The 41,459-nt window shown below is 55.7% G+C and carries 27 protein-coding genes and 3 pseudogenes; 7 read left to right on the top strand and 23 right to left on the bottom strand.

All coding sequences use genetic code 11. The annotated features are described in order from the left end of the window. Positions 1 to 212 precede the first annotated feature (212 nt). The 14 genes and pseudogenes from Q363_RS19255 to Q363_RS19200 all read right to left on the bottom strand — a co-directional run bounded on the left by Q363_RS19255 (position 213) and on the right by Q363_RS19200 (position 15,870). The gene (locus Q363_RS19255) at positions 213 to 659 is read right to left on the bottom strand and encodes an SDR family NAD(P)-dependent oxidoreductase (protein ID WP_051979006.1); all 447 of its coding nucleotides are present in this window, start codon (positions 657 to 659) and stop codon (positions 213 to 215) included. Then, a complete protein-coding gene (locus Q363_RS19250) occupies positions 656 to 1,978 on the bottom strand; it encodes a glycosyltransferase (protein ID WP_035353544.1) in 1,323 nt (440 codons plus the stop codon). Before Q363_RS19250 ends, Q363_RS19255 begins: the two co-directional genes overlap by 4 nt. A 716-nt stretch (positions 1,979 to 2,694) precedes the next feature. Continuing rightward, positions 2,695 to 3,591, bottom strand: a complete 897-nt coding sequence (locus Q363_RS19245; protein ID WP_084080540.1) for an AraC family transcriptional regulator — start codon at positions 3,589 to 3,591, stop codon at positions 2,695 to 2,697. A gap of 875 nt (positions 3,592 to 4,466) precedes the next feature. Then, positions 4,467 to 4,916 (bottom strand): nuclear transport factor 2 family protein, encoded by a 450-nt coding sequence (locus Q363_RS19240; RefSeq protein ID WP_035353541.1) that lies wholly within the window; start codon positions 4,914 to 4,916, stop codon positions 4,467 to 4,469. A gap of 105 nt (positions 4,917 to 5,021) precedes the next feature. Beyond that, positions 5,022 to 5,228, bottom strand: a complete 207-nt coding sequence (locus Q363_RS19235) for an aldehyde dehydrogenase family protein (protein WP_035353538.1) — start codon at positions 5,226 to 5,228, stop codon at positions 5,022 to 5,024. Between the two features lie 52 nt (positions 5,229 to 5,280). Continuing rightward, positions 5,281 to 7,029, bottom strand: a complete 1,749-nt coding sequence (locus Q363_RS19230; RefSeq protein ID WP_245632331.1) for a GMC family oxidoreductase — start codon at positions 7,027 to 7,029, stop codon at positions 5,281 to 5,283. Positions 7,030 to 7,087: 58 nt separating this feature from the next. Beyond that, positions 7,088 to 8,572, bottom strand: coding sequence for an aldehyde dehydrogenase family protein (locus Q363_RS19225; protein ID WP_035353535.1), 1,485 nt, complete (start codon positions 8,570 to 8,572; stop codon positions 7,088 to 7,090). 1,280 nt (positions 8,573 to 9,852) lie between these two features. After that, positions 9,853 to 11,307 carry a sigma-54-dependent Fis family transcriptional regulator gene (locus Q363_RS19215; RefSeq protein WP_245632329.1) on the bottom strand — a complete coding sequence of 485 codons (1,455 nt, stop codon included), beginning with the start codon at positions 11,305 to 11,307 and terminating at the stop codon, positions 9,853 to 9,855. Further along, entirely contained in the window at positions 11,262 to 12,008 is a 747-nt protein-coding gene (locus Q363_RS44375) for a GAF domain-containing protein (RefSeq protein ID WP_245632328.1), read from the bottom strand. The genes Q363_RS19215 and Q363_RS44375 overlap by 46 nt, the downstream gene beginning before the upstream one ends. Positions 12,009 to 12,168: 160 nt before the next feature. Continuing rightward, on the bottom strand, positions 12,169 to 12,687 hold the full coding sequence (locus tag Q363_RS44370; protein WP_483782899.1) for an AAA-type ATPase lid domain-containing protein: 519 nt from the start codon (positions 12,685 to 12,687) through the stop codon (positions 12,169 to 12,171). Continuing rightward, a pseudogene (locus Q363_RS44365) lies at positions 12,688 to 13,318 on the bottom strand (sigma-54 factor interaction domain-containing protein); the annotation flags it as partial. Between the two features lie 200 nt (positions 13,319 to 13,518). Further along, positions 13,519 to 13,899: a hypothetical protein gene (locus tag Q363_RS38555; RefSeq protein ID WP_245632327.1), complete on the bottom strand. Its 381-nt coding sequence runs from the start codon at positions 13,897 to 13,899 to the stop codon at positions 13,519 to 13,521. Between the two features lie 83 nt (positions 13,900 to 13,982). Further along, positions 13,983 to 14,612 (bottom strand): response regulator, encoded by a 630-nt coding sequence (locus tag Q363_RS19205; protein WP_035353531.1) that lies wholly within the window; start codon positions 14,610 to 14,612, stop codon positions 13,983 to 13,985. Then, positions 14,596 to 15,870: an extracellular solute-binding protein gene (locus Q363_RS19200; RefSeq protein WP_169747042.1), complete on the bottom strand. Its 1,275-nt coding sequence runs from the start codon at positions 15,868 to 15,870 to the stop codon at positions 14,596 to 14,598. Before Q363_RS19200 ends, Q363_RS19205 begins: the two co-directional genes overlap by 17 nt. Before the next feature lie 529 nt (positions 15,871 to 16,399). Here Q363_RS19200 and Q363_RS40775 point away from each other — a divergent pair. Then, a complete protein-coding gene (locus Q363_RS40775) occupies positions 16,400 to 16,639 on the top strand; it encodes a hypothetical protein (protein WP_157467157.1) in 240 nt (79 codons plus the stop codon). Positions 16,640 to 17,320: 681 nt separating this feature from the next. Here Q363_RS40775 and Q363_RS19185 read toward each other — a convergent pair. The 4 genes and pseudogenes from Q363_RS19185 to Q363_RS40770 all read right to left on the bottom strand — a co-directional run bounded on the left by Q363_RS19185 (position 17,321) and on the right by Q363_RS40770 (position 24,629). After that, on the bottom strand, positions 17,321 to 20,155 hold the full coding sequence (locus Q363_RS19185) for a glycoside hydrolase family 31 protein (RefSeq protein WP_051979008.1): 2,835 nt from the start codon (positions 20,153 to 20,155) through the stop codon (positions 17,321 to 17,323). A gap of 155 nt (positions 20,156 to 20,310) precedes the next feature. After that, positions 20,311 to 23,088 (bottom strand): outer membrane beta-barrel protein, encoded by a 2,778-nt coding sequence (locus Q363_RS19180; RefSeq protein WP_483782898.1) that lies wholly within the window; start codon positions 23,086 to 23,088, stop codon positions 20,311 to 20,313. Positions 23,089 to 23,420: 332 nt separating this feature from the next. Then, positions 23,421 to 23,783 (bottom strand): annotated as a pseudogene (locus tag Q363_RS46480) (carboxypeptidase-like regulatory domain-containing protein); the annotation flags it as partial. A gap of 531 nt (positions 23,784 to 24,314) precedes the next feature. Beyond that, a complete protein-coding gene (locus tag Q363_RS40770; RefSeq protein WP_157467154.1) occupies positions 24,315 to 24,629 on the bottom strand; it encodes a hypothetical protein in 315 nt (104 codons plus the stop codon). A 476-nt stretch (positions 24,630 to 25,105) separates the two neighbouring features. On the opposite strand from Q363_RS40770, the gene Q363_RS19165 reads away from it, so the two are divergent. The 5 genes from Q363_RS19165 (at position 25,106) to Q363_RS19145 (ending at position 35,083) form a co-directional block, all read left to right on the top strand. Beyond that, entirely contained in the window at positions 25,106 to 28,612 is a 3,507-nt protein-coding gene (locus Q363_RS19165; RefSeq protein WP_051979003.1) for a TonB-dependent receptor, read from the top strand. Positions 28,613 to 28,719: 107 nt separating this feature from the next. Then, complete coding sequence (locus Q363_RS19160) at positions 28,720 to 30,249, top strand: GH39 family glycosyl hydrolase (RefSeq protein ID WP_035353511.1); 1,530 nt, start codon at positions 28,720 to 28,722, stop codon at positions 30,247 to 30,249. A gap of 96 nt (positions 30,250 to 30,345) precedes the next feature. Further along, positions 30,346 to 31,449, top strand: coding sequence for a LacI family DNA-binding transcriptional regulator (locus tag Q363_RS19155; RefSeq protein WP_051979002.1), 1,104 nt, complete (start codon positions 30,346 to 30,348; stop codon positions 31,447 to 31,449). Between the two features lie 17 nt (positions 31,450 to 31,466). Continuing rightward, the gene (locus Q363_RS19150) at positions 31,467 to 33,866 is read left to right on the top strand and encodes a glycoside hydrolase family 3 N-terminal domain-containing protein (protein ID WP_245632326.1); all 2,400 of its coding nucleotides are present in this window, start codon (positions 31,467 to 31,469) and stop codon (positions 33,864 to 33,866) included. Between the two features lie 80 nt (positions 33,867 to 33,946). Next, the gene (locus Q363_RS19145) at positions 33,947 to 35,083 is read left to right on the top strand and encodes an MFS transporter (RefSeq protein ID WP_157467151.1); all 1,137 of its coding nucleotides are present in this window, start codon (positions 33,947 to 33,949) and stop codon (positions 35,081 to 35,083) included. A 680-nt stretch (positions 35,084 to 35,763) separates the two neighbouring features. Here Q363_RS19145 and Q363_RS46475 read toward each other — a convergent pair. Together Q363_RS46475 and Q363_RS19135 are read right to left on the bottom strand one after the other, a co-directional pair. Next, positions 35,764 to 36,961, bottom strand: a pseudogene (locus tag Q363_RS46475) (IS91 family transposase). Then, positions 36,958 to 37,833 carry a tyrosine-type recombinase/integrase gene (locus tag Q363_RS19135; protein ID WP_051979001.1) on the bottom strand — a complete coding sequence of 292 codons (876 nt, stop codon included), beginning with the start codon at positions 37,831 to 37,833 and terminating at the stop codon, positions 36,958 to 36,960. Before Q363_RS19135 ends, Q363_RS46475 begins: the two are co-directional and overlap by 4 nt. Positions 37,834 to 38,370: 537 nt before the next feature. On the opposite strand from Q363_RS19135, the gene Q363_RS19130 reads away from it, so the two are divergent. Further along, positions 38,371 to 38,559 (top strand): hypothetical protein, encoded by a 189-nt coding sequence (locus tag Q363_RS19130; RefSeq protein WP_035353505.1) that lies wholly within the window; start codon positions 38,371 to 38,373, stop codon positions 38,557 to 38,559. Positions 38,560 to 38,609: 50 nt separating this feature from the next. On the opposite strand, the gene Q363_RS19125 is transcribed toward Q363_RS19130, so the two are convergent. From Q363_RS19125 to Q363_RS36340, 3 genes are all read right to left on the bottom strand, one after another. After that, positions 38,610 to 39,458, bottom strand: a complete 849-nt coding sequence (locus Q363_RS19125; protein ID WP_035353502.1) for a PP2C family protein-serine/threonine phosphatase — start codon at positions 39,456 to 39,458, stop codon at positions 38,610 to 38,612. A gap of 103 nt (positions 39,459 to 39,561) precedes the next feature. Continuing rightward, entirely contained in the window at positions 39,562 to 40,284 is a 723-nt protein-coding gene (locus Q363_RS19120) for a response regulator transcription factor (protein ID WP_051979000.1), read from the bottom strand. Then, on the bottom strand, positions 40,281 to 41,459 hold a 1,179-nt coding region (locus tag Q363_RS36340; RefSeq protein ID WP_051978999.1), incomplete at its 5' end, for a sensor histidine kinase. The genes Q363_RS36340 and Q363_RS19120, both read right to left, overlap by 4 nt.

Here is a 41,459-nt window from a genome sequence, read left to right as displayed (position 1 = left end):
CCCATCATGTGCACATCCTGGAGATGAACGGCGACAGCTACCGACTCAAGCAGAGCCGCCGCAAACGGACACCATCCTCCGAACGCTGAACTCTACCCCTCCGAACGCGCCTCGGGGGAGAAGGGCCGCTTCCGCTACGCTCCAGCGGCCCTTCTCCCCCGTCAATCTCACTACAACCCAACTACCTCCTACTGGCCTACTTTTGCTCCGCCTCAGTGGCCTAGTTCTACTCCGCCCTTGACACTGGACGCATTAAGGATGATTGAAGCACCCTCATGCATAAACGGAAGAGCCTTCTGAACAGAAAATATGAGACCGCGCACATTGACATTAAATGTTCGATCAATCTGGTCTTCCGTTATGGAGCCGGGAGGAGCCATCTGATTTCCTATGCCTGCATTGGCAAAGACAACGTCAACGCGCCCCTTTTCCTCTGCAATCTTCGCGTAGAGCCGGTCAAGGGCTTCCATGTTGGAAACATCCCCCTGGACAGCCGCGACGTTCTTTCCAATTTTCGCAACAGCAGCATCGAGTTCTTTCTCTCGCCTGCCAGTGATGTATACATGCGCTCCCTCGCTAACGAACTGTTCTGCAGTGGCGAATCCCATTCCGCTGCTGCCGCCTGTGATGACGGCAACTTTCCCTTGAAGTCTGTTCAATTGTTGCTCCTTCCGGCCCACGAGTTGCTTGTCTCCCAGACCGCCATCCCCGACTCGTCGACTAATTGAAATGCTCGTTCGAGCACATCGGCTGCCCGATCCAGTCCATGGGTCTGAGCAATCGTTCTCTGGAACCGGCGCGCTGTGTCCCTGTAGGTCGGGTCTCCTAAAACTTTTTGGATGGCTCCAGACAGATTTTCCTTGTTCATCGAGGCGACCGGTACCGATTCACCCACACCATGGTAGACAATTCTGGCACCAATGCCCGGCTGATCGAAGCCGACCGGAATCGCCACCATCGGAACACCGAGCGCGAGCGATTCGACCGTTGTGTTGATGCCGGCATGGGTAATGCACAGCTCGGCTCGTTTGAGCAGTTCTATCTGGGGAGCCTTGGAAACCACGATGGCGCTTGCCGGGATCGGGCCAATGTCATCCATCTGAATATTGCTGCCTATAGAGAGGACCAGCTGTCGTCCCGGAATAGCGGCCGCCGCCTTCAGAATGATGCGGAAAACATCTGTTAAGCCATTCACCAGCGTGCCCATAGAGGCATAGATCAGCGGTTCGCCGGTAAGCCTTTCCCAGGGAAAGGCCACTGTCTCTCGCCCATAATCGTCATGAAAGGGACCAGCGTAGTGAAATGCCGGAGCCTGGGGAACGTCTGGGAAGTCGAACTCTTTCGGTGTCTGGGTAATAACCGCCAGTTTGGAAATGGTTGCATTTGGAGTGTCCCAATCAATTTGCAACCCATGGTTTTCTGCCCAGGACCGTGCCACCTGCTGAATCGGTTGAAACACAGAACTCATCTTCTTGACGGCTTCCATGTTCCTGGCCCTCGCCACGGGCGTGTCTTCGTAGTCCCAGCCAAACAAGCAGGGCGGCGTCGCTCCGGAGCTGTCGATATGCAGCACATTCCAGATATGCGCATAGGGAATACCCATGCTCATCGGAACAAGCTCGGCGAAGAAATGAATCGTATCAAGGACGAGAGCCTCTACGCCGCTGTGAGCAAGCTTTTCCGGCAGTTGCTCCAACGTTATGCTGGTCCGCTGCGGATGCATCTCCTGGAAGGAGTAGCGCACGACATCCTCTCCCTTGAGCATTGCCAGACGCGCATACATTGCAGGCGTAGTCCCGACGGGGTACTCTTCCTCTCCGAACGGGACAAAGTCCAGACCGGCGCTATGGACGATGCGCGCAGCATCCGGAAGACCGAAAAATGTTACCTCGTGCCCGCGCGCCTGCATCTTGCGGCCTAACGCCGTCATTGGATGTAAGTGCCCGGTTAGCGGCATGCTGAGAAAACCAATCTTCATTCTCTACAACTCCCGTAAGACCGTTGTGACATCGGGGGGTTGACCCTAACTGATACATCAACATTTCGTCCCCAGTTTCATTCCACTTCGACGAAGGCAGCAGGCCGGAACAGGAACCGTAGCAGGAAAGCATCTTGCGATCAGACGCGGGTGTCCTCACAGGCCGCCCTCAATATCAATTCAGTATTTTCTAGAAGGTGAGGTATGAGGGGAGTAGCTCGCGTGCAGCAATCTGATTGCCCCCATGGCGCCAGCGCTCGGACTTCCTTCTTCGATTTGTTAGCCGGCATTATCGATGCAACCTGCAACATAGTCTTCCTTCCTAATCCAACTTGGACTTCGTCAGCATCCAACGAATCCGTACATTTAGTCGCGATTTGGGCTGGCCCAATCGTCCTAAAAACATCAGAATCTATCTGGCGGTATCCCGTGTTCGCTTTTATCTGTTACGTTTCAATTCATCTGGAAATTTCTGCGACGGTGGTGCGATCTGCTCCAGAGGAACTCCCTAAGCACCGTCGGAAGGGCCACAATCGCCAACACGACCGGTCTTCGCGTTCTCACCACAATCGCTGCCGCTGTTCAGATGCCGTTGATGACACTCGACCTGCTCTTCGTGGTCAACGAGTGGCGTTCCTTGTCGGACGAGAATCGTCTCACCAGGTTCTGCCGCGATAAGGGAGGCCAGGGCGAAGAAAGGTCTGATGTGATCGGGACTACAGCTGAGTGCGATACACGGAAGGCGGGACGCCAACAGAGTTTCTGAAGACTGTTGCGAAATGCTGTTGATTACGGAACCCCACTTCCAATCCGACGTCGAGAACGGAGAGGCGGGAATTCGCAAGCAGTTCCCTACTTCGCTCGATGCGGAGCCGAAGCATGTATTGGTGGGGGCTTTGGTTTGTGCTTGCGCGAAACTGAAATGAGAAATGGGACAAACTCAGGCCCGCACAGTCAGCGAGGTCTTTCAAGCCGATTTGTTGGTCCATGTTTGCGTGCATGAACTCAACAACGCGCCGAAGGACACGAGGAGCCATGCCCCCTCTGCTAGGAATCGATCTCGGAGCGAAAGTGTTGAAAGAAGTTAAGAGTATGTTGGCCAGGGCACTTTCAATGCAATCAACAAACAGTTTTCCTGTCGAATAGCCTCTGGCTCGTTCCGCATCCAGGGCAAACAACAGATGGGTTAGCCGGTCGTCTGTGACTACGTGCCTCGGCACGATTTCGAGTGATCTCTCCGCGAGACGTTCACGTGCCGCTTCCATTAATGCGGAGTCCGGTATTCTGATCGAAAGCACACTGATCCTCTCGGCCCAGCGGATGTTGTGCCATTCTCTTCGAGGACAAAACACGGCTTGGCCATGGGCTACGGGAATCTTGGTAATAGCTGCGTCTTTCAACGAATAGCCAATCACCGCGGGCTTCATAAAAAAATGGAGCAGCTGCTCTTTAAGAAAATGCGATTGCCAGCTTGTCGGTTCGAGGTCGCGGCGCTCCACAAGCAGGGATGATGAGGGAGATAAGGGCCCGATGGGGGCCGCATCGAACATCGGCTGCACGGCACCCCCTCGATGAGAGAGGATGCGGAATGCGCTTTCTTTTTCAGAATTCATCTTCTGCCCACAGCTATTGGATGGTCACCCCCTTGGTACGGATTCACTTGGTCGAGTAGCCCCGGGGAATTTCACCCCGAGGCCCTCACAGAACCGTGCGTGAACCTCTCGATTCACACGGCTCTTCATAGCTGAGGCTTGTCTCTTGTGAGATCAAACCGACTCTGGAGGTAGAGGCTCCTCCTGGTTGCCCAGTTGGCCAAGCCCTCCGTCGAGCTATGTCATCCTCTTCGCTTCCCGTCCGTTACAGACGCTTCAACGCTACTACAGGATGATCCGCCATCTTCAAGTGCATCGATATTTCCCTTTCGTGGATCACACTTATAGGTTTTCTCTTAGCATCACTTGAAGACTTCCCATGTTCCGCCTACCCGCCTCATTGGCAAGCTCAGGCCACCTCTCATGCCGGATGCCACTCCGCCCGTAAACAGGTTTCGTCGGAGCTTTGTCCCGCAGTAACAATCACGCCGCGGTTTTGATATCGTCACATTGCTTTCGACACTTCAACGGTGGTTCCCTTGGGGTCCTCTTCTTGCCTGATACCTGACCCGGTCAAAGCCAGGCCTTTTCCTTCCGCGCTCACGACCATGGCTTTGGGCCACAGCCGCCGAAGGTGGTTTGGAACCTGCTCCTGTAAGCCGGTTCCGAGGGGCCTACCCTCATCGGATAAGCAGTTACGCGCTACTTGGCCTCACGGCCTTTCACGCTCATGGCGCACGATTGTCACACAACCGACCTGGACAGCGCGAGGAACGATCTTCGGTGCGCAATCTCGCTGGTTTGATCTAACTTCCTACGTGGAGGCTTTGGTGAGTCCCCAATTTTTCTCGCACTTGGTTCTCTTCATGCGGCTCCTGCAGCAGGCACAGCACCGTTCAGAGTTCTACCCAGTCGGTGAAATATGAAGCTAAGCCAGTGCAGCGCGAGGTCCGTCCGTCATAGTAGTCCGACCATCGGGTAATTTCCCCGTTCTCGATCTGCACGACAGATACCCCGTGCAAACAGATCGGCACTTTTAGTGGGCCTGCAGGAAGAAGGGCCTCCGTCGCTGTATATTGCTGGGTCCATTCACTGATCACGCGATCGCCGCTCGCGAAGATTACGTCAGTCTGCAGCAAAGAGTCTGGGTACAGTTCCCGTGCCTTTCGGAAGAACTCAGCCAAGCGCTCTTTGTTCTTGAATTTCAGATCAACCCCGTGGTCTTTGAAGCTGAACTCTTCTGCAAAACAGGCGATCGCATCTTCGATCTTTCCATTTTTTAGACGTTCCAGGACAGTGAGTACCCCCCCTTCCAGAGCTTCCATTCCAACCACCATTTCAACCATTTCTGTTCTCCTTCGCATCTTGTTTCCGCTCAATCGATCTCTCCGCACTGGCATCTGGAGGGACAAATATAAGAGCCTCAGTCGATTTTCGGATTGGTCCGTGCACTATCGGAGGTGGACTCTTTCGACGCCTACAAGCCGACGTGCAACGGCGTCCAGTGACTCAGGATCTTTACCCGACACGGAGGTTCCAAGGCCGTATGGGGTCCCGTTGGCCACCCGGACGGCGTCGTCGAGGTCCTGGTACTTGAAAACAGCCCGCAATGGTCCAAAGTTTTCTCGGATCTTTCCTCCGGTGTTTCTTGTGCTCATCGTGATCTACTCTCCTTCTTAAGTTGGGCAGCCTTTCGACATCCGAGACGCATCAGCGCAAGGCAGCTCCCTGATCGGAATAAGCTTCGACATCTGAAAGCTTGTGTGCGGTGTGCAGCAGCTCAGCGGCGCGCTCGCCGATGATGATGCAGGAAGCCATGGTATTGCCGGTGGTCACGCGCGGCATGATCGAGCCGTCTGCGATGCGAAGGTTTTCGATCCCATAGACCTTAAGTTGACCGTCTACGACCGACATTGAATCGCGCCCCATTTTTGCGGTACACGTCTGATGGTGGTAAGTGGAGGCCGCATCGCGAATAAAGTCTTCTAGTGCAGCTTCTCTCAGGTTGCCAGGCATGACTTCGCCTTTTGTGAAGGGTCGAAGCGCGGCCGAATTGCCAATCTCGCGACAAAGTTCCACGCACGCTACTGCGGCCTTCAGGTCGTCCGGGTGGGACAGCGTATTGGCCTCGATCTGTATAGGGTCGTCGGGGTTGGGCCCGGTCAAGCGAATCTGGCCTCGGCTTTTCGGCCGCACGACAGCTCCATACAATGTCCAAGAAGCCGGCGATGGATTGAACTTAGCGCCTGTCTCGGCGCTGCACAGCGGAACTTCCACCTGGCAGGTCTGCAAATCCGGAGTGTCAAGACCAGGATTGCTCTTCCAGAAGAACGTCGCCTCAGCTCCATTGTTGCGAGGAGCGAGCGGTTGTTGATACTCCCAGACACAGCCAATACCAAAATGATCCTGAAAGTTCTGCCCCACACCTGGAATATGCTGGACGACCGGTATGCCCAGGCGTCGTAGCTCAGCCTCATCGCCAATGCCAGACAGCATCAACACCTTTGGCGTGTGCATCGCGCCCAACGAAAGAACAACCTCGAGTCTAGCCGTAATGCGTTGGATTTTTCCGTTAAAAGCGATCTCTACACCAGTGGCTCGCTTTCCCTCTAAGGTCAGTTTGGTAACCAATGCGTGCGTGAGCACAGTCAGATTGGGCCGGTCCATGTAAGGGAAGACATAACTTCGAAAGACGGATAGGCGCTTTCCGTCGCGTACGTTCACATCGATAATAGAGGCCCCGCCGCCGTCTTCCATCAGACGGCCATTGTTGCTATCGAAGGTCGGCATCCCGATGGAACGCGCTCCTTCCACCATGGCGGGAGCGATCGGATTCGGGTCAGGTGCGGACTGCACAAAAACCAATCCACCGGTTCCGCGGCGCGTGGGGTCTGGGGCGCCCTGCCAGTCTTCAATCCGACGGTAGATGTTGAGTACGGACTCATAGTTCCATGCCGTGTCGCCGGACTCGGATGTGAAGAAATCCCAATCGTTCTTATGTCCGCGTGCCCAACCCATCCCATTGATGCTCGATCCCCCGCCGAGCACCTTGCCCATACTTAGCGGCATGGAACGTCCTTTGAGGTGTGGATTGGGTTGATCCACAAACTTCCAATCGCGCTCGCTCCCGAGGTTTTCAACCCAGCGAGCCGGTTCTTTCACGCTTGGCGCCTCGTCGCTGCCGCCTGCTTCGAGCAAGAGCACGCTGACGTTGGGATTTTCGGCCAGGCGGCGCGCGACTACTGATCCGGAGGAACCTGACCCACAGACGATGAAGTCGTACTGCGACTTTAGACCGTCCCTGAGCTTCCGCTGGTTCCCACGAACGCGCTTCGCGAAATCTGCCGCTGATTGTTTTCCATGATTCAAACTCATATTAATGCTCCTTTCTGATGTGAGGCACTTAGCGTAAAAAACCACGATTCCCAGGCGCACCGATCGCTCGATCCTCAAGGTCATCGTTATGTTCTTTGCCCCGGACAAGCTGGTTCTGCGACTGCAGAACCAGCTCTGTCGCCTATCGGTTGTTCGCGATGACCTGCACATTGCAGAATTCTTTGAGCCCATCTTCGCTGAATTCAACGCCAATCCCTGAATTCTTATGACCACTGAATGGAACGTTGGGATGGGCATTGAGGTGTTGATTGATCCAAACCGTCCCGGCATCAAGCCGACGTGCAACGGCGTCCAGTGACTCAGGATCTTTACCCCATACGGAAGCTCCGAGGCCATATGGGGTCCCGTTGGCCAGCCGGACGGCTTCGTCGAGATCCTTGTACTTGATAACGGCGCGCAATGGTCCAAAGTTTTCCCGGATTACGTAAGCTGCTTCCGCAGGCGGATTGTCCAGGAGGGTCACGGGAAAAAACATGCCGGCACCCTCCGATGGAACTTCCCCTTGATAGAGGATCGGGGCCTTCGCCTTTTGAATCTCTTCCCATGTTATTTGCATGCGAGCGAACTGGGGGCGATTCTGTATAGGGCCCAGTGTGGTTTCGGGATCAAACCCATCGCCCAGTTTCTGACGTTGAGCACACGATATGAGTGCTTTCGTAAGAGCTTGATAGATGCTCTCGTGCACGAAAAGGCGTTTGAGGGTGATACACCCCTGGCCACTGAGTAGGAACATGCTTTGAAACAGGTACTCGGCGATTGCCTGAGGATCGGCATCCGGAAGGACAATACCGGGATCGTTCCCGCCTAGCTCAAGGGTCAGGTGTTTCAGGGTTGGAGCGGCGGATGCAAAGACCTTGCTTCCCGTTTCCGAAGATCCTGTGAAAGAGATCTTCTGGAAGTCCGGGTGGGACGTCATCCAGGGGCCAAGGTCATCCCCTCCGCTGATCACATTCAAAACGCCGGGAGGAAGGATCTCACGAATGTAGTCGGCGGCTCGAAGTACCGTAAGAGGGGTAAAGACCGCAGGCTTCAGGACAACAGTATTGCCGGCCAGCAGAGATGGAAGCACTTTTGTGAATGACAGCAAGAACGGAAGATTCCACGGACTGATCGCTGCGACAACACCCAGTGGGACATAGCGTTTCGTGATCTGTCCGACACCGGTTTCATTCCATGTCGAATCTGGCAGTTCCATCTGAAGCAACGCCGGGACATAGGTATCGAGAACCCATGTGATCTCCCATTGCGCCATGCTATAAGGCCGGCCGTTTTCCGCTGTTAGGATCGTGCAAAGCTCATCGGTATGAGCTTTGAGCTCTTCCATGGCATTTCGAAGAAGATCCCTTCGCTCGTTCCAGGTCTTGCTGCTCCAAAGGGGAAACGCTGCCTTTGCAGCCTGGACCGCCCGGTCGAGACCATCTTTCTGGGTGTCGGCCACGCTTGCAAGTTCTTCTCCAGTCACAGGATCGGAGATCTTTATCGACCTCGAAGAGTTGATTCTTTGGCCGTTTACTATATTCGGAAACCCGGCGGTCAGACGAGCTTTTTTTAGCGCTTGCTCGCGATTGGGATGGGGAATAGATGGGGAAGTTCCATTTGACTTCATACAAAGAGTCCTTTCATCAAGCCGTTATGAGGGAGCGTCTTCTTGCGTGGCTAGCTCTGAAGTTCTGGATAAGCTTCAGGTATCCGTAGAAAGAGTTCCTCGGTGTTAGAAGAAATCAGTCAGCATCCAACGAATCTTGCTTACATTTCGTCGCGACTGCGGAGGCGGCCAATCCTCCCAAAACCATCAGAATCCATCTGGCGGAATCCCGTGTTCGCAGTAATCCGTTACGTTTCAATTCATCTGGAAATTTCTGCGACGGTGGTGCGATCTGCTCCAAAGGAACTCCCTATCCGAATCCGCACGCAAACTTTAGAGCTTGCGGGATCGGGCGGGGCTCCGTTGCAAAAACTGAGGAGGCAGAGGGAATGTCAGAGAGTTGGAGAGCTGATAGGTGGCTGGGTGCGATCTCTTTAAGCCAGGCTCGTTCGCAGTCCCCAAAAAACTTACCGGGAACTGTCAAAAGCCGCGATCTCATCCCAGCTTAGGTAGTAGATGCGCGCTCCCATGCGATCATGTGTGGGCTCAACATATTGCTCAGTCCGCAGAACAATAACGGATCATATATACGTATACGGCCAATAAAACGGTTGATGGAAGCCAGGGGAACCAGAGCGGCTTGACAGGCGCGACCAATACACGACCATCGTACGGTCGAAACCATCCCAAATGGTCCTAAACCATCCTAAATAGAGGAGGCCACAACGCTAATCGTCCCAATGATATCCGCTGATTCCAGACCACTTAGTTTGCTAGGCGGCCCTGAAAAGGCCGGCGTCGGCGGTTCGATCCCGTCTCTGGCCACCATTTAGAATCAATGATTTACAAGGAACAAAAGATAAGCCTCCCGGACGGGAGGCTTTCACGTGTTTAGGGTAAACACCCTGTTTTGAATAACATGACACTTTTTGGGTATGGTCGCGTATTGGTCGTGCGCTGCCCTGCTGACTAGAGGTGATCTTTCAACTCTTTTGGAATGTGCAAGATGCGAATGTCCAGAATGGGCGACGCCAGCCCATTTTCAAGGTTGCTCTCCCTGTTGGTAAGTGGTGTTCTGATACGAACCCCGCTCAAGAAGCTCTCAGCACGCAGGCACGCATTTCTGCCAAAAGCAGGAGGGCGCTTTATTAGCTGTAGTGCGGCATAAGCTACTTATCTGCAACGATATATGTTCATAAGGAGTCCGACGCAGCGAGTTTCCTGCTGACGGGAATTGTGACGGATGACCGCCACTGACAGGCCCCCGTCAGGGGCTGGCGCGGCACGCAGTGTAGGAGGAATCACTCCGCCTGTAAACGACTCTCGACACCCTTTGAAAAGGACACGGGACGGCTGATCCCGAGCTTCTGCATTTTGTAAACCAGCGACGTCCGCTTCATCCCCAAGCGTTCCGCAGCACCGCTCCGGCCGCCGACGACCCAATTGCTCGCATCAAGCGCTCGGAGGATATGATCTCGCTCCACCTCCTCAAGACCTGTCCATGGCGGATTTGATCCTTTATGACCGCTGAACGGTTCCAATTCGGAAGTTGGCGCGCGTAATACTGTATGGGGAGAGAGAATCACCGCCCGTTCGATAAAGTTCTGCAGTTCCCGCACGTTTCCGGGCCATTGATATCGCACGAGGGCATCCATCGTCTCCGAGGGGATGTCATCGATTTTCTTGTTCATTCGGCGGGCGAAAAGTTCAACGAAATGTCGAACCAACCTCGGAATATCCTCTGTTCGCTGTCGTAAAGCGGGAACGTGAATCGGGAACACCTTCAACCGGTAATAGAGATCCTCACGAAACGTAGTCTGCTTTACCATCGCGGGCAAATCACGGTGTGTGGCTGCGATCAGGCGGACGTCAACTTTATGAGTATGATTGCTACCTAGTCGCTCAAACTCCTGCTCTTGCAGGACACGTAACAACTTCGCCTGAAGTTCCAGAGGGATGTCACCGACCTCATCAAGAAACAAGGTGCCCTTGTTTGCAAGATCAAAGCGCCCTGTTTTTTGCGCAATGGCTCCGGTGAACGCTCCTTTTTCGTGCCCGAATAATTCGCTTTCGAGTAGTCCAAGCGGGATTGCTGCGCAGTTCAATTTGACAAAGGGCCGTTCCCGCCGGCTACTCAAATTGTGGATGGCACGTGCGATCAGTTCTTTGCCGGTTCCCGTCTCGCCCAGTATCAGGACACTTGAATCCGTAGGCGCCACTATGGATACAAGATCCAACGCAGTTTTCAACGCAGGGCTATCTCCGACAATTTCCCCAAACTCGGCGCGAATTTCCTCTTCGAGGTAGAGTCTCTGCTTCGTCTCTTTGTCTCGATCCCTTATCGCCTTTTCATAATCCAACGCGTTCTCGACAGCTATGGCAACTTGGCGGGCGACCTGTTCGAGAAAAGTGATCTCATCTACGTCGAATGCCTTCTCTGACCGGTTGAGGGCGGTCAACACGCCTATTACGCCGTTCCTGCTGAGAAGTGGGAGGCCGCACCCCGAGACCAAACCTTCATCCATGACACGTTGAAAGATACGTTGGCTTAGTCTGCTACCGGAACGTTCGACCTCATAACGAACGTCCTCGAAGTTCTCAAAGTGTTGAGTCTTGCCGGTCAGGAAGGCTTTCCCACAGATGGAACCGTCGTTCGGTATGATCGTCCCGTCGGACAGACTACCTCGCGCCTCGGGGTTGTACAGCGTTGTTACACGCAGGCCCCCGCCATCGGTATCGGTAGGAGCAATGCGCAAAAATCACATCGCATCACTCTCAGCAGATCTGTAGACAACGTCTCCACCAGGCGACGCATGTCTAACCTCGATGCCATGCTGTTCGTGATTTCCAGGAGCAAGCGTAGCCGATCCCGCTCAAGTCGCAATCTTTCTTCATTCAGGTGTCGTTCAATCGCAATTCCCGCGATATGACTGGCGTTCTCGATCAACTGCAGATCGGCGGAGTCAGGGCTACGTACTTCACGATAATGAATGGCGAAAGTTCCCAGGACTTCACCCTCGCTCGTAAACAAAGGCCGTGACCACACTGCGCGAATTCCGAAAGGCAATAGCAGGTGACGATAATGATCCCAGATTGGGTCATTGAGGATATCGGTCACATATAGAGGCTCCCGCCTATACAGGGCTGTGCCGCAGGATCCGCCTTTGGGGCCAATCAGCATTGACCCCACCTGCTCGCCGAATCTGGGAATACCTGGCGCCGCGGCGCAATAAATCTGCTTTCCGTCATCCTCTGGAAGCCAGATGGTGCATAGTGTGCCGTCGCCACGAGATTCGACCAATTGAGCAATGATCGCGAGCACCTCAGGTAATGGAGATCCGGCAAGAATCAACCTTAGAATGTTGAGCACAGATTCGCTGGAAAACAGACCCGAGTCGTTCTGCCCTCGGTCACTGCTGGATATGTGATCTGCGGAAGATTGTGCTGTTTTCTCCATGAACTATTCTTTCTTGGCACGCCGCTCCATAACAGAGGGTACCTGCTCATATTCAACTCATCTTACTTATGAGAAGGATGACAAAAAGGAAGCCTGCTGGCCAGCGACGGACATCCGCGAGTTGTCGTCTTCTCCGGATCAGACCTCTCCATCGCGAGACTCAGTCCTGGAGTGCACGCCCCTCGACGGCACCATTTCGTGAGGAGGACGTAGGACGGCTTATGCGAAGCTTCCGCATTCTGTAAACCAACGATGTCCGTTTCGTTCCTAGTCGCTCTGCAGCACCATTCCGTCCGCCGACTATCCAATTGCTCGCCTCAAGCGCGCGGACGATATAGTCTCGTTCCACCTCCTCAAGACCCGTTATGGGCAGGTTTGACCCCTTGTGAGCACTGAAGGGCTCCAATTCGGAAGTGGGAGCCCGTAGTACCGAATGAGGAGAAAGAATCACTGCTCGATCGATAAAGTTTTGCAATTCACGAACGTTGCCAGACCAATGGTATCGCACCAACGCATCCATCGTCTCCGAGGGGATGTCGTCGATTTTCTTATTCATTCGTCGAGCGTAGAGTTCTGTGAAATGCCAGACCAGTTTCGGAATGTCCTCGGTACGTTGCCGCAGAGCCGGAACTTGGATTGGAAATACTTTCAGCCGATAGTACAGATCCTCGCGAAACATCGTCTGCTTTACCATTACGGGCAAATCACGATGAGTGGCGGCGATCAGACGAACGTCCACCTTGTGCGTGTGGTTGCTACCGAGTCTCTCGAATTCTTGTTCTTGCAGAACTCGTAGAAGCTTCGCCTGAAGCTCAAGAGGGATGTCGCCTACTTCGTCAAGAAAGAGTGCCTTTATTCGCCAGGTCAAAACGCCCAGTCTTCTGTGCAATCGCTCCGGTGAACGCTCCCTTTTCATGTCCGAACAACTCGCTCTCTAGAAGTCCAAGCGGGATCGCAGCACAGTTCAATTTGACAAAGGCCTGTTCCCGGCGGCTGCTCAGATCGTGGATCGCCCGCGCAATTAGCTCTTTACCGGTTCCCGTTTCGCCCAGGATCAACACACTTGAATCTGTAGGTGCCACTACGGACACCAGGTCCAACGCGGTCTTCAACGCGGGACTCTCTCCGACGATTTCTCCAAACTTGGCGCGGATTTGCTCTTCGAGATGGAGCCCCTGTTTCGTCTCTCTGTCTCGGCCCCTAATCGCATTTTCGTAGTCCAACGCCTTCTCAACGGCAATCGCCACCAAACGATCATTAACAGTGCAATCCGAAACGTGTCGATAAATTTGATTGTCTTGGCCTGGCATACTTTCGATCATCGCGTTGTCTCCCAGGCTCAAGCCTTGCACCTGTTGCTGCTTGAATATTCCTGCGCATGAATGAGTGATAATTGACCTTCTGGTCATGCACAACCACGAATCGACGCTCGTAGAACCGCAAACTCAGTCTGAAGCACACTAGCATTTGTGGGGAACAAGACTAACTCTTTCGGGTGAGAAGAAGGCATCTAGCGCTTCGGAACCTCGAAATGCTTCCGGCCGAACAGACGCGCATCGATGGACCATGCACCGGGTCCTATCATTGCCAGTGTGGCACCTGATGTTGCCAACATGATGGAAATCCCACCACCACCGGCACTAGAAAAAGCAACCCATAACTCAACGACTCCAATTAACGTTCCACAGATCGGCGTCCATAAGCCAAGGAGCAGAAGTATTCCTGCACCTGCCCCGATCACATGCGGAAAGATTAAACCAAACTGTGAAGCTTCCCCGAGGTGCCCGAACCCCGAACAAAAGAGAAACATCGCAGTTACCACACGTTGCAGGAAAAGGCCTCTACCCGGCCAATCATTTGGAAATGCGGAGAAAAGACGCTGCAAGGACACTCCCTTTCCGTCTTGAGCTTAGGGTATTCGCAACAAGCTCGAAACGCCCAAACGAGGGTCTCCGTCTCCTCCTTTCGGGGGGTCTATAGCTCGATAATTCCTCGCTTCAACCCGATCGTGACAGCATGAGCCCGATCCTTAGCATCGAGCTTCGAGAGTATGTTCGCGACGTAGCTTTTCACGCTTGCTTCGCCGATTGACAGCTGATCCGCAATCTCTTTATTGGCGTTCCCGCTAGCGATTAATCGCAACACGTCAATTTCTCGGGGGGTGAGGTCGTCCCTGGGATGATCCACCAGATCTACAGCAATCTCCTGAGGTATGCGCCGCTGTCCGACATGAACAGCTCGAATGGTCTCCAGGAGTTCTCGATGGACCTGTCTTTTTAGCAAATAACCTCGCGCGCCCGCCTTGATCGCGCGCACCACTTGAGCATCGCCGCTATACGTTGTCAGAACGATGATCCGCGCATTCGGGAACTCTTTCTTGATTTGACTGATGGTCTCAATACCGTTCAAGCCGGGTAGTTGGATATCCATCAGAGTCACGTCCGGTCGGTGAGCTCGGAACTTCTCAATGGCTTCCTCTCCACTGGAAGCCTCCGCGACCAGCTTCATGTCATCTTCGGTGTTGACGAGAGCAGCGATCCCTCTACGAAGAAGAGGATGATCGTCCACAGTAAGAATTCGAATCAGGCTAGGGTCGACGCTCATGATTTCCAGTCCTTTGAAACCATCCGAATCCGGAGCGCCCCGACGTCTTTTGGTAGGCTACCGAAGCAGCAACGGCCAGTTGAACTTCTGTTCCCGCTCCCGCTTGACTCCAAACATCCAGTTTCGCACCTATTTGCTGTGCTCGCTCGCGAACGCCTCGCAAACCCCAGTGTCCAGGACGGCTGCCTTTCTCCAGGACTTGCGGATCCATGCCTTTTCCATCGTCCCGCACACGCAACCGAAACTGGTCTTCGTCGTACAGAATCTCCGTCTCGATCCGGCGAGCCTGTGCGTGCCGGAAGGCATTCCGCAACACTTCGCGTGCGATGCAGTAGATTTCATCCCGAATGACCGGAGTTAACTCTCGTTGCTGGCCCTCAACGGTGAGTCCGAAGGCCGGGGAATCATGGTCCGAATGTCGCGAGGCCACCAAGTTCTCTCCCACCATCTTTACCAGCTGTGCGAGATCTCGCTCGGGCGTCTCAGTGCCGCGCAAGTTTTCGATGGCGTCCTGGCTCTCGGTGATCGCCCACTCAGTTCCCATGAGGGCGCCATCGAGAGCCTGCAATGCTTCTTCCGGCCGCTTGGGGAACATGTTGCGGGCTGCCTGAAACTCAAACATCAATCCATGCAGACTCTGAAGTAGACTATCGTGCAGTTCCCGCGCGATACGTGTGCGTTCACCCGCCTGAATCCGGGCGGCCATGCCTTCCAGTTCATCCCATGTCTCCGGAGGATGGCTATACCCGTACTGCCGGAGTAGATCGGTTCGAAACGCGAGAACGCCGACGTGAGCATGATAAGGTACAGCCACCACCTTGCCATGCACTGTGTAGCTGGAGACCAATTGGGGATCCTGTGACGAAAGTTCGGTGGCAAAATCAGGCCGCAGATCCATGAGATGGTCTGCGAGAATTCCCGGCCAGATGACATCAATACCCAAGACATCCGGACTGGGGCCGCCCTCCTGTAACAACCTACGCAGCAGGTCCAGTTGGGCCTGCTGCGGGAGCGCAGAGAACAAGGTTTCGGGAACCGGCGGGTGCTGGATGGCAATTCCAGTTTCCCTGGTGAACTCCCGGGATTCGCGCTCTGCTCTGGACAATTCGTCCGGCTGCGACCACTCCTGATCCAGAAAGGTTACAGTTACGGGTGCCGGGGCGGGTTTGCGACAGCCAGAGATAATGCAAAAGAGCAGGACAATGATGAAGGTCAATGTATTCTGCAATGGACGATGCGCCGACCCGCGGATGTTCATGAAGATGTTCCTGGAACGATCGCGATTTTCGGGTGAGTTCTCCAGCAACTCACTTCCTTTTTTCCGCATCCAGACACTCGGCAGACGCCTGTGTTGGCGTTCTGAAGAATCATCTCTACGTCAAGAATTGGAGTGGCACTCTTGTCCTTGACAGTGCCAGTTACCGCGGCTGTGATTTGAGCCTGAGTATAAGGGGTTAGTAGGCATAAAAAGAGACCGAACACGACCACTGCTGACGAATTTCTTTTCGTCAGGTCGCGAATCGAGAATTCTCTCTCTTCAACGATTTGCATGGGGCGATGCACTCCCTCGGGCCCGACGAGATTTTAGCCTCGGCCATTGTTCTTGACAATCGCTCTCAAAGGGGCCGTTGGAAGGGGGCCGAGTTTTGTCTCACTGAGTTGGGGGATGGCTCCCTTTTCGGCGGTTTCGCATTGCAGTCAATGAAGCAAGGAATTCACAGCGGCACCAAAGAAAGAGTGGGTGATGTGCTTCTGCGGATTCGGGATGAGTTCACGAGCTTTCATTTTTGACGACAACTCGTACTGCCTACAGTGATTTTTCGCTGAAGGAAACTCAATCACCTTCCGACGTTGATTGCAGGTCCATGGCCTTGTTTGCTCTGTGCCTGCAAGCTTCCAGTGAAACCACATTGCGAATCCAAATTCGCGTCCTGAACGCGAAGAACGGGGAACGCGTCGCAAATCAGAAAGTATCGGTTGCCATCAAGGGGCATGAAAACGCCACCGAATACACGACCGATGCTTAGGGAGACATCAACGTTGATCTTCCGCCTGAAGCGGAAGTGTTCGTGGCGACCGAATGGTGGACCACATGCCGAAAGGTAGAGAGCGGTGTCGATCCTTACGTCTCTCTCGCTAGGGTTTTCCAAGAGCGTGCTACAGTACCCAATAGCTGCGGACGTGCCAAGAGTGAGACGATCAAACGCAAGCTCGTCATCTTCGCCGAGAAGTCCTCGCTCTGGAAACTTTTCCAGAAATGAGCGCCATCCGAGGCGGCCTGTCTGCCTCTTTGAACCTCAACTCAACTTCGCCCTTGAAGAAGATAAACAAACCCATCTGTTTCATTTTGTGAACAAGAATCCTCAAAGTGGTGAGCAGAAGACCTATTCCAATCAACAGCAGCCCCAGGGGGATTACCTGAGCTATGTTGAATCGCGCTTGTCCCTAATCTAACCAAGACGGGTTATGTTCTTCTTCTCAATGGATCCGTGATGGACTCTAACGAAGCGGCCGCGCAACTTGTCTTCGATGGAGACTTATCTGTTCCGCTCTTACGTAGAGTGAATAATCAGGACGCTGGCAAATCGCTGGCGATTGAAATTTTTCTTCGTGTTCACTCGCTGCAAGGTGCACCGAGCAAATTCGACGTCATTGCTACGAGAAGCACCCCCATAAACTCCTGAGCGGAAATTGGTGCCAAGCTCACTTCATTGCGGTGTGCCATCCTTCAGTTGAGCTAGTGCAGATTCTAAGGACACCCGGTAATGTTGGGCGCGTTCGGGGGCGATCTCGCTGCTGTTGTACTTTACCAGCTGCTTTGAAAGTTGATCGCTGGGAAGATGTGCGACCGGATCAAGGAGTTGTTGCACGGAAGCCTTCGCAGCAGAGTACCTTTGGGCAAAATGGGATAGCTCCTCGCGCGCTGTTTCAGGGCGGTAGCTGATTCGGTCGCCCGTCTGCCACGCTTCGATCAGAGGATCGGGGGACCATGCAAAGGGCCATTCCTGGTTGAGGGTGTCATAGGCGGAGTGGAGCCGAACGACAGCTCCGCCAAACCCATCCAGCTTTGTGCGTGCCGACAGAGAACCTGGAGCACGACGAACTTCGATGCGGACCTCCTCTGTTAAAGGATGCGAAGCGACAAGAATGATGGTCGAGAGAGTGTTTCCGTCATAGCCCCACCCAGGCGTGTTTGAGTCTGAGGGTCGAAAGGTGAGTGCCCGTCCGTTGGCTGAAACAGCTTCAGGTGGCCAGTCGGCGGGTAAGCGTAGTTCATAGCCACGACTCGACGGCATGCCGGGATAGTTGCCCCGAACAGGCGTGATCTCAACCGTGAGCGTATCGCCATTTTGCGTCGCAGAGATAGGCGTAAGCGCGAAGACACCACGCTTATAAGCCTCTGACTCACTGCCATCTTCGTAAAGTGTGTAAGACGAAGACTGTCCATCAGCCAGCGGCCAGACATTCAGGATGAGAGGGTCGACAGGCTTCTGGCCGGTATATTGCATGGGCGGCTGCATTGGAACAATTGCGCCGGCGCGCAGATAGACCGGGACCTGACGAATCGAGAACGAACGTTCCACCATTGCAGGACCCGAGAGATGTTTGCCCGAAGTCCATTCGATCCACTCTCCGTTTGGTATCCAGACACTTTGCTTCGCTAACTGAGTCGAGGGATCAACGGCATGAGTGATCGGCGAGACGATCATAGAGTCGCCAAATGCATACTCTCCTTTGTCGCTATAAGCCTCGGCGGCTTCCGGATAGTCATAATAGAGCGGATGCACGAAGGCGGTACCGGTATCGTAGGTGCGGCGTGCTTCGGTATAGATGTAAGGTTCCAAAGCATAGCGAAGCTGAAAGGTAGAGCGCAGAATGCTTGAGTATGGTTCGGGATACGCCCAGATGCGCCGTTCCGCATCGGGGCTCTTCGTCGTGTGCGTCCGCAGGATTGGACTGAATGCCCCAAATTGGACCCAGCGCGCATAAAGCTCCGGACCCACTGGACCGGGTATGTGCCCGCCGATGTCATGGCTCCAGTAAGCGTAGCCAACATTTGCCGCTGTCGACGTAAACCACGGCTGGTAAGCAAGTGAATCCCACGACGAGATGGTGTCTCCGGAGAATCCGATCTGATAACGATGATTCCCGAGGCCGCCCCATCGATGGAAGAGCAGAGGACGCTTGCCTTCGCGCTGTTGATCGCTGAAGTGAACGTAGTTGAGCCACCACGTGGGATTCATGTTGCTTATCCCAGTATTGCTTTCCTGTTGCCAGTCGAGCCACCAGAAATCGATACCCTGCTTTTCAAGCGGGTGATGCAGGATATCCATATAGTTCTGGGCGAACTTCTTATCGGTGATATTGAATGGAACGTACTTCTTCTCTGCAGGGTTCTGGCCCATAGCCTCAGCCATTGCTGAGTACTGGGTCTCCCAAGGCTGAACGCCAGAGGCCGGATGCAGGTTAAGAGTGGTCCTCAGACCCTGCCGGTGCAACTTTCCGAGAAAGGATGATGGATCTGGAAAGAGCAGTGGATTCCACGAGTATCCGCTCCAGCCCTGCTTATGGCCTGACTGGTCCATCTTGTCAAAGTGCATGCCCAAGGTATTGTGCCAGTCCATATCGATCACGAACACGTCGAGCGGTGTGTCGTTCTCTCGGAAGTTGCCCGCAAGATCTTCAAGCTCCTGATCGCTGTAGGCCCAATAACGGGACGACCAGGCCCCAAAGGCAAAGCGCGGCGGTAAAGGGATGCGCCCCGCTACGCGAACATAGTCTGCGAGAGCTTGCTTGTAACTGTGGCCGTAGCCGAAGAAATACCAGTCCTGTCGATCCCCTGCGGGCCGCGAAACAATCCACGGCCAAGGGCTTCGTTCCCCCTGCGCGAAGGTGAAGTCGTCGGAGTCGAAGAGCGGTCGGGCAGAGTCGTCGACCAGCGTCCATCCGTTACGAGAGAGCAGCCCGGGCTCAATCGGTTCCTTAATCTTGTCGCCTCTCGCGCCATCAAGCGTACGTGTGGTTCCTTGCAGATTGCCGGTGTCGGCGAGTCCGGGATACCAGACGACGGGCTCCCCGCCAGTGCGGAAATCTGTCAGCGTGATAGTCAGATTCGTCGGGCTGAATTTGCTATCGCCGTTCGCCGTATAGCGAAGGCGGAGAGCGCTCGTCTCGATGGTGAGGTTCTTTCCCTTGTGCGTGGCCTTAAACTCCGGAACCGCGAGCCGCCGATTGAGGAAGACCATCGACGGATGGTCTTCGAAGTGGCCGTCTGTTGCCCATTCCATGCGGATCAACTGTGGCGTGAGGACGGTAAATCGCGCATGGCCCGAGAGAACGACGGCTCTCGGGTCGGCGATGGCGGAGTAGGTCATCGCCAGAGAGATATTTCCCCCAGCGCTTATCCCCGCTGCGATCTCGGCAGAAGGCCGGTTCCCATCTTGTGCATGGACAAAGAGAGGCGCCAGCAGGGCGAGTATCAACGCTGTTATGAATAGGTTCCACTGCCGGAATGATGCGAATGGGTGGATTGCTTCTCTCATCTGGACTGCTTTCTGAAGCGCACTTTTCTTAAACGTCATAGAGATTTCTTTCTATCTGAAATGAGCGTCGGCAAGGTAAAGGCCGGAGGCCAACAAAGCCAATGAAATCTGGGCCCGTGCGCTTCTGATGTGCGCGGGCATCTTATGTTCGCTGTTCAAAATAAGATCTTCAACGCGACCTGGATCTGACGTGGTGAGTTGACTTGCGATGAGATATTACCGCCAAAGGTTGCGCTTGACACGTTCGTGTCTGGCCCTGAAAAGGCTGGCGTATTGAACGCATTGAACGCTTCGCCCCGTAGAACCGCTTTGAATCTCTCCGTTACGGAAAATTGTTTGAATAGTGAGATGTCGAGATTCCGTAAGCCTGGATTGCGGAGGTAGCCCGAAGTCCGCGACATATTTCCGAAGGTGTACGTTGCTGGTTGTGAGAAAGCTGCTGTGTTGAAGTACTTGTTCAACCTGCTCTCCACCGAACCTCCAAGGCTTGCATTCTGACCGTTCCAGTTAGGACGTTCCCCTGGGTTGAAGATATTGGCGACATTACTCGCAGAGAACGCGAGTGGTGTCCCATTATGTGCAGAGAAGATCCCATTGAACTGGTATCCTCCAAGGATCGCGTCTACGACGCGGTTCCAGTTGTTTCCAAACCGTTCGCCATGGCCAAATGGTAGGCTGTAAACGCCGCTTACAACCAAGTTGCGAGATATGTCGAACGTAGAGAGAGAATACGAGTCCTGCCTGAGAGGAATACTCGCATCTTGGTAAACACCATTCGAGCCAAAGTTCGAATTGCTGATGGAATAATCGTCCAGCGACTTGCCGCCTGTGTATGCGAGAAGAAGCGTAGCGTTTCTGGTGAAACGCTTTTCCAGACGGACCTGCACCGAATCGTAGTGGGAGATGGCCCCAATATCCTGATAGCCGTTGACAGTCGTAAACTGCGGATACGGTGCGAGCAGATATCGCCTCTGAACCATGGCCCCCGAGAGCGGTCCGGAGATTTGGACCTTCCCCTGGAATGGATTCGGTACGGTTTCCAGCAGCTTAGCTCCCAACGCAAGCGCTGAGTCGGGAAGCTGGTTGTAGCTCGGGCTATACGGCAGTTGCAGACCATGGGCTCCGACATAGTTGACACCGATCAGCCAGTCCGCCGGAAGCTGGTATTCGATGCCGAATTGATAGTTCTCCGAGTACGGAGAGGGCTGATGGCGCCGGCCAGCAACGATTGCGCCTCCTGTCCCTGTAAGAAGACCGGCGGAGCTCCCTGTCGGCGGGACAAACGACCCTCCGGGAAATGGGTCGGAGAGATAGTTATTAGGCGTGGCTCCATCCAGAGTACCGTAATAGGTGGTCGTGGCTCGATATCCCGTGTTCTGAACAGTAGACGCTGCCTGATTCGGGCTATCGGCAAAATAGATCCCAAACGCGCCGCGAATGACCATCGGGTTCGTCAGGTGATAAGCGAATCCAAATCGAGGGGCGAAGTTGTTGTGATTCGGGTCGGTAGTATTCCTTGGATTGCCGTTTTCGCCGGCATACTGCAGACCGCCTTTCAACCCGGCCATCCCAGTCATTCCAGCGAGCGGAGATGGCACGGAAAGGTCAAGATAAGTTGTTCGATCGTGGCGCTCAGTCCTTGGGCGAAATAGGTCATATCTCAATCCAAGGTTGAGAGTCAGCTTATTGGTCAGCTTCCAGTCATCCTGAACGTAACCCGCAAAATAATGGCTGATCGTATTGACTATCTTGAAGTAGTGGATAACGCTCCCGGAGCCAAGACCGAGCAGAAACGAGGCGAACCCATCTCCTTTTGTGGGTGAAGCTGTTAGAGCGTTGTCACCCTGGGTCATATTTGCGCCAAAGCTGAAGGCTCCGGTCGATTGGCCATCCTGGTTCGAGTTATTTGCCAGGATCCGAAATTCCCCGCCAAAGTTCAGCGTGTGATGCGTCAGCACCTTCGTGTTGTTGATAAGAAACGAGTCCTGCAAATAGCCGGCTTGTCCTTTGCCCTGCTGGCCGCCAGATCCGATTGCGAGATATCCTGCGGGGCTTATTCCAGGAAATGTGAGCGCGGTTGCAGAGCTCGCAACTGCTGCGGATGCGAGATAGGACGGAAAACCTAATCCTGTCGGGTCGAATCCATCCGCGGCCGTAGCCGTCTTGTAATAGACGTGGCTCACACCAGCCCGCAGTTCGAAGATGTATGTTGGACTCTTGGCAAAGGTATAGTCGAGTCCCGCACCAATCGCCGGTTGAGATCCCGTTGATGCATTCTGTGCTATCTGAATGTCAGCCGGAAATAAGTGAGCATAACCCGAAACTGGATTTCTCTTTGAGAAACGGAACGACAAGCGTTGACGATCGGAGATAATCTCGTCCACCTTGATGTCGTATTGATTGATCGAGACAGGCTGCGAACCGCTGGCGAAGTAATTGTTTTTTCCAAACGTGCCGGGAATATTCGGCAGCGGAAAATACTTGAGAATGTTGGCTGCTACAGGATCAAAACGGTTTGGATTGATCTTGTTTCCAGGAAATGCTGTTCTTGAATAGGTTGTGGCTCCTGAGGAGGAGACAGTCTTCTGGGTCGTGGCCGGATCGTAGATCACAATCGGTGCGCCGGTACTGGTTGTGACTGCGGAAAAGTCTCCCTGTCGCTGGGCCAGCGTCGGCACTGTTGCCGTAGGGGAAGTCGCTGTGTCCTGCCGGAGACCTTCATAGTCAACAAAGAAAAACGTTTTATTACGACCGTTGTACAGCTTCGGAATGTACACCGGTCCGCCAAGGCTGAAACCGAACTGATTCCGCTTGAAGCTAGGCAATTTGAATCCATACTTGTTGGCAAAGAAGTTGTTTGCATCCAGGTACGAATTGCGGAGGTAATCGTAGACGCTCCCATGCAGATTGTTCGTCCCCGATTTGTAAACAATGTTGATGATTCCGCCTGCAGCATTCCCGAACTGTGATGAAAAATTACTGGTCTGGACCTTTGCGTGGCTGGAACTCCATCCAGAAGGACGTCGGTATTTCCCGCCCTTGCGCCGTTCACGTTGAACTGAAGACCCGTAAAGCTTGCGTTGACCGATCCCGTGACGCCCGGAGCCAGGAGAACCAGACTAAAAGGATTCCTCTGGTTCAGCGGCAGGTTTTCGATGCTTCTGTTGCCGATGACCTGTCCAATGTCTGAACTTTGAGTTTCCAGCAGCGGCTCAACCGAGTTCACCTGGACTGTATCGGTGGCTGATCCCACCTCCAGAACAATTTCCAGTTGTGCGGTCTGATCCACGTTCAATACCAAACCTGACCGGACGAGGCGCTTGAATCCCGACGCGTCCACCGCGACGGAGTAGGGTCCAGGCGGCAGATTGGACACCTCGAACCGTCCTTCGCCGTTCGTCTGAGTCTTTGTCGTCACCTGGGTTCCGGTATTGGCGATGGACACCCTGGCATTGGGGATTACTGCGGCGCTTGAGTCGCGGACGATTCCACCAAGCGAAGCTGTAATTCTTTGTGCAATAGATATCGACGCACTTGAAAGGAGGAGAGCGATAGCCAACGACCGAAGAATCCAGGAGCTATTGGCCAGAGGTTCGAAGATGAGGCGGTCTTTTGAATTGTGGTGCACTGCAGCCTCCAAGAATGAGAGATCAGATCTGACTAAGGAGCGAACCCAGCCTGAAACAAGAGGCGAGCAGTTGGCCTAATCAAAACTCGTCCGTAGTAAATGACCGATCCGAAGACAAGCAAGGTTAATTTACCGTCAATTGAATTCCTTTTACGGTATAAAGGCGTTTATATTCAATTGGTTGCGCTGGGGCCTCGCGGTCGAATGGAGCGTCCGCGAGCGCGAGATAGAGGTTGTTTCGAATCCAAGCGGATACGTGTTTGGCGGGAAGCAGGTGCGGCTCCGAGTCCTGCCAGTCCCTTCTCCAGCACTGCTCGAATGCCTCGGCCGGTGACTCAGCTCTTGCCAGCAGGGACGGATGGACACGATCGAAGCCCTTCCGGACACGAATGAACGCAAGTTGCTGGAGTCTGTTTTTAACGAGGTTCGGGAGGTCGCGCCGCACTTCCTCGATGAGAACGACCGCAAATCGGTCCTGGTAGGGTCCGCAATTGCGGTGGGGCTCGGCGGAGCCAACGGATTCATACACCATCAATTGTTGAATCGAAAGGGACCGCTACGGGGGTTGGGGGCCATAATCTTTCGGCCGCAATAACCGCCACAGGCGCGCTGTTCGGCATCGGGCACGAAGCTCAAGACTAGCTCCTGCGATACGTGCCGCTTCACCAAACGTTCGGCGTCTCGAAAATCTGTCTTGTGCCCGCGCCGCCCGCGATTGGACAAGGCTTGCGCCAGATGCAGTGTTCCCGACATCCGGCCTGCACCTTCCCAACTCTGACACATCGACTTCCAATATCGCTCCAGCGCTCCCCAAACAGGCTTCCAATATTGCGTGGTCGATTCCATCACCACTTCTCGACCTGCTGCTCGATGAGTCCACTCCGATAGCACTCGCAACTGCTCAGGATTGCTACCGTACTATCGTCGCTCAAATTGATATTCGTCTTCGGCTTCGACGTCAGCCACAACCACGGCCAGCTTCTTTCTACCCGGTAGAGTGCACCATGCTTTCCGAACGGTTGGACAAACTCTCCGGACCCGATCTAACTTTACAGCGTGAAAATAGAGTTACGATCCGGCAGATCGGTGGAGGGCCATTTGCCCGCACATGTGGGCAGCCTGCTTCCGCAATGATGGCGGAAAGCCGTATTCAGGACAACTCCGCAAATGATGTCGTAAAGCAGCGCGGCCTTGTTGCTCGCTAATCCAATGTCCACTCGTGCGCACATTTGACAGTCATATAACGTGGCTGCTACTTATTCCAATGCACAATCGGTTGCGCAGATTCGATTCGTGACTCTTTGCATTTTTTTGGAGGCAGTATGTATCACACACACCGCAGGCTTTCATGGGTTGAAGGCAGCCCTCGCAGCAAGAGCATCATAATCGCTCTATTTACGCTTCTGCTCGCCATTCTTCACGCGCATCCTGCACACGCTCAGTACCGCGCATCCATTCAGGGAACCGTCACCGACCCTGAGGGTGCATCCATACCCGCCGCAGATCTGACGCTCGTCGATCTAGGCACGAATCTGACCCTCACCACGAAGAGCGATGCTGCAGGTGTCTACCACTTCAATGCGTTGCCGCCCAACCGGTTTAAGCTCACGGTGACGGCCGCCGGTTTTCAGAGCAAAACGCTTGATAATCTGCAGATTATTCCCGAACAGGTAAATGCGGTTGACGTGCAGATGGTTGTCGGAACCGTTAACACAGCGATCACGGTTCAGTCCGACTCTCTTCCAGCTCTCGAAACAGCCACGGCATCCATCAACGGCACCGTCAGCGAAAATCAGATTCAGCACATGCCTGCGATAGGCCGCGATGTGACGCAGTTGACGCAACTCGCTCCCGGCGTCTTTGGTGACGGAGGTCAGGCCGCCGGCGGCGGCAACCGCTCCCTTCCTGGCTCTCAAATCGGAGGAGCGACAGCGACGAGCGGTATCTTCAAGACCGAGAACGCGCCTCAAATCGTAGCGAATGGCGGCCAGAATAACGCCAATGGGATTCAGATCGACGGTATTTCGACTGTCTCAGCTGTCTGGGGTGGTGCAACAGTCATCACGCCCTCGGCAGACTCCGTCGATAACGTGAAAGTAACCTCCAACGCCTACGACGCTGAGTTCGGCCGCTTCAGCGGCGCGCAGACTCAGATCACATCGAAGAGCGGCACCAACACATTTCACGGAAGCCTGTTCTTCAAGGCAGAGCGGCCGGGCATGAACGCCTACCAGCGCTGGAACGGCCCCAGTTCGACTGTTGCGGGAACCCCCGCCCAGCGAGGCCTCATCAGGGACACATCCCGCTTCAACCAGTATGGCGGAAGCCTCGGCGGTCCCATCTGGAAGGACAAACTTTTCGCGTTCTTCTCCTATGAGACTTTGCGTAATAACTCCACGACGTTTGCCAACGGCTGGTACGAGACGCCACAGTTTCTTGCCAGTGCCCGCCAGGGCAGCACCGCTCGCGCCTATGCACAGTACCCCGGCGAAGGCGTCAATGCGGCAGCTCAGCTGAATAGCACCTGCTCCCTGCTGGGGCTTGCCGAAGGCCCAAGCTGCCGTACCGTCGCCGGTGGCATTGACATCGGCTCCCCTCTCACAACTCCTCTTGGAACCAGGGATCCCACTTACGCTGGCGCTGCTGCAGGTTCGCCCGGCGTCGGGAATGGTCTGGATGGTGTTCCTGATATCGGCTTCTATCAGACGTCCAACCCGAATCGGATTACGCAGACGCAGTACAACGGTCGTCTCGATGCCAATATATCCAGCAAAGACCGTGTCTCTTTCACGATCTATTGGGTACCGCAAAACACGAGTAACTACCAGGGCCCGGTCCGTGCGGCGAACGCCTGGTTTCACGATCAGGTGAACGACGCCTTCACCGTTCTCTGGAACCACACCTTCTCAGGCACGCTGTTGAACGAAGCCCGCGCCAATGCGGCCGGCTGGCGCTGGAACGAGATCGATTCCAATCCCAAGGTCCCGTTCGGTCTTGCAAACGCCAATATTGGCACCTCTCCCGGTGGCCTTTTCCCAGCGGGCACGAATCTGCAATATCTTGGAGCTCCCGGTCCCAGCACGCTGAACCAGTGGACTTACGGCTACCAGGACATCCTGACCAAGATTGCCGGGCACCACAGCATCAAGATGGGTGGCTCGCTCACTCGGCTCTACTATCTGAACCAGGCACCTTATGCTGCACGCCCGTCGTTCAACTTCGCCAACATGTGGGACTTCCTGAATGACGCCGCATACTCGGAGAGCGGCACCTTCAATCCGCTTACCGGTACGCCAACGGCCAACCGTCAGGATAATCGTCAGAACCTGTGGGCCGCCTTCGTGCAGGATGACTGGAAGATAACCCCCGACCTGATCTTGAATTTCGGTATGCGATACACCCTCAACGGTACCTTTACCGCCAAACAGGACAATCTGAGTGTCGTGCAGCTGGGAAGCGGGTCTGCCCTTATTTCGGGACTGACGATGCGCCGCAGCGATCATCTTTACGAGACGCAGAAGGCCAACTTCGGACCTCAGGTCGGTTTTGCCTGGAATCCGAACTACTTTCAGAAGAAGATCGTCTTCCGCGGCGGCTTCGGGATCAACTACAACCAGAACGAGATCGCGATTACAGCCAACGGCACCACTAATTCGCCCAACGTTCTCAACCAGACACTGCTGGCTGGCCAACTGTTGTACCAGTTGCCAAGCGACGCGACCTCGCTCTACGGCTATCCGTCAAATCCGAATGCCGTCTCGGCCATCGGAGCCAACGGTCTACCTTCATCCACCAATGTCGGGGTGACCGGTTTCGATCCTAACCTCAAGACGATCTACACCTATCACTATTCGCTCGATACCCAGTATGACCTCGGCCACAACTGGGTCGCCACCATTGGCTACCAGGGAAGCCTTGGACGTCACCTGATCCTCCAGCAAAATATGCAGGCCATCGCCGCCGTCAACGGTTACGCCCTCAATCCAAACCTGAGCGGTGTCGGCTACTACACCAACAAGGGCAACTCCAGCTACAACTCGCTGCTGACCAGCCTGAAGCACAACTTCAGCAAGAGTTTCCAGGTCGAAGGTCAATACGCCTGGTCGAAGAGCATGGACAACGGCTCGCAACCCTATTACATGGACCCGTACCCGTATGCCCTGAACTACTCCTGGGGACGCTCGGACTACAATGTGGCCAACGCCTTCAAACTCTTCGGCATGTGGCAGCCCACCTTCTTCCACGGCAATGGCTGGCTCCACAGCGTCGCCGACGGCTGGACGGTGACCGGCATCTTCAACTTGCACACCGGCTTCCCCTGGTCGCCTACCGTACCGACCACGGGTGGCGCACTCTACTACCGGAACAGCCCGTATGCCTCCCTCCGCCCGGCCGGTTACCTTGGCGGAGCGAAGTGGAACGCCAGCAACGATACCTTCAAGGCTGCCGCTGGCACTCCGAATAGCAACTTCCCCAACGGTGGGGCTGCGTACTTCACCGCTCCGGCCTATACACCTGTTGCAGGCAGCTCATCGATTACTGCAACGGCCGGTGCTCCCCAGGCGCCCGGCGTTTCGCGTAACTTCCTCAACGGTCCTGGCTTCAAGAATGTCGACGCCAGCATCGCCAAAGGGTTCCACCTTCCCGGCATGCCGGTGCTCGGTGAGAACGGGAATATCGAGTTCCGCGTTGATGCCTTCAACCTCTTCAACAACCTGAACATCGATGGAGGATCGATCGTTACGAACTTCACCTCGTCCAACTTCGGACAGGCGCAATTGGGGCTCGGCTCGCGAACCCTGGACATCCAGGCGCGATTCTCCTTCTAACCTTCAACGAACCGCAAACTGCACTCTGCCGTGAATTATGGATGCGCAATCGGCATCCAAATTCACGGCACTCTTTCATCCTTGGTTCTACGACAGGAGCATGTCCGATGTTGGTCTCGGTATTGTGGCGAGCTGCCACCGTTGCAATAGCAGTGGCGCTCGCCGCCTCCGCGCCCTCTCTCGCCCAGGGGCCAGCATCCCCGGCCGAGCAGATTGAAATCGACGCCCGTGCAGCAGTCACCCCCTTTCCGCACTTCTGGGAGTCCATGTTTGGCTCCGGCCGCGCCATTCTCTCGCTGCGTGAAAGCTACCGCAACGATCTTCGCGCCGTGAAGGCCATTACCGATTTCAAATACGTTCGCTTCCACGCCATCCTGCACGACGAGCTGGGCGTATACAACGAAGACGAGCACGGTAACCCTGTCTACAACTTCAGCTACGTCGACCAGGTCTACGACGGCCTCCTCAAAAACGGCGTGCGGCCTGTCGTCGAGATCAGCTTCATGCCGAAGAAGCTCGCCTTCAACCCTGATGCGCTGCATCCCTTCTGGTACAAGCAAAACGTCTCGCCTCCGAAGAGCATGGAGCGATGGGACGGTCTCATGACAGCGCTCGCAAAGCATCTCGTCGAGCGCTACGGCATCGACGAGGTTGCACAGTGGTACTTTGAGGTCTGGAACGAGCCTAATATCGACTTCTGGGGCGGCATCCCTCGTAAAGAATCCTATTTCGATCTCTACGCTCATACTGCTCGCGACCTCAAGGCTGTCAGTCCTCGCATCCGTGTGGGTGGTCCCGCTACCGCAGCCGCCGCCTGGATACCCGACTTCCTCAAATACGCTGCGGAGAACAAAGTCCCCGTAGATTTTGTGTCGACTCACGGCTACGCCGACGAGCCCGTTTCGCGTCTGCTCGGCACCAACGAGGTCATTGCCCCCGAGGACCGCATGGGTGCTGTCATAGCCAAAGTGCGCAACCAGATCGACGCCTCCCCTCTTCCTCATCTGCCCCTGTTGTGGACAGAGTGGAACGTCGATGCCAGAAAAGATGCGCGTGAAACTCCGTACGTCGGCCCTGCTGTCGCCAATATGATTCGGGAGTGCGATGGCAAGGTGGACTATATGTCATTCTGGACATTCTCCGAGGTCTTCGAAGAGGGAGGCCCGCCCATGGCTCCATTCCAGCATTTTGGTCTGCGCGCTGTCGGTGGAATCAACAAGCCCGCCTTCTATGACTACGCCCTGCTCCACCAGCTGGGAACCGAGCGTATCGCCAACGCCTCGCGCAACGCCATCGTCACGCGTCTGCCTGACGGGTCTCTCGCCATCGCACTCTGGAACCTCGTCTCTCCAGAAGACACACCACGCAGCCGTCAGATCACCCTGCACATACGAGGACTCAACTCGAGCGCAGCGGCCTCAATTCAGCGCGTCGATGAGAAGCACGGCAATGTGCTTCCACTCTATGCGGTTATGGGAAGGCCATCGAGCCCCACCGAGGCACAGGCCGAGAGATTGAACCGCGAGAGCGCGCCCGGGAATCCGGAGCTGTCTGCGCTCAAGGACGGCACCCTCACTCTCGATCTGGGATCAAACGCTCTTCTGCTGGTGAAGATCGGCGGAAAGGAGAAGCGCTGATGCGCGCCGACCACCTAATCTGAGTGGCACAGATTCCCTTAAGTGGAGTTGCGGCCATCTCCAGATGACTATGAACGTCGTTGGGAGTAAACAAGCATGAAGACAAACAACTCCAGCAAACAGCCATCGCAAAAACAAACGCACATTAATCTGCGTAAACTGGCCCAGCATCTCGGTCTCTCGCAGACAACGGTTTCGCGTGTTGTCAACCAGTCTCCGGGTGCAGCGCGCATCTCCCCACAGACACGCGACCGCGTCATGGAAGCAGCGGCGACGCTGAACTACAAGCCCAGCGTCCTGGCGCGGAGCCTGCGCAGTAAACACAGCATGATCGTGAGCGTCATCGTGCCGGAGATCAGCGAAGGCTACTCCACGGCGGTGCTCAGCGGTATTGAAGAAGCCCTGCTCCTGGCTGGCTACTTTTATTTTGTAGTCAGCCATCGCCACCGTCGCGAACTGCTTCGTGACTATCCGTCTCTGCTCGTATCGCGTGCTGTGGAGGGAATCATCGCCGTGGACTCGGCAATTGAAGGAGATGTTCCGGTCCCGGTCGTCTCTGTCTCGGGCCATCATCGTCGGACCTCCGGTGTCAACATTGAGCTCGACCACACGCTTGCTGCGCGATACGCACTTGAACATCTGAAGTGTCTGGGCCACACGCGGATCGCCTTCATGCAAGGTCAGACCTTCAGCTCAGATACATTGCCTCGCTGGCGAGCAATCGTGAAGGTGGCTGCGGAGCTGGGCATCGAAGTCCATCCGAGACTCACCGTGCAGTTAAACGAATTTGGAGGCGGGTTTGAGCCAGGTCGCGTAGCTGCCTTAGAGTTGTTGGAGCGAGACGAAGATTTTACGGCGATCTTCGCCTTCAACGACCACGCTGCCATCGGCGCTATCGCTGCGTTGCGCGAAGCCGGGCTCGAAGTGCCCTCGCAGGTATCGGTTATCGGCTTCGATGACATTCCCAGCGCGGCCATTCATAGCCCAGCGTTGACGACCGTGAGCCAGCCGCTGCAAGAGATGGGCCGTGTCGCCGCCGCTGAACTATTGCAGATGCTGCGCAGCGAAACCGTAGAGCAGCCAGCCCGCACAATCCATGTACTGCCCAGGTTTATCGAGCGGCAGTCGACCGCCATTGCAAGTCACCTGCGTAAGACAGGCGCGGAGCCGGTATTGATTCGTCCGGCACGCGAACGATAGCTCGAAGGAGAACAATTGTGCCTCACCTTTGCTTTTCCCCCAACTCGATTTTTGCAAAGCCTCGTTTCTTTCATGCGGTCACCGCGGCCACGCTGTTGTGTATCAGCGCACATGCCCAACAGCGTTCTTCGCAACCGGCCTCGGCTCCTCCATCCAACAGACAGCTTGCGTCGCCTGCGATCGAGCGCCGCGTCGACGCGCTGTTGCGCCGCATGACCCTCGACGAAAAACTTGGTCAGTTGGTGCAGTATAACGATGCGGGATATACGGCCCCTACAGCAGCCGCCCACGATAAGGCGGATATGGCCGTGAATCCTAAGGCGAGCTATAAATTGGACTCGATGCAGCTTGCGTCTGAGGGCAAACTGGGTTCGATGCTGAACGTCGTGGGTGCGGCAAAGACGAATGCCTTTCAGAAGGCCGCCGTCGAAAAGAGTCGCCTGCACATCCCAATCCTCTTCGGTGCGGACGTGATTCACGGATTCCGCACGATCTACCCTGTGCCGCTGGGTCTTGCTGCCAGCTTCGATCCTTCGCTCGTCGAGCGGGTATCGCGGCTCTCCGCACAGGAGGCTACCACCGCCGGCGTGCGCTGGTTTTATTCGCCGATGGTCGACATCTCTCGCGACGCTCGCTGGGGCCGCACTACCGAAGGAGCAGGTGAAGATCCCTACCTCGGCTCTGTCATAGCGCGTGCCTATATTCGCGGCTATCAGGGCACCGATCTCTCCCACCCCGACAGCGTCGCCGCATCCGTAAAACACTTCGCAGCCTATGGAGCCGCCGAAGCGGGCCGCGAGTACTACACCACCGATATGTCCGAGAGCCGCTTGCACGACATCTACCTGCCTCCATACAAGGCGGCCGTGGAAGCAGGCGCGGCAACCATGATGAGCGCCTTCAATTCCCTCAACGGTGTGCCCGCTACGGCCAACCCATACCTGCTGCGGAGGATCCTTCGCGACCAGTGGGGCTTCAACGGCTTTGTCGTCAGTGATTACACGGCGGTGATGGAGCTCACTCATCACGGCATTGCTCTGACCCCCGCGATCGCGACCGAAAGAGCGCTCAAGGCCGGCGTTGAAGTTGACATGATGTCGCACTATTACGACGCAGAGTTGCCCGCCCTCATTCGCTCCGGCAAGGTTCCAATGAGCGTAGTGGATGAGGCGGTGCGCCGCGTGCTGCGCGTGAAGTTTGCGCTTGGTCTCTTCGAACACCCCTATCCGGAAGCGTACGAAGTCACCTCCGCGGTTCCCGATCATAGGCCATTGGTGCGTGAAGCTGCCGAAGAGTCGTTCGTTCTGCTGCAGAATAAGGCTCTCGAGAATGGCACTCCCACGCTGCCTCTTACTAATGCGAAGAAGATCGCGCTCATCGGCCCGCTTGCCGACAACTCCGCCGAGATGCAGGGAGCATGGGGAGGAGCCAACCGCGCTCCTGACGTTGTCACCCTAAAGGACGCCCTGGAAGCACGCGCAAAGCGAAATGGAAATATCCTCCTCTACGCCAAAGGAACTGATATCCTCACCCGTTCAGACGCCGGTTTCGCCGAGGCCGAAAGCGCCGCCCGCCGTTCTGACATCGTCATCCTGGCTCTCGGCGAATCCAGTTCCATGAGCGGAGAGGCAGGCTCGCGCGCACACCTCGACCTGCCCGGCAACCAGCAGCAACTGCTTGAACGCATCGCTGGCATCGGCAAGCCTATCGTCCTCATCGTCTTCTCCGGCCGTCCGCTCGTCCTCACATGGGCGGCCGATCACGTCGCCTCGATCATGGAGGCATGGTTCCCCGGCACCGAAGCCGGCAACGCCCTCGCTCGCGTCCTCTACGGAGACGTACCGCCCAGTGGCAAGCTTCCAATCAGCTTTCCTAGCGCCGAGGGGCAGGAGCCGCTTTACTACAATCAGTTTCCCACCGGCCGTCCCGCGTACAATGCCAACCTGAACGTTCCGCCAGGGCCAGACTCGCGGTTCGTCTCGCGTTACATCGATGCGCCCAACGAAGCCCTCTTTCCCTTCGGCCATGGCCTCACCTACACCACCTTCGCCTACTCTGGCGTGCAGGTCTCGCGTAATACGCTCCCACTCGCCGAGGCGCGAAGCCGAGCTGCGAACACGCTCGTCACCGTCACCGCCACGGTAAAGAACACGGGCGATCATGCCGCCACTGAGGTCGTGCAATGTTATGTGCGCAATGTCGGCGCCAGCCTCGAGCAGCCCGTTCGTGCGCTCAAGGGCTTCGAGCGGGTCTCGCTTCAGCCCGGCGAGTCACGACAGGTCAGCTTCAATCTCGGTTTCAATGAGCTCTCTTTCTTCAATAACGAGGGCCGGCAACTCATCGAGCCAACCCACTACACCGTCTGGGTCGGCGGTAACTCCACTGCCACCGCTTCTGCAGACTTCCACGTCCAGTAGTGCACAGGGGGAAAATATTGTGCGCCCGTGATGAACTCGGAGTAGTGTTCATCACAGGCGTCAAGGCATACTTGGATGCGATGCAACGTATCCTATCTCCCGTCCTGCTGTACACCATCTTCTTCTTCACCGGAATCGCTACCGTCCTGCTCGGCGTCCTTCTGCCCTATATTCACGCCGTTTCTTCACAGGAAGACCTACATACGGGATGGCTGCTCGCCTCCCAGTTCATTGGCCAACTCATCGGGGCCTTATTCGTCGGCCGCCGTCCCTCGCGTTCCGTTGGCTTCGGTCTTCTGCTCACCCTCTCCTGTGCCGCCGCCGTTCCTTATCGATGGGGACTCAACCCCGTAACACAGTTCTTCTACGGCCTCGGTCTCGGTATCACCATGACGGCCGTCAACATCCTCGCCGGACGCGAAGCCACACCGGAAAAGCGCGCAAGCCGCCTCCAGATGCTCAATGTCTTCTGGCCTCTCGGTGCCGCCGCAGCTCCCTGGTGCGTCGCAGCCATCGTACGGAGCTTCCATCCGGAGACCGCATGCATCTTCCTCGCCATCACACTCGGCTTCCTCCTTCTGCTTTTTTCCCTCAACATGCGCGGAGCCTCTCGCGCCTCCATCGCGCAGAAGACCGTCGAACACCCTTTGCCGTGGTACAGGCTCCTGCTATATTGCTCCATCGCGCTCCTCTGCGTCGGTGTCGAGACTGCACTTGCCAACTGGCTCCCCAGCTACTCCGCCCGCAGCCTGTCCCACACCGGCTCTATTGCCGCCGCAGCATCCCTCTTCTGGTGCGGCGTTCTCTCAGGAAGACTCTCGGCCGCATCCGTCTTCCGCAACCTTCCCTGGAACATCTATGGCACGGCCTCTGCCATCGCCTGCATCCTCGCCAGCCTCGCCCTCATCCTCTCCTCTAGCCCTTTGCTCATTTGCATCTCCTCCTTCGTTGCCGCCTTCGGAGTCGCCCCGCTCTACCCCGCCGTTCTCGCCCGCTCTATCCACGTGCGCCTGAAGAATCTGATCTTCTTCTCCGCCGGCATCGGAAGCGCCGCCGTACCATGGCTTGTAGGCCGCGTCTCGTACGCGACAGACTCACTCAAAGAAGCACTGCTCGTCCCCACAATCGCCGCCGTCCTTCTCGCCCTCGGCCTTTGCTATGAGCCGAGGGCGATGACACCATTGACTATCACTTTTGACGGTAAAGACCATATTTAGCCGAATACTGTTTCCTCCGGTTCCGGGCGGGTGGTCGACTAACCGAAAGTGGAGCGGTACTGTCAGTTGGCACAAAATCCATAGCGCCGTATCGACAGTGCTCGGCAGGCAGAGTTTGGCCTGCCGAAGATTTTGGAGCGAGCATTGTGGATACGGCGATTTGTACTAAACCCGGTGAGGTTTTGGCAGGACAATTGCCTTGAAGGGATTCAATCCATCGCAGCTATTTTGTGCGGACTTGAGCGGAAGCGTTGTGACTGCCGTGGGCAACATGCAATTTGTCCTGCCAAAAAATCTACCACGCTTCTACCTACCCGCGGAGCGGGTTTAGTACAAATCTCTAGTGCCGTATTGACAGTGCTCCGCGTGCAGGAATTTCCGGTTGCCGATGCTGCTGTTGCGGAGCAGTGTGGATACGGCGATTTGCGCTAAGCCGCTAGCGCGGTGGAAGTATGGGGATTGGATGCCGCCTGCGGGGAGCTGAGACAGCCAACCGGGCACGAGATGATGTGCCGTTAGCCATGGCTGACCGCGTTGTCGCTGCCGCTGTACACCTGATCGGGCGGTTGGATGACAGTCGTGAACTGCGCTTATCCGATTCGCGGCATAGGGGAGCGAGGGCGGGGTTAGAAGCCGTCGAAGCGAGGCATCGGGTTGGAAGACAGGACCGCATGGTTTGCTCAGGAAGAGTCGAAGGCTGCGCAGTGAAGCGCTAGGCTTGGCCTGGGCGTCTCAACGGCGGAACAACATGCGATGACACGCAGGGTGCCGCATTTGCACTGGGGGCAGCACCGGCTGAGCGCAGATTTCTGTTGTTCTGTCAGCAGCAAGCTTGGATCCGCCACTGGAGCGCAGAGATGAAGCCTGCAGAGGGCCAGCGCCTGGCGGCGGTTGCGGTTGGCAAGCAGTCCGAAGTGGCGGATCTTGACGAAGCCGGCAGGCAGAACATGGAGCAGGAAGCGGCGGATGAACTCGACCGCATCGAGCCTCATGACGCTGCTGCGGTTGTCGTGCCGGGAGTCGCGCCATCGGAAACGCACCTGACCGTTGTCGAGGCTGAGCAGTCTTCCGTTAGAGATGGCGACCCTATGCGTGTAGCGGGCCAGATACTTCAGCACCTGTTCAGGTGCCGAATGGGGGTTTGGAGTAGACCACCCACTCTGTTCGGCGCAAGGTACCAAGCAGAGTGTGAAATGCGCGTGGTGTTGATAGCTCAGCCAGCTTGCCGACGAAGCATAGTTCGTTGCGCCGGTAGCTCTGCTTGAGGAAGGCGAGCAGCTTGCCGCGGAACATGCGGCTGAGCACGCGCACGGGGATGAAGAATCCGCGGCGTCTGGTTGCGACCCAGCGGGAGTGATCGAGGGCCAGACCGCCGGCGGGAACGAGACAGTGTTGATGAGGATGATGCTGTAGATTCTGCGACCAGGTGTGCAGCACTGCGAGTACACCAATGCGTGCGCCGAGACGGCGTGGATCGGCCGCTATCTCCAGCAACGTCTCCGAAGCTGCCCGAAACAACGGGCTATAAAACAGACGCTGGTTCCTGAGTGCGAGCGGTGCCAGTTGCTCAGGTATGGTGAAGACCACATGGGCGTAGGGCACCGGTAGCAGGCTTGCGGCCTGCTTGATGAGCCAGCGGTCGCGTGCTGAAGACTGACACTTGGGACAGTGCCGGTTGCGGCACGAGTCGTAAGCGACGGTCTCATAACTGCAGCGATCACATCGTTCCAGATGAGTGCCCAGTGCGGCCGTGCGGCACAGGCCGATATCGCGCAGCACCTTCCCCTGCTGGTCCGACAGTGCGTGGCCCCAGCGTTGAAGGAACTGCTCTTGATGAGCACGGAAGACATCGGCCACTTCGAGCCGATGTCCTGTCATGCAGTTCTGTTCCCTCCGTGAGCAGTTCTGGATATCTGGATGGGCAGATCGTCGAGCGGACTCGGCGTAGCGTGGAGCCAAGCTTCGGACACGTGCAAGTATCGGGACGTGGTCTCAAGATCACGATGGCCGAGCAGCAACTGGATACTGCGCAGATCGGTGCCAGTGTCGAGCAAGTGTGAGGCGAACGAGTGACGCAGCACGTGCGGGCTGAGGGGCTTCCTGATGCCCAGTTGCTTGCGCAGCTTCTGGCAGACGACACGAACCGCGTTCGCCTTCAGCGGCTCACCTGGCCGTTTCCCCTGAAAGAGCCAGGCCTTGGGCTTGCGCCAGCGCCAATACACGCGCAGGATCTCAAGCAGCTTCGGCGACAGCATGACTTGGCGCGGGAACTTGCCCTTACCCTCGCGGATGTGGATGACCATCCGCTTGCTGTCGATATCGGTCACCTTCAGATCCAGCGCTTCCTGACAGCGGAGACCTGCGCTGTAGTACAAGGCCAGCAGCGCGCGATGCTTGGTGTTCATCTCCGCATCGAGTAAAGCCCGGACTTCTTCCCGGCTCCAGACTGTGGGCAGCTTGCGCCGGACCTTGGGCTTGATGATCTCTTGATCAAACCAGGTCTGCTTCAGTGTCCGCATATAAAGGAACTTCAGCGCCGACCGCGCGCCCTGAATCGTTCCCCACGCAAGCTTGCGTTCGTTGAGAAGATGCAGAAGAAATGTCCGAACATGCTCGGGACCGAGTTGATCGGGTGATTTGTGGAAGTACTTTGCGAACTCGGCAACGGTGTGGGTGTAGTGGCGAATCGTGCGTTCGGAGAAGTTGCGCAGCCGGAGATCTTCCTGCATGCGCCGGCGTAGATGAGTCATGGACACCTCCTTGGGTGTCCAACACTCTATCCAAATGCCACAGAAGCATCCCCTGCCGCGCTAACGGCTAAGTGCAAATCGCCAATGTGCTCATTGGCCCGCGATCGGTACCCACGAAGTCGGCTTCTCGTCAGTTGACTTCCAGAGAGCCCGTTATCATAAGCTCGCCCATTGCGGACACGACCTACGGTAAGGAAGAATTCATGGCATTTTTTGCTAATGCGAAGGCCGCGACTTCCGCAGGACGCACATGTTCGCGTCTCATGATGCCGCGTCGTGCTGGTGGAGTATGGGGCTGGCTTCAGCGTTGTGATGATCGCGGTGCGAATGGTATGGGTATACGGAGAAACCTATATCGCCTACGCGGTGCAGCGGTGGTGCAAAAGGTTGAGGTTGAGGTCGAGGTCGAGGAGCCGGAACCACGAAGGTTGTTTGTGATTGGCTGGAGTGGAATGAGCGGGGTGCTTTCGGTCGCAGCGGCAGTCTCGTTGCCGTACGCGCTGCCGGATGGGAGGATGTTTCCGCAGAGGAGGGAGCATGATCATCTGTCTGGCCTTTAGCTTGATCGTGGCGACGCTGGTGGTCCATGGGCTGACGCCGCCATGGCTCATTCGAAGGCTGGGGTTGTCGGAACCCTTCCGCATGAAAGATGAGGAGCAGGAGGCGCAGTGTGTGTTGCGGCGAAAGGCCCTTGTGCAGGGAAAACCAGAGGGTTTTATGGAATGACCGGGATCTCAACCTGGGATACGCCCGTTGCGTGGAGCTCGCCTTGCTCACTATCCACCAAGTGCTGTTGGTTGTTGGTGTTTAGCGTCGCGTTGAATCACTGTCAAACTGACGTCGTCGCAAAGCGGACTACCGTTCGCGAAGTCTTGTAAAGTGGCGAGGAGCATCATGAGCGTGGCTGGAGCGGATGGCGATTTGGCGTGTCGTAATGCCAATAGTATCCGATCCAACCCGAACTCTTCCTCTGAAGGGTTGCGGCATTCAAGTACACCATCGGAGTATGCGACCAGCTTGTCTCCAGGTTCGAGAATCAGTTCGCCCAACTCAAATTTCGCGCCTTCGATAGCACCTAACAGAGGGCCGCCCCTCTCAAGCAGATCAGTCCGGCCATCCGCGCGAAGCACTATTGGCGGGAAATGGCCGGCATTGCAGTAGGTCAGTCCTCCAAGGTGGCAGTCAATCCGCGCGAGAAAAGCCGTTGCGAATGGCGCAACCGGCCGCAGATAGCAGAGGTGGCGGTTGATTTCCGACGCGATCGTTGCAGGGTCAGAATAAGGATCGCCGTAACATTGCAAAAGTCCTGCCAGATTAGTGAACCACATCCCAGCCGCAACACCTTTACCGGCAATGTCTCCATGCGCCATAAGAACCTGAGAACCGCTTTTCAAAAACGTCGTGAAATCCCCTGAGATAAAGCGAGCCGCGAACACCTCGCTTGCGAACTGTAAACTGCCGTGGCGAAATTCACGCGGGCCGCTTAGTTTGCGCTGGATCTGTGCGGCCTCAAACAGTTCTGAATGGAGATCAAGTCTCTCTCGCAGAAGGGACTCGACCTCGCCCCGCGGTGGCACACTCGATGGCGGTGGCGGCATCGACGCCACGATCGAGGATTGGGGCATGCAGTAATTTTGTCTCCCGCCGTTAGTCCGAAACTTGCCTTCACTTCTCGGTAATACTCTACTGTCGCTCATAATTCAACCCTTCTAGATTTTGATTGATGTTTTAGCCGACGAACCGATAACCGGTTCCATGCACTGTAAGAAAGTACTGTGGTTGTTCGGGATCGGGCTCAAGCTTCTGGCGCAGACGTACCAGATGCGTATCCACCGTCCGGGTCGATGGGTAATTCTCGTATCCCCAAACCTCTTCCAGAAGACGATCGCGACTCAGCGTCTCGCCAGAATGACAGATGAAATACTTCAACAGCTCGAATTCTTTGGAGGAGACCTCGAGAGCTTTACCCGACCTGAGAACTCGATGATGACGCAGATCGACTTCCACATTACCGAAGGAGTGTTGATCCTGATCTTTGGGAACGACCGCGGTGCGTCGCAGCACAGCCTTCACTCGCGCAAGCAACTCGCGGATGGAGAAGGGCTTGGTCACATAGTCGTCCGCTCCAAGTTCGAGGCCCACTACTTTGTCTAGTTCCTGGCCGCGCGCAGTTAACATGATGATCGGGATGGAACCGCGTTGAGCACGTAACTGCTTGCATACTTCCAGTCCGCTCATCCGGGGCATCATGACATCCAGGATCACAAGATCGGGAGACTCTTCCAGTGCTCGCCGAAGGCCTTCGATCCCATCGCCCGCTGTAATCACTTCGTAGCCTTCAAACTCGAAGTTGTCTCGAAGTCCAGCCACCATATTGGGCTCGTCCTCCACGACAAGAATCTTCGCTGGCCTCGGTGCTTCTGGTACCTTCGCCTTCTCTTGCTGTCTCATGCCGACATTCCTTTCGCTTGGTGGACCTCTGCAGCCTGTACCGGCAAAGTAATGATGAACTTGCTGCCTTGGCCGGGCTCGCTCTCAACTGTAACTTCCCCTCCATGAGCCTGCACGATGTGTCGCACCAGAGATAGTCCCAGTCCGCTCCCTTTGGTGTTATGCACCAGTGGATCGCCCACTCGGTAGAACTTCTCGAAGATTTTGGGCTGTTCCTTCGCGGGAATGCCGATTCCGTGATCGACGACCTCAAGGTTTACGCCGCCATTGTGCCGGTAAAGGTTTACCCCAAGGTATTTCTCTGTCGCCGAGTACTTCACCGCGTTGTTCACCAGATTCAGCAGCGAACGCGCAATCGCTTCGCGGTCGACCCACACTTGTGGCAGATCGTTGTCGATCTTCTGTTCGAACTGGAACCCGTTCTGCTCGATTTCAAAACGATAAGATTCCAGCGTGCTCCGCACCAGATCAGCCACATCCGTTTCGCGGAAACTGTATTCCTTCTTGCCCGACTCGATACGAGAGAAGTCCAGAATATTGTTGATCAGCGCAGTCAACCGCTCACTCTCCTTGCGAATGATCTCGTAATATTCCTGCCGTTTTCCCGGATTGGAGAGTCGTCCGAGTTCCAGCGTCTCTGCGTAGAGGCGGATGAGTGATAGAGGCGTTCGCAGCTCGTGCGAGACGTTAGAGACAAAATCGGATTTCAATTTCGCCAGTGCAAGTTCGCGCGCGACGTTTCGATAGGTGAGTAGCATCCCTCCACCCATCAGCAGCGAAAGCGCTGCGAGGATAAGGAAGGCGGTCTGCACAAAGTGGTTGCTGATGTTCGCAATCGTAGTCCCGCGCAGCTTAATTCCCAAAATCAGTCCGGGGAAGACACCATCAAAATTACGCTCTACTTCAGGCGAACCTCCATCCCAACAGAGGGAAGTAGCCAAAGGAGCGTGGTCCTTTGCAGTCCGTACCATGATCGCTTGTTGAGGCTGGGATGTATCGTTTTTGTTCTGATTTGGCAGCACTTCGTTCAGCGCTTGCGGAAAAAACTTGTCCTTCAGATAGTCGGTATCGTAGACAAACCCTGCCAGAGCGGGATGCTCCGCAGTCGAACCGCGAGGTATGAATAGCACCAAAGACTGATACTGCCATTTGTCGCCCCTGGATACCCAATTGTC

Origin of the sequence: Edaphobacter aggregans DSM 19364, from assembly GCF_000745965.1 — a bacterium.
In the GTDB taxonomy this organism is placed as follows: Bacteria; Acidobacteriota; Terriglobia; order Terriglobales; family Acidobacteriaceae; genus Edaphobacter; species Edaphobacter aggregans.
This window is presented reverse-complemented; position numbering and strand designations above follow the sequence as displayed.

Coding starts and splice junctions, on each gene's coding strand:
- Q363_RS19165 (WP_051979003.1), top strand. CDS start 25,106: ATGTATCACACACACCGCAGGCTTTCATGGGTTGAAGGCAGCCCTCGC.
- Q363_RS19160 (WP_035353511.1), top strand. CDS start 28,720: ATGTTGGTCTCGGTATTGTGGCGAGCTGCCACCGTTGCAATAGCAGTG.
- Q363_RS19225 (WP_035353535.1), bottom strand. CDS start 8,572: ATGAAGTCAAATGGAACTTCCCCATCTATTCCCCATCCCAATCGCGAG.
- Q363_RS19125 (WP_035353502.1), bottom strand. CDS start 39,458: ATGCCCCAATCCTCGATCGTGGCGTCGATGCCGCCACCGCCATCGAGT.
- Q363_RS19235 (WP_035353538.1), bottom strand. CDS start 5,228: ATGAGCACAAGAAACACCGGAGGAAAGATCCGAGAAAACTTTGGACCA.
- Q363_RS19155 (WP_051979002.1), top strand. CDS start 30,346: ATGAAGACAAACAACTCCAGCAAACAGCCATCGCAAAAACAAACGCAC.
- Q363_RS19130 (WP_035353505.1), top strand. CDS start 38,371: ATGATCATCTGTCTGGCCTTTAGCTTGATCGTGGCGACGCTGGTGGTC.
- Q363_RS19245 (WP_084080540.1), bottom strand. CDS start 3,591: ATGAATTCTGAAAAAGAAAGCGCATTCCGCATCCTCTCTCATCGAGGG.
- Q363_RS19200 (WP_169747042.1), bottom strand. CDS start 15,870: ATGAACATCCGCGGGTCGGCGCATCGTCCATTGCAGAATACATTGACC.
- Q363_RS19240 (WP_035353541.1), bottom strand. CDS start 4,916: ATGGTTGAAATGGTGGTTGGAATGGAAGCTCTGGAAGGGGGGGTACTC.
- Q363_RS19185 (WP_051979008.1), bottom strand. CDS start 20,155: ATGAGAGAAGCAATCCACCCATTCGCATCATTCCGGCAGTGGAACCTA.
- Q363_RS19230 (WP_245632331.1), bottom strand. CDS start 7,029: ATGACCTTGAGGATCGAGCGATCGGTGCGCCTGGGAATCGTGGTTTTT.
- Q363_RS40770 (WP_157467154.1), bottom strand. CDS start 24,629: ATGGAATCGACCACGCAATATTGGAAGCCTGTTTGGGGAGCGCTGGAG.
- Q363_RS19250 (WP_035353544.1), bottom strand. CDS start 1,978: ATGAAGATTGGTTTTCTCAGCATGCCGCTAACCGGGCACTTACATCCA.
- Q363_RS19120 (WP_051979000.1), bottom strand. CDS start 40,284: ATGAGACAGCAAGAGAAGGCGAAGGTACCAGAAGCACCGAGGCCAGCG.
- Q363_RS19145 (WP_157467151.1), top strand. CDS start 33,947: ATGCAACGTATCCTATCTCCCGTCCTGCTGTACACCATCTTCTTCTTC.
- Q363_RS44375 (WP_245632328.1), bottom strand. CDS start 12,008: ATGGAGAAAACAGCACAATCTTCCGCAGATCACATATCCAGCAGTGAC.
- Q363_RS44370 (WP_483782899.1), bottom strand. CDS start 12,687: ATGTTTCGCGAGGATCTGTACTATCGGCTGAAAGTATTTCCAATCCAA.
- Q363_RS19205 (WP_035353531.1), bottom strand. CDS start 14,612: ATGAGCGTCGACCCTAGCCTGATTCGAATTCTTACTGTGGACGATCAT.
- Q363_RS19135 (WP_051979001.1), bottom strand. CDS start 37,833: ATGACTCATCTACGCCGGCGCATGCAGGAAGATCTCCGGCTGCGCAAC.